This is a genomic window from Amycolatopsis sp. TRM77291, assembly GCF_054166285.1.
The window spans coordinates 3,275,434-3,333,104 of the sequence record NZ_JBSZHF010000001.1; the positions used below are offsets into that span (position 1 = coordinate 3,275,434).

50 protein-coding genes and 1 tRNA gene (2 of these 51 only partly in view) are annotated in these 57,671 nt (G+C 68.5%); 26 read left to right on the plus strand and 25 right to left on the minus strand.

Annotation, left to right across the window (positions count from 1 at the left end; translation table 11 throughout):
* Together ACXIZN_RS15395 and ACXIZN_RS15400 are read left to right on the plus strand one after the other, a co-directional pair.
* Nucleotides 1-137 carry the 3' end of an amidohydrolase gene (locus ACXIZN_RS15395; protein WP_457955182.1) on the plus strand. Its footprint begins 1,525 nt before the window's first position, so only the last 137 of its 1,662 coding nucleotides appear in the window; the start codon falls outside the window, past its left edge; the stop codon is at nt 135-137.
* The gene (locus ACXIZN_RS15400) at nt 134-1,414 is read left to right on the plus strand and encodes an MFS transporter (protein WP_457955183.1); all 1,281 of its coding nucleotides are present in this window, start codon (nt 134-136) and stop codon (nt 1,412-1,414) included. Before ACXIZN_RS15395 ends, ACXIZN_RS15400 begins: the two co-directional genes overlap by 4 nt.
* A gap of 248 nt (nt 1,415-1,662) precedes the next feature.
* Here the strand turns inward: ACXIZN_RS15400 and ACXIZN_RS15405 are convergent, their stop codons facing one another.
* The 5 genes from ACXIZN_RS15405 to ACXIZN_RS15425 form a co-directional block, all read right to left on the minus strand.
* A complete protein-coding gene (locus tag ACXIZN_RS15405; RefSeq protein WP_457955185.1) occupies nt 1,663-3,237 on the minus strand; it encodes a succinic semialdehyde dehydrogenase in 1,575 nt (524 codons plus the stop codon).
* Between the two features lie 13 nt (nt 3,238-3,250).
* A complete protein-coding gene (locus ACXIZN_RS15410; protein WP_457955186.1) occupies nt 3,251-4,879 on the minus strand; it encodes a GMC family oxidoreductase in 1,629 nt (542 codons plus the stop codon).
* A gap of 117 nt (nt 4,880-4,996) precedes the next feature.
* Nucleotides 4,997-5,836: an LLM class F420-dependent oxidoreductase gene (locus ACXIZN_RS15415; protein ID WP_126731263.1), complete on the minus strand. Its 840-nt coding sequence runs from the start codon at nt 5,834-5,836 to the stop codon at nt 4,997-4,999.
* A gap of 44 nt (nt 5,837-5,880) precedes the next feature.
* Nucleotides 5,881-7,047, minus strand: a complete 1,167-nt coding sequence (locus ACXIZN_RS15420) for a CaiB/BaiF CoA transferase family protein (protein WP_457955187.1) — start codon at nt 7,045-7,047, stop codon at nt 5,881-5,883.
* Entirely contained in the window at nt 7,044-8,201 is a 1,158-nt protein-coding gene (locus ACXIZN_RS15425; RefSeq protein ID WP_457955189.1) for an acyl-CoA dehydrogenase family protein, read from the minus strand. Before ACXIZN_RS15425 ends, ACXIZN_RS15420 begins: the two co-directional genes overlap by 4 nt.
* Nucleotides 8,202-8,303: 102 nt before the next feature.
* On the opposite strand from ACXIZN_RS15425, the gene ACXIZN_RS15430 reads away from it, so the two are divergent.
* Nucleotides 8,304-8,648 carry a hypothetical protein gene (locus tag ACXIZN_RS15430; RefSeq protein ID WP_457955190.1) on the plus strand — a complete coding sequence of 115 codons (345 nt, stop codon included), beginning with the start codon at nt 8,304-8,306 and terminating at the stop codon, nt 8,646-8,648.
* A 62-nt stretch (nt 8,649-8,710) separates the two neighbouring features.
* Nucleotides 8,711-10,084 (plus strand): alpha/beta hydrolase family protein, encoded by a 1,374-nt coding sequence (locus tag ACXIZN_RS15435; protein WP_457955192.1) that lies wholly within the window; start codon nt 8,711-8,713, stop codon nt 10,082-10,084.
* On the opposite strand, the gene ACXIZN_RS15440 is transcribed toward ACXIZN_RS15435, so the two are convergent.
* On the minus strand, nt 10,081-10,740 hold the full coding sequence (locus ACXIZN_RS15440; protein WP_457955193.1) for a S1 family peptidase: 660 nt from the start codon (nt 10,738-10,740) through the stop codon (nt 10,081-10,083). The two genes, ACXIZN_RS15435 and ACXIZN_RS15440, sit on opposite strands and share 4 nt — an antisense overlap.
* Before the next feature lie 76 nt (nt 10,741-10,816).
* Entirely contained in the window at nt 10,817-11,839 is a 1,023-nt protein-coding gene (locus ACXIZN_RS15445; protein ID WP_457955194.1) for an LLM class flavin-dependent oxidoreductase, read from the minus strand.
* Between the two features lie 230 nt (nt 11,840-12,069).
* Between ACXIZN_RS15445 and ACXIZN_RS15450 the strand changes: the two genes are divergently transcribed.
* Nucleotides 12,070-12,153 (plus strand) — tRNA-Leu (locus tag ACXIZN_RS15450).
* A gap of 550 nt (nt 12,154-12,703) precedes the next feature.
* Here the strand turns inward: ACXIZN_RS15450 and ACXIZN_RS15455 are convergent.
* The 3 genes from ACXIZN_RS15455 to ACXIZN_RS15465 all read right to left on the minus strand — a co-directional run bounded on the left by ACXIZN_RS15455 (nt 12,704) and on the right by ACXIZN_RS15465 (nt 15,156).
* Complete coding sequence (locus ACXIZN_RS15455) at nt 12,704-13,591, minus strand: proline iminopeptidase-family hydrolase (protein ID WP_457955195.1); 888 nt, start codon at nt 13,589-13,591, stop codon at nt 12,704-12,706.
* A 58-nt stretch (nt 13,592-13,649) separates the two neighbouring features.
* Complete coding sequence (locus ACXIZN_RS15460; protein ID WP_457955196.1) at nt 13,650-14,021, minus strand: nuclear transport factor 2 family protein; 372 nt, start codon at nt 14,019-14,021, stop codon at nt 13,650-13,652.
* A gap of 610 nt (nt 14,022-14,631) precedes the next feature.
* Nucleotides 14,632-15,156 carry a MarR family winged helix-turn-helix transcriptional regulator gene (locus ACXIZN_RS15465; protein WP_457955197.1) on the minus strand — a complete coding sequence of 175 codons (525 nt, stop codon included), beginning with the start codon at nt 15,154-15,156 and terminating at the stop codon, nt 14,632-14,634.
* 127 nt (nt 15,157-15,283) lie between these two features.
* On the opposite strand from ACXIZN_RS15465, the gene ACXIZN_RS15470 reads away from it, so the two are divergent.
* The 17 genes from ACXIZN_RS15470 (at nt 15,284) to nicT (ending at nt 31,107) form a co-directional block, all read left to right on the plus strand.
* Nucleotides 15,284-16,219, plus strand: a complete 936-nt coding sequence (locus ACXIZN_RS15470; RefSeq protein WP_457955199.1) for an NADP-dependent oxidoreductase — start codon at nt 15,284-15,286, stop codon at nt 16,217-16,219.
* Nucleotides 16,220-16,239: 20 nt separating this feature from the next.
* Nucleotides 16,240-17,319, plus strand: coding sequence for an alkene reductase (locus ACXIZN_RS15475; protein ID WP_457955200.1), 1,080 nt, complete (start codon nt 16,240-16,242; stop codon nt 17,317-17,319).
* Between the two features lie 9 nt (nt 17,320-17,328).
* A complete protein-coding gene (locus ACXIZN_RS15480) occupies nt 17,329-18,294 on the plus strand; it encodes an alpha/beta hydrolase (protein ID WP_457955202.1) in 966 nt (321 codons plus the stop codon).
* Nucleotides 18,291-18,710 (plus strand): nitroreductase family deazaflavin-dependent oxidoreductase, encoded by a 420-nt coding sequence (locus ACXIZN_RS15485; protein ID WP_457955204.1) that lies wholly within the window; start codon nt 18,291-18,293, stop codon nt 18,708-18,710. The genes ACXIZN_RS15480 and ACXIZN_RS15485 overlap by 4 nt, the downstream gene beginning before the upstream one ends.
* 112 nt (nt 18,711-18,822) lie before the next feature.
* Complete coding sequence (locus ACXIZN_RS15490; protein WP_457955205.1) at nt 18,823-19,881, plus strand: AraC family transcriptional regulator; 1,059 nt, start codon at nt 18,823-18,825, stop codon at nt 19,879-19,881.
* Nucleotides 19,882-19,997: 116 nt separating this feature from the next.
* On the plus strand, nt 19,998-20,756 hold the full coding sequence (locus ACXIZN_RS15495) for an SDR family NAD(P)-dependent oxidoreductase (protein ID WP_457955207.1): 759 nt from the start codon (nt 19,998-20,000) through the stop codon (nt 20,754-20,756).
* Between the two features lie 70 nt (nt 20,757-20,826).
* Complete coding sequence (locus tag ACXIZN_RS15500) at nt 20,827-21,924, plus strand: LLM class flavin-dependent oxidoreductase (protein ID WP_457955208.1); 1,098 nt, start codon at nt 20,827-20,829, stop codon at nt 21,922-21,924.
* Nucleotides 21,921-23,087, plus strand: coding sequence for an LLM class flavin-dependent oxidoreductase (locus ACXIZN_RS15505; RefSeq protein WP_457955210.1), 1,167 nt, complete (start codon nt 21,921-21,923; stop codon nt 23,085-23,087). The genes ACXIZN_RS15500 and ACXIZN_RS15505 overlap by 4 nt, the downstream gene beginning before the upstream one ends.
* Entirely contained in the window at nt 23,077-23,886 is an 810-nt protein-coding gene (locus ACXIZN_RS15510) for an alpha/beta fold hydrolase (protein ID WP_457955212.1), read from the plus strand. The genes ACXIZN_RS15505 and ACXIZN_RS15510 overlap by 11 nt, the downstream gene beginning before the upstream one ends.
* Nucleotides 23,887-23,915: 29 nt before the next feature.
* On the plus strand, nt 23,916-24,587 hold the full coding sequence (locus tag ACXIZN_RS15515; protein ID WP_457955214.1) for an SDR family oxidoreductase: 672 nt from the start codon (nt 23,916-23,918) through the stop codon (nt 24,585-24,587).
* 12 nt (nt 24,588-24,599) lie between these two features.
* Nucleotides 24,600-25,370: a cupin domain-containing protein gene (locus ACXIZN_RS15520; protein ID WP_457955216.1), complete on the plus strand. Its 771-nt coding sequence runs from the start codon at nt 24,600-24,602 to the stop codon at nt 25,368-25,370.
* 20 nt (nt 25,371-25,390) lie between these two features.
* Nucleotides 25,391-26,200: an alpha/beta fold hydrolase gene (locus ACXIZN_RS15525; RefSeq protein ID WP_457955217.1), complete on the plus strand. Its 810-nt coding sequence runs from the start codon at nt 25,391-25,393 to the stop codon at nt 26,198-26,200.
* Nucleotides 26,197-26,688, plus strand: coding sequence for a flavin reductase family protein (locus tag ACXIZN_RS15530; RefSeq protein ID WP_457955219.1), 492 nt, complete (start codon nt 26,197-26,199; stop codon nt 26,686-26,688). Before ACXIZN_RS15525 ends, ACXIZN_RS15530 begins: the two co-directional genes overlap by 4 nt.
* Nucleotides 26,685-27,920, plus strand: a complete 1,236-nt coding sequence (locus tag ACXIZN_RS15535) for a bifunctional 3,4-dihydroxy-2-butanone-4-phosphate synthase/GTP cyclohydrolase II (RefSeq protein WP_457955220.1) — start codon at nt 26,685-26,687, stop codon at nt 27,918-27,920. Before ACXIZN_RS15530 ends, ACXIZN_RS15535 begins: the two co-directional genes overlap by 4 nt.
* Nucleotides 27,920-29,164 carry a DUF3500 domain-containing protein gene (locus tag ACXIZN_RS15540; RefSeq protein ID WP_457955222.1) on the plus strand — a complete coding sequence of 415 codons (1,245 nt, stop codon included), beginning with the start codon at nt 27,920-27,922 and terminating at the stop codon, nt 29,162-29,164. Before ACXIZN_RS15535 ends, ACXIZN_RS15540 begins: the two co-directional genes overlap by 1 nt.
* Nucleotides 29,165-29,188: 24 nt before the next feature.
* Nucleotides 29,189-30,049, plus strand: coding sequence for a fumarylacetoacetate hydrolase family protein (locus tag ACXIZN_RS15545; protein ID WP_457955224.1), 861 nt, complete (start codon nt 29,189-29,191; stop codon nt 30,047-30,049).
* Nucleotides 30,046-31,107, plus strand: coding sequence for a Nickel transporter NicT (gene nicT / locus ACXIZN_RS15550; RefSeq protein ID WP_457955226.1), 1,062 nt, complete (start codon nt 30,046-30,048; stop codon nt 31,105-31,107). The genes ACXIZN_RS15545 and nicT overlap by 4 nt, the downstream gene beginning before the upstream one ends.
* Nucleotides 31,108-31,655: 548 nt before the next feature.
* Here the strand turns inward: nicT and ACXIZN_RS15555 are convergent.
* From ACXIZN_RS15555 to ACXIZN_RS15570, 4 genes are all read right to left on the minus strand, one after another.
* A complete protein-coding gene (locus ACXIZN_RS15555; protein WP_457955227.1) occupies nt 31,656-33,566 on the minus strand; it encodes a propionyl-CoA synthetase in 1,911 nt (636 codons plus the stop codon).
* On the minus strand, nt 33,563-34,726 hold the full coding sequence (locus ACXIZN_RS15560) for a PrpF domain-containing protein (protein ID WP_457955229.1): 1,164 nt from the start codon (nt 34,724-34,726) through the stop codon (nt 33,563-33,565). The genes ACXIZN_RS15555 and ACXIZN_RS15560 overlap by 4 nt, the downstream gene beginning before the upstream one ends.
* Complete coding sequence (locus ACXIZN_RS15565; protein ID WP_457955231.1) at nt 34,726-35,631, minus strand: isocitrate lyase/PEP mutase family protein; 906 nt, start codon at nt 35,629-35,631, stop codon at nt 34,726-34,728. The genes ACXIZN_RS15560 and ACXIZN_RS15565 overlap by 1 nt, the downstream gene beginning before the upstream one ends.
* A gap of 106 nt (nt 35,632-35,737) precedes the next feature.
* Complete coding sequence (locus tag ACXIZN_RS15570) at nt 35,738-36,631, minus strand: LysR family transcriptional regulator (protein ID WP_457955232.1); 894 nt, start codon at nt 36,629-36,631, stop codon at nt 35,738-35,740.
* On the opposite strand from ACXIZN_RS15570, the gene ACXIZN_RS15575 reads away from it, so the two are divergent.
* Nucleotides 36,581-38,140 (plus strand): MmgE/PrpD family protein, encoded by a 1,560-nt coding sequence (locus tag ACXIZN_RS15575; RefSeq protein ID WP_457955233.1) that lies wholly within the window; start codon nt 36,581-36,583, stop codon nt 38,138-38,140. The two genes, ACXIZN_RS15570 and ACXIZN_RS15575, sit on opposite strands and share 51 nt — an antisense overlap.
* Nucleotides 38,141-38,154: 14 nt before the next feature.
* A complete protein-coding gene (locus tag ACXIZN_RS15580) occupies nt 38,155-39,522 on the plus strand; it encodes an SLC13 family permease (RefSeq protein WP_457955235.1) in 1,368 nt (455 codons plus the stop codon).
* A gap of 215 nt (nt 39,523-39,737) precedes the next feature.
* Here the strand turns inward: ACXIZN_RS15580 and ACXIZN_RS15585 are convergent, their stop codons facing one another.
* From ACXIZN_RS15585 to ACXIZN_RS15630, 10 genes are all read right to left on the minus strand, one after another.
* Nucleotides 39,738-41,321: a PucR family transcriptional regulator gene (locus tag ACXIZN_RS15585; RefSeq protein WP_457955236.1), complete on the minus strand. Its 1,584-nt coding sequence runs from the start codon at nt 41,319-41,321 to the stop codon at nt 39,738-39,740.
* Between the two features lie 115 nt (nt 41,322-41,436).
* Nucleotides 41,437-42,456, minus strand: coding sequence for a glucose-6-phosphate dehydrogenase (coenzyme-F420) (fgd, locus tag ACXIZN_RS15590; protein ID WP_457955238.1), 1,020 nt, complete (start codon nt 42,454-42,456; stop codon nt 41,437-41,439).
* An 80-nt stretch (nt 42,457-42,536) separates the two neighbouring features.
* A complete protein-coding gene (locus ACXIZN_RS15595) occupies nt 42,537-44,141 on the minus strand; it encodes a helix-turn-helix domain-containing protein (protein WP_457955240.1) in 1,605 nt (534 codons plus the stop codon).
* A complete protein-coding gene (locus ACXIZN_RS15600; RefSeq protein ID WP_457955241.1) occupies nt 44,138-45,454 on the minus strand; it encodes a hydantoinase/oxoprolinase N-terminal domain-containing protein in 1,317 nt (438 codons plus the stop codon). Before ACXIZN_RS15600 ends, ACXIZN_RS15595 begins: the two co-directional genes overlap by 4 nt.
* Nucleotides 45,455-45,486: 32 nt before the next feature.
* Nucleotides 45,487-46,569: a DUF917 domain-containing protein gene (locus ACXIZN_RS15605; protein WP_457955243.1), complete on the minus strand. Its 1,083-nt coding sequence runs from the start codon at nt 46,567-46,569 to the stop codon at nt 45,487-45,489.
* Nucleotides 46,570-46,598: 29 nt separating this feature from the next.
* Nucleotides 46,599-47,753 (minus strand): M20 family metallopeptidase, encoded by a 1,155-nt coding sequence (locus ACXIZN_RS15610; RefSeq protein WP_457955245.1) that lies wholly within the window; start codon nt 47,751-47,753, stop codon nt 46,599-46,601.
* Nucleotides 47,750-48,688, minus strand: a complete 939-nt coding sequence (locus ACXIZN_RS15615; protein WP_457955246.1) for a DUF1028 domain-containing protein — start codon at nt 48,686-48,688, stop codon at nt 47,750-47,752. Before ACXIZN_RS15615 ends, ACXIZN_RS15610 begins: the two co-directional genes overlap by 4 nt.
* Nucleotides 48,685-49,500: an alpha/beta fold hydrolase gene (locus ACXIZN_RS15620; protein ID WP_457955248.1), complete on the minus strand. Its 816-nt coding sequence runs from the start codon at nt 49,498-49,500 to the stop codon at nt 48,685-48,687. Before ACXIZN_RS15620 ends, ACXIZN_RS15615 begins: the two co-directional genes overlap by 4 nt.
* A 2-nt stretch (nt 49,501-49,502) precedes the next feature.
* Nucleotides 49,503-49,940, minus strand: coding sequence for a nuclear transport factor 2 family protein (locus tag ACXIZN_RS15625; RefSeq protein WP_457955250.1), 438 nt, complete (start codon nt 49,938-49,940; stop codon nt 49,503-49,505).
* Between the two features lie 11 nt (nt 49,941-49,951).
* Nucleotides 49,952-50,959, minus strand: a complete 1,008-nt coding sequence (locus tag ACXIZN_RS15630) for an LLM class flavin-dependent oxidoreductase (protein ID WP_457955252.1) — start codon at nt 50,957-50,959, stop codon at nt 49,952-49,954.
* A gap of 686 nt (nt 50,960-51,645) precedes the next feature.
* Between ACXIZN_RS15630 and ACXIZN_RS15635 the strand changes: the two genes are divergently transcribed.
* Complete coding sequence (locus ACXIZN_RS15635; protein WP_457955254.1) at nt 51,646-53,781, plus strand: hypothetical protein; 2,136 nt, start codon at nt 51,646-51,648, stop codon at nt 53,779-53,781.
* Nucleotides 53,782-53,990: 209 nt separating this feature from the next.
* A complete protein-coding gene (locus tag ACXIZN_RS15640) occupies nt 53,991-56,036 on the plus strand; it encodes a HelD family protein (RefSeq protein WP_457955256.1) in 2,046 nt (681 codons plus the stop codon).
* Here the strand turns inward: ACXIZN_RS15640 and ACXIZN_RS15645 are convergent.
* Nucleotides 56,033-57,671, minus strand: partial view of a prolyl oligopeptidase family serine peptidase gene (locus ACXIZN_RS15645; RefSeq protein WP_457955258.1) — the 3' portion only. 440 nt of this gene lie beyond the right edge of the window; the window shows 1,639 of its 2,079 coding nt (coding positions 441-2,079); its start codon lies beyond the right edge, outside the window; it ends in the stop codon at nt 56,033-56,035. The two genes, ACXIZN_RS15640 and ACXIZN_RS15645, sit on opposite strands and share 4 nt — an antisense overlap.

The window sequence follows — 57,671 nt, forward strand, 5'->3', positions numbered from 1 at the left end:
GCGACCTCGGCTCGATCACCCCCGGCAAACGCGCCGATTTCGTGCTGCTCGGCGAGAATCCCCTCACCTGCGAGCCGGACCGGATCGCCGGTATCCGCGTGCTCGAAACCTGGATCGACGGCGAGGTGGCCCGATGAGCGTCCAGACCGACACCCACTCGCTCCGCCGAGCCCGCCGGGCCGGGCTCGCGGCCTTCGTCGGCACCACGATCGAGTGGTACGACTTCTACATCTACGCCACGGCGGCGAGCCTGGTCTTCGGCACCGTGTTCTTCCCCGAAACCGGTGACCGGCTGACCGGCGTCGCGGCGGCCTTCGCGACGTACGCCGTCGGCTTCTTCGCCAGGCCGCTCGGCGGCATCGTGTTCGGGCACGTCGGCGACCGGGTCGGCCGCAAGACCGCGCTCGTGGTGACCCTGACCATGATGGGCGCGGCGACCTTCCTCGTCGGCTGCCTGCCCGGCTACGCGCAGATCGGCACGTGGGCGCCCATCCTGCTGGTGGTGCTCAGGTTCGTCCAAGGGCTCGCCGTCGGCGGCGAATGGGGCGGCGCCGTGCTCATGGCCGTCGAACACGCGCCACCGGACAGGAAGACCTTCTACGGCGCCTTCGCGCAGGCGGGGAACCCGGCGGGCGCGCTGCTGGCCACCGGTCTGTTCAGTCTCCTGAGCACCGGCGGCACCGAATGGCTCACCACGTGGGGCTGGCGGATCCCGTTCTTCGCGTCGGTGCTGCTCATCGGCGTCGGCCTCATCGTGCGGCTGAAGGTCGAAGAGTCACCGGTCTTCGAGGAGACCGTCGAAGAAACCGGCGTGCCGATCCTGTACGCCATCCGGACGAACTGGAAGCCGATCCTGCTGGGCATCTGCGTGCTGCCCGTCGCGGTCGGCGGCTATTACCTGGTCACCACCTTCGCGACGGCGTACGCGACCGATCCGGCCGTCGGCGTCTCCGAATCGCTCGTGCTCAACGCGCTCACCATCGCCGCGTTCGTCGAACTGGTCGTCAGCTTCGGCGCGGCCTGGCTCGGCGATCGCTTCGGCCGCGTGCGGGTGGTCGTGATCGGCCTGGCCGGGGTCGCCGTGCTCGCGGCTCCGCAGTTCCTGGTGCTCTCGACCAAGAACGCGGCGCTGATCATCGCGGCGTTCGTGGCGATGCGCCTGGCGATGACGGCGACCTACAGCCCGATCGCCGCCGTCCTGTCGCAGATGTTCCGGCCGCGGGCGCGCTACACCAGCATCTCGCTGTCGTACCAGCTGGCGGGCGCGCTCTTCGGCGGGCTCTCGCCGCTGGTGTCGACGCTGCTGTACCAGGCGACCGGCAGTATCTGGCCGGCGATCGGGCTGCTGATCGGCATGTGCGTGCTGAGCATCGTCTGCGTGCTGGCCGCGCCTCAGCACACCGACGAGGTCTAGCCGGTCGCACCGATACGGCCCGATGTCCCCAATGTCGCATCAGGGACACTGAGCGTCTCCAATGCGACATTGGGAACTGACCGGCTCCCGATCCGCCGCTCACGCCTCGCAGGGCGGGCCCCGGACCTCCAACGGCCGTGTCGCGAAAGCCACTTTGGGGACATCTGATGTCGCGAAAGTGGCTTTCGCGACACGGCCGGCTCCCGCGTGCTGGCCGCGCCTCAGCACACCGACTCCGTGGACACGGCCTAGCGGATGCGCAACCGCCGCATGAGTTTCAGCCCCGTCAACATCCCCTCGACGTACTTCTCGTAGGTCTGGCCGCCGCGGGGACCCATGACCTGCTTCTTGAGCACCGCCACGTTCTTCACGTCGGTGTACTTGAGCAGGCCCTGGTCCCCGTGGCGGGCACCGACCCCCGAATTCTTGACCCCGCCGGACGGCGTCCCCTTCGAGGCGTACGCGGTGGCCAGGATGTCGTTGATGTTGACGTTGCCGGACTCGATCCGCGCGGCCACGGCGCGCGCGGCGCCGGCGTCGGTGCCCCAGACGGAGGCGTTGAGGCCGTACTCGGTGTCGTTCGCGAGCGCGACAGCCTCGTCGACCGTGCGGTACTTGTGCAGCGCGACAACGGGCCCGAAGGTTTCGGTGACGCCGCAGAGCATGTCCTTCGTGACGCCTTCGAGGATCGTCGGTTCGAAGAACGCCGGGCCGAGATCGGGCCGCGGCTTTCCTCCACAAAGGACGGTCGCGCCCTTGGCCACGGCGTCGTCCACATGGGACTTGACCCGGCTCATGTGGTCGACGGAGACGAGCGAGCCCATGTCCGGGCCGAAGTCATAGGCGGCGCGGACGTCGAGTGCCTTGGTCTTGGCCACGTACGCGTTCTTGAACTCGTCGTAACGGGACTCCGGCAGGTAGATCCGTTCGATGTGCATGCAGATCTGCCCGGTGTTGCCGAAAGCGCCGAAGATCGCGCCCTGCACGGTCTCGGCGAGGTCGGCGTCTTCGAGCACGATCATCGGGTTCTTGCCGCCGAGTTCGAGACAGCAGCCGATGAGGTTGCGGCCCGCCCGTTCGCCGATCACCCGGCCGGTGGCGGTGGAACCGGTGAACATCACGTAGTTCGCCTCGTCGATGAGCGTCGGGCCGACGTCCGGGCCCTCACCGCACACGACCTGGAACAACCCCTTCGGCAGTCCCGCCTTCTCCAGCAGCTCGACGCCGTAGAGCGGGGAGAGCGCGGTCTTGTTGTCGGGTTTCAGCACCACCGCGTTGCCGGCCATCAGCGCCGGAATGGCGTCGGAAATGCCGGTGGCGAACGGGAAGTTCCACGGCGCGATGATCCCGACGACGCCCTTGGGCTGCCTGACCTCGGTCGACGTCGTCAGGAACGGGACCGGCCCGCCCCGTTTGGTCGGCGCCAGCAGCCTGGCGGCCCGCGTGAGGTAATGGCTCATCACCATCGCCGGATCGCAGGTCTCCTCGATCGCCATCCGCCGGTTCTTGCCGCTCTCGACCTGGATGAGGTCGGTGACGGCCGGCGCGTTGTCGACGAAGAGCGTGTGCGCCCGTTTGAACACCTCCAGCCGCTGCTTGAGCGGTGTTGCGGCCCATTTCTCCTGCGCGGCGCGCGCGGTGGTGAACGCCTGCTCGATGTCGGCGGGGGTCGACTGGGGCAGCTCGACGAGCACGTCACCGGTGTAGACCTCGGTGAGTTCCCAGGTCGCGCCGGAGGAGCCCGGCACGCGAGCGACGAGCCTTTGGAGGAACGCGTCGGTCACCGACGCCGGTCGGGTGAGCGCGAGCGGTGTGACGGTCATGGCCCTCTTTCCGTCAGTTGTCCGAGAGGACGAGCTGCGCGCCCATCTCGCCGATCATGATGGCGGGCGCGTTGGTGTTGCCGCCGGTGATCGACGGCATGATCGACGCGTCGCAGACCCGCAGGCCGTCGACCCCGCGAACCTTGAGGTCCGGCGTGACGACCGCGAGCTCGTCGACGCCCATCCGGCAGGTGCCGACGCCGTGGTAGACCGACGTCGCGCGGTTCAGGATCGCGTCGCGCAGCTCCTGGCCCCGCAGCGACGCGCCCGGATGGAGCTCTTCCTTGATCGAGCCGTTGAAGGCCCTCGACGCGAAGATCTCGCGCACCATCTCCGAGCCTTCGCCGAGCAGTTCGAGATCGGCCGGGTCGGACAGGTACTGCGGGTCGATGAGCGGCGCCGCCGTGGGATCGGCCGAAGCGAGGCGCAGCGTGCCGCGGCTCTTCGGGTAGATCAGCGTGGTCAGCACGGTGAGCGCGGGCCGTTTGTCGACGTCGTGGCGGATCGGCGCGTCCTGGTTGGGCGTCACGTACGCCCACGGCAGGAGGTGCAGCTGGAGGTCGGGCACCTCGGTGGCCTGTGAGGTCTTGAGGAAGGCGACCGCCTCGAAGACCGAGTTCGCCAGGAACGTCGTCCCGGGCCGCAGCAGTTCGCTGACGAGGCCGCGTGCGAAGTACGGCGGCGTTCCCCGGTTCTTGCTCGACGACGCGCGGAAGGTCAGCGCGTGGAACATGTGGTCGTGCAGGTTGTCGCCGACCGGCAGGTCCGCGACGACGTCGATGCCGTGTTCCTTGAGGTGCTCGGCGTGGCCGATCCCGGACAGCATCAGCAGATGCGCGGACCCGACGAAGCCCGCCGAGAGGATGACCTCCTTGCCCGCGCGGAGGATTCGCTGTCCCCCGTTCGCGTCGACGACCTCGACGCCGACCGCGCGGCCGTTCTCGATGACCACCTTCTTCGCCAGCATCCCGGACTGGACCTCCAGCGTGGCCGGCGCGAGGTGGTGGATGTAGCCGCGCGAGGCGCTGTAGCGCAGGCCGTCGGCGGCGTTCTGCTGCATCCGGCTGACGCCCTCTTGCGACCCGGCGTTGTAGTCGTCGAGGATCTCGCAGCCGATCGCGTCGGCGGTCGCCTGGAGGAACTGGAGCGTGCCCTCCTGCGGGGTCTTGTTGCGGGTGACCCGGATCGGCCCGCCCGCGCCGCGGAACTCGGTCTCGCCGTCCTCGAAGTCCTCCATCCGCTTGTACGCGGCGTTGACGCTGTCGGCGTCCCAGCCCTTGTTGCCCTCGGCGGCCCAGGAGTCGAAGTTGGCGCGGTTGCCGCGGACGTAGACCATGCCGTTGATGGAGCTGGAACCGCCGACCACCTTGCCGCGCGGCACCGGCATCCGGCGATCGAGAACGTGTTTCTGCGGCACCGAGTAGTAGCCCCAGTCGAACGGTTTCTTGAGCTGGGGCACCGCGTGCATCGGGCCGACCAGCCCCGGCTTCCTGACGAGCAGCTTGTCGTCGCTCTTGCCCGCCTCCAGCACGATCACGCTGGCCCCGGACTCCGCCAGCCTGCCCGCGATCGCGGCTCCCGAGCTGCCCGATCCGACGACCACGTAGTCGGCCTCGTCGCCGCGCGCAGCCCTGTTCGCCATGTCCGCTCCTCGGTCCGCCCACCGTGCAGAACTGTAACCTGTTCTAGTTCTGTCACCGTATAGCGAGACCGGCCGGTTCCGCAACGGGCGGTCGCTCCCCGGCCGGTCTTCGAGACCTCAGCGCAGCGGTTCGAGCACCTTCGCCAGCGGCTCCAGCACGGCGGGGGTGTGCGGCGGCGGCAGGTAGATGATCGCCAGGTCGAGGCCCGCTTCACCGAGGGCTTCGGCGTCCGCGGCGACCTTGGCGTAGTCCCCGTCCGTGCCGAGGCGGACGTGCGAGGACAAGGTGATCTCCTTCGGATCACGCCCGATGTCCGCGCAGTGCCGGTGCAGCACCTCGCGCTTGTGCGCGAACTCCTCCGGCGTGCCGCCGACGAAGTTCCAGTGCTGGGCGTACTTCGCGGCCGTGCGCAGGGTCCGCTTCTCACCGCTGCCCCCGATGCAGATCGGCGGATGCGGCTTCTGCACGCCCTTCGGTTCACAGCGGGCGTCGGTCAGCTGATAGTGCTCGCCTTGGAACGTGGTGGTCTCCTGGGTCAGCAGGCCGACGAGCACCTCGCATGCCTCCTCGAACCGGTCACTGCGTTCCTTGATGGTGCCCAGTTCCATGCCGTACGCGCCGGATTCCTCTTCGTTCCAGCCCGCGCCGACGCCGATCTCCAGCCGTCCGCCGGAAACGATGTCCAGTGTCGCGGCCATGTTCGCGAGAAGCGCGGGGTGACGGTAGTGGATCCCGCTGACCAGCGTGCCCAGCCGGAGCCGTTTCGTGGCCTGCGCGAGCGCGGTGAGGGTCACCCACCCTTCCAGGCACGGACCGGTCGAATCCGAGAAAATGGGATAGAAGTGATCGAAGGTCCAGCCGGATTCGAAGAGTTCGATCTCGTCGGCGGCCTGCCAGACGGCGAGCATGTCGGACCAGACGGTGTCCTGTGGCGAAGTCTTGATGGCGAATCGCATGATCTCGAGCGTAAACCTGGAGTTCCTCCAGTCGCTCCCGGAATTCAGCGGGCGATGCCACGGCGAAGGTAATCGTCGGCGTCCACTCCGGACTCGACGAGCAACGCTCGCGTGTGTTCACCCAGCGCCGGGACGTCGCCCATGCACGCCTCGAAATCGTCGAAGGTCACCGGCGGCAGCAAGGCGTCGATCCGGGCGGATTCGGTGCCGACCTTGCGCCAGCGATCGCGGGCCCGCAACTGGGGATGATCGGCGACCTGGCCGACGTCCTTGAGCTGGGCGGCGGGAACCCCGGCCGCGGCGAGCCGTTCGTCGAGTTCGCCGTTGGACCACAGGGAGGTCCGGGCCGCGACGGCCTCGTCGCATTCCGCGCGGTGGGCCACGCGACGCACGTTCGTGGTGAAGCGCGGATCGTCGGCGAGTTCGGGCGCGTCGAGGACGTCGGTGACGAGGGTGCGCCAGCCGGTGTCGTTCTGGACGCCGATCAGCATCTGGCCGTCGCGCGTGGGAAAGGCGTCGTACGGCGCGATCGAACTGTGGCTCAGCCCCATCCGCTCCGGCTCGGTCCCGGCGTACATCCGGGTGTTGAGGGCGTAGCCCATCCATTCGACGGTGGCCTCCAGCATGGAGACCTCGATCGTCGCGCCCTCGCCGGTGCGCCAGCGGCGCAGCAACGCCGCCAGCACCGCCTGCGCGCAGTACATGCCCGAGGCGATGTCGGCGGTCGGAATCCCGGTCTTCGCCGGAGCTTCCGGCGTGCCGGTGATCGCGATGAGCCCGGCTTCGGCCTGGATCAGCATGTCGTAGGCCTTGCGCTGCTCCATCGGCCCGCCCGAGCCGAAACCGGACAGGTTCACCACGACCAGCTCCGGGTGAGCCGCGCGCAGGTCACCGAAACCGAGCCGCTCCGCCGCGCCCGGGGCGAGGTTCTGCACGAACACGTCGGCCTTCGCGACCAGCCGCCAGACGACGTCACGGCCTTCGGCGGTCTTGAGGTCGACGGCGAGCGACTCCTTGCCCCGGTTGAGCCACACGAAATGCGCGCCGCTTCCGTGCACGGCGTGGTCGTAGGCGCGCGCGAAATCCCCGCCGTCGACGCGTTCGACCTTGATCACGCGCGCGCCGAGGTCGGCGAGGTTGCGGGTGGCCAGCGGAGCGGCGACGGCCTGCTCGATGGCGACGACCGTGACCCCTTCGAGTGGCCGGGTCATGCTTTCTTCTTCTCGGCCCGCACCAGGCCACCGCCGATGATCAGCCGCTGGATCTCACTGGTGCCCTCGTACAGCCGCATCAACCGGACGTCGCGGTAGATGCGTTCGACCGCGACCTCGCGCATGTAGCCACTGCCGCCGTGCACCTGTACCGCGAGGTCGGCGGCCTTGCCCGCCATTTCGGTGCAGAACAGCTTCGCCGCCGACGGCGCGATCCGCCGGTCCTCCCCCGTCACGTAAGCCCGAGCGGCCTCACGGGCGAGCGCCCGGCCGGCGAGCACACCGGTCTGCTGATCCGCGAGCATCGCCTGCACCAGCTGGAAATCCCCGATCGGCGTGCCGCCCTGGGTCGCGGTGGCGGCGTAGGCGACCGACTCGTCGAGCGCGCGTTGCGCCGTCCCGACCGCGAGACCCGCCATGTGGATCCGGCCGCGCGCCAGCGACGTCATCGCCGCCTTGTACCCGACCTCCCCGTCTCCGCCGACCAGCGCCTCCGGCCCGACGCGGACCTGCGAGAACGTCACGTCCGCGGTACGCGAACCCTCCTGCCCCATCTTGGCGTCCTTCGCCCCGACCGTGATGCCAGGCGCGTCCGCGGGCACCAGGAACACCGCGATGCCGGTGTCGATGCGCGCGAAAACCACGAACAGCCCGGCCTCGGTGGCGTTGGTGATGAACTGCTTGCCGCCGTCGATCACCCAGCCGTCGCCGTCCGGCTTCGCGCTGGTCCGCAGACCGGCCGGGTTGGATCCGGCACCCGGCTCGGTGAGCGCGAACGACGCGACGATCTCACCCGACGCGATACCCGGCAGCCACCGCGCCCGCTGTTCGTCCGTGCCGAACCCGACCAGTACCTGCCCGGCGATCCCGTTGTTCGTCCCGAACATCGACCGCAACGCCAACGACGTGTAACCCAGCGTCATCGCCACCTCGACGTCCTGCACCAGATCGAGGCCGAGCCCGCCCCACTCCTGGGGGATCGCGTACCCGAACAACCCCATCTCCGCGGCCTGCGCCCGCAGATCGGCCGGGATGGCGTCCGTGCTCATGATCTCCAGCTCGCGAGGCATCACGCGGGTGCGGACGAAGTCGTCGATCTGGGCGAGGACGTCCGCGAAAACGTCGTCGGGGACGTCGGGGTTGCCGGTGTACATGCCGCTCACTATCGATCACCGACCAGACTTCGGTCCACCTCCAAGAGTGGATCCGGCCGTGAGACCTACCGGAGATGTTGATCACCGTCCTAACGTCGAACCATGCGTACACGTACCGCTTTCCTCGCCGTCGCCAGTGCCGTCGCCCTGTGCTTCACGATCCCCGCGGTGGCTTCCGCGGCCGAGGGCGAATTCACCTACCGCTACTACGACGAAGACGAAGAGCTCCAGATCGGCGTCCTGGTGGACCCGCCAAGCGGCGAATGCATCGAGATCCCCGAAATAGCCGACTGGGACGTCGACGCGTTCCGTCCGCGCAACGACACCGACTCGACCGCGGTGGTGTTCCTGGACGACGATTGCGCGAGCGATTCCTACTTCTCGCTCCGCCCCAACGGCGGCCGCGGTTCGGACAGACTTCTCCTCCGCTCGGTCATCTTCAGTTAGGCCGAGCGGACCTCGACACCGCACCCCCGGGCGGCGAATGATGAGGCCCGGGGGTGGTCGTCATGGTCCGACGTGGTCTCGTTTTCCTGGCCCTGTTCACGATCTTTCTGGGGCTGCTGGTTCCCCGCGCCGCGGCCGCAGAGCCGGTCACCAGGTACGAGGGCGAGCTCGAAGGCGCACGCTATCTGGTGCTGGTCCCGGAAAACTGGAACGGCACGCTCATGCTGTGGAGTCACGGGATGTACTCCCTGGCGTATCCGGAGCCGGAGCGGATCGCGCTGACCTCACAGCCCACCACGGAGTCGTATCTGCTGGAGCAGGGCTACGCGCTGGCCGCGTCCCAGTACCGGACCGTGCGCGGCTGGTCGATCGAGGAGGCGCTGACCGACCAGATCCGGTTGCACGACTGGTTTTCCCGCACGGTCGGCAAGCCGCGGCGGACCATCGCGACGGGCGAATCGATCGGAGCGATCACCGCGACCCTGCTCGCCGAACGGAACCCGCGGCGGTTCGCCGGTTTGATGACCTTCTGCGGCAACCTCGCCGGCGGGGCCGCGCACTGGAACTCCGGTCTCGATCTCGGGTACGCGCTGAACACGCTGCTCGACGCGCGGCTGGACCTGGTGCGGATCGCCGATCCCGCGGCGAACGCGGGCCGGTTCACCGACGTGGTGCGGGCCGCGACCGCGAACCCGCAAGGCCAGGCCCGGCTCGCGCTGGCGAACGCGCTGGCCGAAATCCCGGGTTGGTTCGACGCCACCCGGCCCCGGCCGCGGGCGGTCGCCGATCAGGTTTTCTGGCAGGGCGTATGGGATCGCTTCTACCGCGTCAGCGCTTTCGGCGTGGACAGGGTCGCGCTGGAACAGCGCGCGGGCGGAAACCCGAGCTGGAACGTGGGCGTCGACTACCGGCGGATCCTCGCGAAGGCCGGCGAGCGGCCGCTCGTGGAACGGGCTTACGCGGAGGCTGGCCTCGACCTCGACGCCGACCTCGACAGGTTGGCCAAGGCGCCGCGAGTCGCGCCCGATCCGGCCGCGGTCGGCTACCTTGCGCGGTTCGGGCTGCCGCTGGGACGCACGCCGGTCCCGGTGCTGACCATGCACACCGTCGCGGACGGCACCGCGCCGGCAGCGCACGAACGCGCCTACGCCGAACGAGTCGGGCCGGGAGGCGATCTCCGTCAGCTGTTCGTGAACCGCGCCGGACACTGTGTGTTCACCGCGTCCGAGGAGATCACCGCCCTGCGCACGCTGGAGCGGCGGCTGGACGCCGGGCACTGGCAGTCGGACGCGCCCGCCGCGCTGAACTCCGAGGCCGGCAAGCTCGCGCCGGAACACCAGACGATCTTCGACGCCGTCGGGGAAGCCAGGGTAACGACCACCCCGGCGTTCGCCCGGCACTCCCCTCCCCCGTATCCGAGGGTCCTGCCGTTCTAGGTGCCGGTGAGGATCGTCAGCCCGTAAGCCGACAGGACGCGGTTGACCGGGTAGAAGTAGGTCGTGCCGCCGCTGGAGCAGTTCCCGCTGCCGCCGACCAGCACTCCCTGCGCCTGCGTCCCGCTGACGAACGGCCCGCCGTGGTCACCCGGCTCGGCGCAGACGGAGGTGCGGGTCAAGCCGGTCAGCGTTCCTTCGGGGAAGGTGATCGACACGTTCTTCGCCTGGATGATCCCGCAGTGCCAGCCGGTGGTCGCGCCGTACCGGCACACCGACGAGCCGACCGGAGCCTCGACCGACCCGGTGATCGTCACCCGGCTGTCGACGGGAGGGATCGAGCCCACCAGCCGCCAGTCGGTCGTATTGGTCACGCGGATGACGATCACGCCGGTCGGCGGGGTTTGAGTGCCGACGACCACCCCGACCACCCGGCCCGCGCTGCGGATGGTGTCACCGGGTCTGCCGCAGGCGGAACTCGCGATCAGGTAGCCGGTCTTGCCCGAGACTGCGGCGAACCCGGCCGTGCACCGCGTCGCGGCACTGCTCTGCAGCACACTCCCGCCGCCGAGCGGGGCTTGAGCGCTCGCGTGCGCGGTCGCCGGGAGCGCCAGGCCGAACGCCAGGACCAGGCAGGACAGGGATCGGGGCAGTCTCACGGGACCCTCCGATGGCCGGGGATGCCCCGATCCTAACGAGCGGGACCGCCCCTACCCACCGCCGAACCGCGCATTCTCAGCGCCAGCCGAGCTCCGGGGCCACGTGCGTGAGGATGCTCTCCAGCACGTGCGCGTTGTAGTCGACGCCGAGCTGGTTCGGGATGGTCAGCAACAGGGTGTCCGCGGCCTCGATCGCCTCGTCCTCCTTGAGCGCCCGCACCAGCTCGTCCGGCTCGGCGGCGTACGACCGCCCGAAGATCGCCCTGGTCGTCTCGTCGATCATGCCGACCTGGTCCCGAGAGTTCCGGTCACGACCGAAATAGGCGCGGTCCAGGTCGTTGGTCAACGCGAAGATGCTGCGGCTGACCGACACCCGCGGCTCGCGCTGGTGGCCGGCCTCCTTCCAGGCTTCGCGGTAGGCCTCGATCTGCTTGCGCTGCTGAACGTGCAGCGGCTCGCCCGTCTCGTCGTCCTTGAGCGTGGAACTCTGCAGGTTCATGCCCTGCTCCGCCGCCCACACCGCGGTCGCGTTCGAGCTGGACCCCCACCAGATCCGCTCGCGCAGCCCCTCGGAGTACGGCTCCAGCCGCAACAGCCCCGGCGGGTTGGCGAACATCGGCCGCGGATTCGGCTGCGCGAACCCCTCGCCCTCGAGCAGCTTGAGGAAAACCTCGGTGCGCTGCCGGGCCATGTCCGCGACGGTCTGCCCCTCCTCCGGCCCGTAACCGAAGTACCGCCAGCCGTCGATCACCTGCTCCGGGGATCCCCGGCTGACCCCGAGCTGAAGCCTGCCCCTCGAGATGAGGTCGGCGGCGCCCGCCTCCTCGGCCATGTACATCGGGTTCTCGTAGCGCATGTCGATCACGCCGGTGCCGATCTCGATCTTCGACGTCCGGGCCCCGATCGCCGAAAGCAACGGGAACGGGCTGCCCGCCTGCCGCGCGAAGTGATGCACCCGGAAGTACGCGCCGTCCACGCCGAGCTCCTCGGCCGCGACGGCCAGGTCGATCGACTGGTGCAGGAAGTCGGCGGCGGACCGCGCCTCGGAGTGCGCGCTCGGCGACCAGTGGCCGAAGGACAGGAAACCAATCTTCTTCACGCCGTTGTAAGCGTCCGGTACATGGGTTTGATTCCCTATCGCCCGCTACTTTCTGCAACCTGCCGTCACGCTTCGCACTTTGCGCTTTTGACCTGGGGATATGTGGCCTCCAGGGGGCGCGGAGGTTGTCAGAGGGTAACCGATCATCGTCTCAATGTAGGTCTGCGTGACGATACGGACCCCCCTGATTGAGGCCTCCAAGGCGACGTATACTCTTCTCACATCAGCAAGTCCGAGTGGCGGAATGGCAGACGCGCTAGCTTGAGGTGCTAGTGTCCTTAACGGACGTGGGGGTTCAAGTCCCCCCTCGGACACCGCTTTAGGTGAGATCTCACCAGTTGCGAGAACCTTCACTCAACTCTACCGAGTGAAGGTTTCTTCTATTTCAGGACCTGGGGACGGCATCGCAGGTGCACACGGCTGCGAACAACCGGATCAAGCACGCGATGGCGCCGTGTGAGTTCGAATCCCTGGCATCGAACGTCCGCGTGACGCTGACAGGGAGGTCGCCCCCGCGCGAGCGGGGTTGGTCCCGGTTGGGACCCGCGCGGCTTGCAGCGCACCGAGTCGTCCCCGCGCAGGCGGGTTGGTCCTGACCAGTCATGACCAAACAGGAAGGCTGCCCCCACATGACCGACAATCCTGGCCAGCCAGCCCCTGCTGGCTGTCGCGGTGGTCTGGAGGAGCGCGGGCCCGCCACCACGGACTCCGGACTCGACAAGATCGTCTCCCAGCTACTAGCCGGCCTCACCGAGTTGCGAGGCACGCTGCCCGACAGGCCGCTCACCAGTAACAGGTGACTGCGGTTCGGTCGCGCAGTCACGACCAGGCCGTTGGAGCCACCCAGGCTGACGACAGTGAGGATTACGAACGCGCTTCGATTCGCGTCATGTAGTCGCGAATGATCGAGACGTATTCGTGACGGAGTGGCTCCTCCTCGAGATAGCCTATGTGGGCGGCGCCGGATTGCGTGATGTGTTCGGAGTCCGGGATTCGACTGGCGATATCCGCGAGATGCGAGGGAACGCACTCGTCGAATTCTCCGCCGAGGACCAGCGTGGGAACTCGGATCCGGTCGAGGTCACCGAAGATGTCCCAGTCGTTGAGTGTTCCCGTAACGTGATAATCGGCGTGGCCGATCATCGTCCTGAACGTCAGCATACTCATGCGCCCCGGGTCGAGGCTTACCGACGAGGTGCGCACGACCATCGCGCGCATGTATTCGCCTAGGGCGACCTGGTAATCGGGGTCATCCGTCTCCCCCCTGAGTTCACGACCATACGTGCGGTCCAAGACCTCGCCCGGCAGTCGTGCGAGCAACTCGCGCACCTCTTGCACGAACCTGGGAACGCTGGCCAACCCATTGGCGCAGACCAAACTCGTCCACTCGGGCGCCCGTTCCGCGGCATACTGCAGGCCGAGCATGGCACCCCAGGAGTGACCATAGACGTGAGGTCGCTGGAGACCGAGACCCTCGATGACCGCGCCGAGTTCGTCGAGAAAGCGATCCACTGTGAGCAACGACGTATCGTCGATCGGATCAGAACGCCCGACACCGAGTTGGTCGTACCAAACGACTTCACGTTCCCGGGCAAGTGGCTCGAAAGCCTCGAACAGTAGATCGCTCGGATAGCCAGGGCCCCCGTGAACAAGGAGCAGCGGCACACCACCGCTCCCCGACCTGCGATACCAGATCTTGCCACCCGGCACGGAAACCTCACCCTCGACCGGGCCGGTCCGAGAGCCGGTCATCCTTCAGCCTCCTGCCCCACTGCCTTGCCGAGGCCATTCACCGAGAACAAACGCGAAATCATGGTACCTCGCTCGCCGGCATCGGGTAGACGTACTCCTCGATCCGGTCGATAAGACCATCCTCGAACCGGAAGTACATCGCCGCGTTGATCTCACTGCGGGACCCGTCGGACATGGCCAAGTGGAGTACCTGCTGATGGAGCACCTCGTCGGAATTCCGAAACCGGCGAATGACACTATACCGCAATGAATCGACGTCGGCGACAAGTGGGGCGAGTTGATTTAGTTTCGCGTCGATAGTCAGCTGTCCGGCACCGTCGTTATGCCACACGGTAGCCCTGTCCGTACACATCGCTCGCACGCGGGCGAAGTCGCAGGCCTCCAGATACCGCAGGAACTGAAGCGCACATTCATCAATGTTCCGCACCATGGATCGTTCTCGTTTCGTCATTCCATCGAATGCACGACCGGAGCGAATACGTGTCTCGGTCGGCGATCTCCACCATACCGGCAAAACCGCCGAACATAAGTCTTGACTTACCTTTCCACATCAGGCAGTGGGATCATCCCCAAAAGTGCCAACTGTATTTATGTTTGCAAAGCACATTCGCCGAGGGCCGCGTCATCGTTAGAACCCACAGAAGGCGCCACTGCTGCCGACGTCGTGAAGTTCGCCCACAGCCCGGCAGGCACTACCCGGGAAAACCCAAAGGGCGAGGACAGAACGCGCGGTGCTGGGCCCCCGAACCCTAGGACCCGAGAGTTCCACGCACCGCCATCACCGAACCAAGCGTGGAATCCGGCGCTGGAGAACGCAGCAACAATGACGCGCTTGACCAAGGCCGGTCCGACAGTGGGGCGGATTCCAGAGCGAGAAGGTCTGCACACCTTCCAGGACGTGACGGCAACGATGGCAGGCGGCTAATGCTCCGCGAAGCCCTGATCGGCGGCATAGTTGTGCGTCCCACCGAGCTGACGGTCATACAGCCGGCCCCATCGGCACCTTGTCCACCGGCGCAGCCACAGCGGCCAGCGGACACTCACCGGGACCCGTCCCGTTGTTCACCTCTCGCCGACGTCTGCTCGGGACGTCTACGGGTAGTGACCGACCGGGGCGGTTCGGCGCGCATGTGGTCGCGGACGCGGGTCATGATGTCGCCCAGCGCGTCCAGATCCCGAGCGGACAGCGGGTCGAACAGCAGCCGGCGCGCGACCTCGACGTGCCCGGGCAGCACCTTCGCAACCAGGGCCCGGCCTTTTTCGGTAATGGTGACGACGGTGGCGCGCTGGTCTTCCGCACTCGGGCCACGGGTGACGAGGCCTGCCTTCTCGAGCAGGCCCGCCTGATGGGTCAGACCGCTGCGGCTGTAGACGACGCCGTCGGCCAGCTCCGTCATCGTCGCCTGACCCGCGGAGTCGGCGAGCCGGGCCAGAAGCTCGAACTGGACGTAGCTGATGCCACCATCAGCCTGCAGCTGCTGCGTGACGGCGTGCTGCAGCAAGCTGACGGCCTCCATGAGCGCGAAGTAAGTGTTGAGCTGCTCAGGTTCCAGCGCGTCCGACATGCCTCCAGTCTAGTTGCTTCGATGTCGAAGCATTGTGGCGACCCTCACACCTTCGATCACTTGCTTCGAAATCGAAGCACAGTACTCTCGAACTTGCTTCGACATTGAAGCAGCTAGGGAGGATGTCATGAAAGCAGTGCGCTATCACCGCTACGGCGGCAGCGAAGTACTGATCCACGAAGAGGCCGAGAGGCCGACGCCCGCCGAGGGGCAGGTGCTGGTGAAGGTGGCCGCCACCTCGTTCAACCCGGTCGACATCGGGATCCGCGCCGGTGGCCTGCGGGAGGTGTTCCCGCTGACCTTCCCGCACGTGCCGGGTATCGAGGTCGCCGGAACTGTCGCCGAGCTGGGTCCCGGGGTCGACAGTCATCAGGTCGGTGACGCGGTCGTGGCCTTCCTGCCGATGAACGCCGACGGTGCGGCCGCCGAGTACGCGATCGCCCCGGCCGACGCCTTGGCCGCCGCGCCGCGGACGGCCGAGCTGACCGACGCCGCCGCGCTCCCGGTCGGTGGGCTGACCGCCTTGCAGGCACTGTTCGACGACGCGCGCTTGAAGGCGGGCCAGTCGATCTTGGTCAACGGTGCCGGCGGGTCAGTCGGTGGCTACGTCGTTCAGCTCGCCCACGAAGCAGGCGCGACCGTCACCGCGACCTCGAGTCCTCGCCACGAAGAACGCCTCCGTGGCTACGGAGCCGACCGGATCATCGGTCATCTCGACTTCACCGCCAACCCGTTCACCGCGGACGGCGGACCGTTCGACGTCGTGGTCAACCTCGTGCCCACCACGCCGGAGGAGACCGCGGCGCTGGTCGATCTGGTCGCCGACGGCGGCGCGCTGGTCAGCACCACCACTCCGCCGCCGGAGAACCCCGCGCGCGGCGTCCGCACGGCTCGCGTGTTCGTCGTCAGCAACGCCGACCGGCTGGCCGAGCTCGTGTCCCGCGTCGACGCGGGAACGCTGCGGATCCATGTCGCCGATCGACGGCCGCTGACGGACCTCCCCGCCGTCCACGACGAAGCGGCTTCGGGGCGCCTCGTCGGCAAGACCGTCCTGATCCCCTGAAAGCACGAGAGGAACCTGAAATGACCACCGCTTTCGACCCCGTCGACCTGGCGGGCAAGCGCCTGCCCAACCGCATCGCGATGTCGCCGATGACGCGCAGCCGCGCCTACGGGCCCGGCGCCACGGTGACCGACCTGACCGCGACCTACTACGCCCAGCGGGCGTCCGCCGGCCTGATCATCACCGAAGGGACCCAACCCTCGGCGATCGGGCAGGGCTACCCCGACACCCCCGGTCTGCACTCCGCCGAACAGGTCGACGCCTGGCGACACGTGACCGACGCCGTCCACGCCGAGGGCGGCACGATCTTCGCCCAGCTCATGCACACCGGCCGGATCGGCCATCCGAGCCTGCTGCCCGACGGTCTCGTCCCGGTCGGCCCGTCCCCGGTCCGGCCCCAGGGCCAGGTCTTCACCCATCAGGGCATGCAGGACTACGTCACCCCGAAGGAACTGACCGAGGACGAAATCGAGGAGACGATCGCCGACTTCGCCCAGGCCGCCCGCAACGCGATCGCCGCCGGGTTCGACGGCGTGGAGATCCACGGCGCGAACGGCTACCTGATCCACCAGTTCCTCGCCCCGAACGCCAACGTGCGGAGCGACGGCTGGGGCGGCTCGGTGGCCGGCCGGATCCGTCTCGGCGCCAAGGTCGCCAAGGCGGTCGCAGAGGCCATCGGCGGTAACCGGACCGGTTTCCGCATTTCCCCGGGCAATCCGCTGAACGACATCGCCGAGACCGACTCCGCCGACGTCGAACGCACCTACACGTCTCTGGTCGCTGAGCTCGCCCCGCTCGAGCTGGCCTACCTGCACCTCTTGGAAGGTCCCGACAGGGAGCTGACCCGGCGGCTGCGCAAGGACTGGCCCGGTGTGTTCGTACTCAACCCGTTCACCTATCCGGAGCCGACCGGGCCGGAATCCCTCGATCTGGTCCAGGACGGCACCGCGGACCTGATCTCCTTCGGCGCGCTGTTCCTGGCCAACCCCGACCTGCCCCGCCGCCTCGCCGACGGCGGCCCGTTCAACGATCCCGACAAGGCCACGTTCTACGGCGGCGACCACCGCGGCTACACCGACTATCCGGCACTGCCGGCTTAGGAGCCCGAAATGCCGTTCAAGGAACCAACTGTCGCCTGGCGGCCCGCGTTGCTGGCCCGCACGTTCCAGGCGGTCTACCCGGTCGTCACCCGGCTCGCGCTCAAATCGCCGAAACTGCAGTTCGCGACGAAACCCGTCGCCGGACCGGAGCGGATCACGATCCCGACCCGGCACGGCGACATCCCCGCCCTGCTCTACTCGCCCCTGCCCGCGGACATCGAAGCGCAGCTCGCGGCGGGGCGCCGTCCGCCCGTCCACCTGCTAGTGCACGGCGGAGCGTTCGTGGTGCGCTATCCGGAGCAAGAGGACAACGTCGCCAGGTACCTTGCCAGCGAGGTGGGCTGCTACGTGCTTCTTCCCGACTACGACGTGGGCCCGCAGATCCGGTTTCCCGTCGCCGAACAGGAGTGCTACGACGCCTACTTGTGGATCATCGACCAGGCGGGCAGGCGAGGCTGGGACGGGAGCAGGGTGTCGGTCGGCGGGGCCAGCGCGGGCGCCAAACTCTCGCTCAGCGTTCTCGTCCAGGCCTTGCAGGACGAGCGGCCCGCGCCGGTGGCGGCCAGCCTGGAATACGGGGTCTCCGACATTTCTCTTCCCGACGAAAGCCGCACCTCGCCGCGGAGAATGCCGATCATCGGTCCGTGGATGATGCGGATGATCCGCGAGACCTACTTTCTCGGCGCCGATCTGACCGATCCGGTCGTCTCCCCCGCCAAGTACCCGAAGCTGGGTGACTTCCCGCCGCTGCTGATCCTCACCGGTGGTCTCGACACCCTTCGCCACGACATGCGGGCCCTCGCCGACGAGGCCGCCGCGAACGGGGTCGACGTCACCTACCACGAATTCGCCGACTCCGACCACGGCTTCACCCATGTCAAACCCGTGGAGACCGCCCGCACCGCCATCACGATGATCGGCGACCACCTCCGTGCCGCCTACGACACCCTTGAGAATCGAGGTACGACACCATGACCGACGTCGCGGCGTTCAACGAGCGCACCATCGCCGAATTCCGCCGGAACAAAGGAAAAGTGGGCGGGCCGTTCGCCGGTGCACCACTGTTGTTGCTGCACACCACCGGTGCCCGTAGCGGCAAGCCCCGGGTGAACCCGATGATGTACATGGCCGACGGTGACCGCTACCTCGTCTTCGCCTCCAAAGCGGGCTCCGACCGCAATCCCGACTGGTACTGGAACCTGCGGGCCGAACCACGGGCACGCATCGAGGTCGGCGACCGGGAACTGGACGTGAGCGCCGTCGAATTGGCGGGCGCCGAACGCGACGAGAAGTACCGCGTCCAAGCGGAGCGTTACCCCGGCTTCGCCGAGTACCAGCGGATGACCGACCGGGTCATCCCGGTGGTCGCGCTCGTCCCGATCGGCGGCTGACCAGCCGCCACGGCGGGTTCCGGCTGTCCGACGGCGAAAGGCGGCTGTACACGACCGCCGTCGCGACCTACCTTGGCGTCAGCCGGACTGAGTACCACATCGCGGTGCTGCGATGCACAGGAAGACCGCCGAGGTGAAGGCCATGTCGATGATGACGCCGCCGAATCCCGCCGAACCGGGTCCATGGGATGTGCCGGACACGATCGGCGAACCGGCCGGCCGGGTGCTGCGCACCACCGATGTGGACCGAGCGGTGGAGGCGATCACGGAGAACTACCAGCCGGGGCGGTTGGAGATCGCCGACACCAGACGGCCGCTGGACATGGTCATGTGGACCAACGCCCTGCCCAATCTCCGGCTGAACTACCTCTCCTACGGCACGGACGTCATCGTGACGGCACCACCGATGGAGCGGTACGTCCTGTGCCTCCCGGTGACCGGCCGTCTGCGGATCGGTTCCGCGCGGACACAGGTCGAGGCTTCGGCGAACCGGATCGGCGCCGCGATCAGCGCCGGCGTCCCGGTGTTCTTCGAGAACTGGAGCGACGACTGCCGGGTACTCACCGTCCGGTTCGCGCCCACCCAGCTGGAGGAACTGCTGACGACCATGCTGGACCGTCCGCTGGCCGGACCCATCCGGTTCGATCTCGGGATGGACCTCACCGCCCCCTCCGTCCGGCCGCTGTTGCGCACCTTGACCTTGGTGCGCGGCGAACTGGGCCGGCCCGACGGCATCACCTCGGACCCCACGATGGGCGCTGGGCTGGCACGGCTGGTGATGACCGGTCTCCTGCTGGCCCAGCCCCACAACTACAGCGAACTGTTGAGACGCCCGGCGAAACCCGTCGCACCGAGTCAAATCCGCGACGCCATCGAGTTCATGGAGTCTAATCCCACCGAGATCACCGGCGTCGCGGATCTGGCCCGGGCGGCGAGGCTGAGCGTGCGCGCGCTGGAAGCGGGATTCCGCAAACACGTCGGAATGCCTCCGATGACCTACCTCCGCAAGATCAGGATGGCCGGGGCGCGGTCCGAACTCGAGCGCGCCGACGCCGACGCGGCCACGGCGGCGTCGATCGCGCGGCGATGGGGATTCCACCACTATGGACGGTTCGCGAGCGCCTACCGTGAGAGGTACAACGAGGCACCCTCCGTCACCTTGCGTAAATAGCAGCCCGGCGATCCGGCGCATTCCGGCTCATCCCGGTCGCGAAACGGATCCAGGAAAAGCGTCACCGTTCCTACGCTGTCCGACGACCCAGTCGGTGAACGCGAAGGAGTGTCGCCATGTACCCGGATCTCGAAGGCAAGGTCGTCATCGTCACGGGGGCGGGCGGAGGAATCGGCCGGGAAACCGTGAAACGGTTCGCCGTCGGTGGCGCACTGGTGATCGCCGCTGATCTCGACGAAGCGGCGGGCCGGGAAACCGTCGCTTACGCGGGCGAGAAAAACCGAGTCACCTATGTACGCGCCGATGTGAGCGACCCCGATTCAATGGACCGGCTCGTGGACCGGACGATGGAACTCCACGGTCGCGTCGACGTCGCGCACAACAACGCCGGAATCGAACTGAACGGCCCCTATCTGGCCGATGTCACACCCGAACAGTTCAACCGGGTCGTCGCCGTCAACCTCTCCGGCGTCTTCCTGGCGATGCGAGCGCAGATCCCCGCCATGCTCCAAGGAGCCGGTGGCTCCATCATCAACACCTCGTCCGGGCTCGGGGTCGTCGCGTTCGAGGGCCAGTCCGCTTACGTCGCCTCGAAACACGGGGTCATCGGCCTGACAAAGACCGCGGCACTCGAGTACTCGTCCCGGGGAATCCGAGTCAACGCCCTCCTGCCCGGCGTGGTCCGCACGCCGATGGTAGAGGCCATCGAACAGGAGGTACCCGGCTTTCTGGAGATGGCGACCGCGAAACACCCCATCGGACGGCTCGCGGCACCCGCCGACATCGCGAACGCCGTACTGTGGCTCGCTTCCGAGGCCTCGTCGTTCGTGACCGGCGCCTCGATCGCCGTCGATGGCGGCTTCCTCGCCCAATGACCACGAAAACCGGCACCTCACCGGCGAATACCGGACACCACGCGGACGGAAGCCTTCCTACTCTTTGCCCATGGTCAAATCCTGGTTGTTCGACATCTTCAATTATCCCTATGATTCGCGACCGGAGGGTCTCGACCCGGAATTGGTGCAGGAAGAATACGACTGGCACCTCGAAACCTGGGCAGGCGCGGAAGAACTCGGCTATGACGGCGTCTTCTTCTCGGAACACCATTTCACCGCGTACAACATGAGCCCTTCGCCGAATCTTCTCGTCTCGGCGGTCGCGCAGCGCACGAACACTATGCACCTCGGCGTGATGTGCAACGTGACCGCCTTTCACAACCCCCGGCGGCTCGCCGAGGAGACCGCCATGCTGGACTACCTGACCAAGGGCAGGCTCGAAGTAGGCCTCGGCCGGGGTTCGGACGACTTCGAGTTCCGGAAAGAAGGCTTCCCCCTCGAGGACACCCGGGCCTGGTTCGAGGAATCCCTCGAACTGATGCACAAGGCGTGGGACCAGCCTCGCTTCACCCACCACGGCCGGTTCTTCGACTACGACGACGCGTCGCTCTATCCGCGGCCGAAGAACCCGCCGAGGATCTGGGTCACCGCACTGAGCCCCGCCACGATCACCTGGGCGGCCTCCAAGGGATACCGGATGGCGATGTCGTTCCTGCCCAGCTCGGGCCTCGCCGACATGCGCAAAGCCTACAACGAGGCGGCCGCCGCAGCGGGTCACTCCACCTCACCGGAGCAGGTGGCCGTGCTCCGCAACGTCTTCGTCGCCGACACCGACGAGCAGGCACGCGAACTCGCGGAACCTGCACTGGATCACGTCTTCCGCCTGTTCAAGGACGCGGCCGTCCCCGAGGACATCGACCACATGGCCAAGGGCTACGAGGGCTACTCGTCGTTCTTCCGGCCTTTCGTGTCCGAGGGCGGTGTGACGTTCGAGGGACTGCAAAGTGCCGGAATCGTCATCGTCGGCTCGCCGCAGACCGTGCGCGACCAGCTCGTCGCGCAGGTCGAGGAGATCGGCTGCGGGCACCTGCTCAACTGGTTCTCCTTCGGGCAGCTGACCAAGGAGCAGACCCAGCGGTCGGTGGAGCTGTATGCGAAGGAAGTCATGCCCGCCCTGCGCTCGATCACAAAGGCAGACGAGCGATGAAGTTCTCCTTTCTGTGCTCGCAGATCTACGGCGACACCGCCCACTACCGAACCCAGACCGGCTGGCCGGTGCCCCCGGCGGGGTACCGGGCCGAGATCGGTGAACGTTCCACCGACTTCGCTCTCGATCAGGCCGCGCTGGCCGAGGAACTCGGTTTCGACATGGTCAGCGTGTCGGAGCACCACTACTGGCCCTCGCTGCCGACCCCCAATCCGGCCGTGCTCGCAGCCGCGTTGACGCAACGCACCAACCGCGTCCGGATCGGCTGGATGGGCCCGTTGGTATCGATCGGCAACCCCCTGCGGACCGCCGAAGAGGCGGCGATGCTCGACCAGCTCAGTCACGGCAGGCTCGATCTGCTGTTACTGCGCGGGACCCCCAACGAGTTCGTCTCCTACAACATCAATCCCGCCGAGTCCCGTGGCCGGACGCAGGAGGCGGTCGCGCTGATCACCAAAGCGCTGACCGAACCACAGCCGTTCGGCTGGCAGGGCCGCTACTACCGCTATCCCACGATCTCGGTGTGGCCGGGGGTTTCCCAACGTCCGCATCCGCCGATCTACGGTTCGGGCAACAGTCCCGAGTCCGTCCGCTACGCCGTCGCGCATGGGCACAAGATCGGGATCTCCTTCTACCCCGCGGGATTGACCGCGAAGCTGGTCCGGTCCTATCAGGACGCTTGTGCCGAAGCCGGCCGCAAGACCCGGCCCTCGGACATTCTGTACCGCGCGCACGTCGCCGTCGCCGAGACCGAACGCGAAGCCAAGGCGTTGGCCGACAGGTACTACGGCGAGGGCGGGCTCGGGCAGGCTGCGGCGTTCATGGGCCGTGGCGCGACCGTCGCGTCCGAGCTGAGGCCACCGCCCCCGACCGAGCTGGGGACCGACGCCGACGGAAAGAACCGGGACGCCGACGCCAAGGGAGCGGCCGCGGGGTTCGCCCTCGGCAAGCTCGACTTCTTCGGCACCCCCGACACCGTGGTGCGGCAGCTGACCGAGTTCTCCGAAGAGAGCGGGGTCGGACTCTTCGACCTCGGTTTCTCCGGCGGCGGTCTGACCGAAGACGAACGCGCCCGCAGCCTGACGCTGTTCGGCCGCGAGGTCATGCCGAAACTCCGGCACCTCGGTGCCGACCAGGACGAGGAGTACGCCGATGCCCATTGAGACCAGCACTCCCGTGACGTTCACCGAATCCCACGTCCGCGCCGACGGCTTCGACATCCGCTACCTGGAAGCGGGGACCGGGACGACACTGGTGTTCTTGCACGGCGCGGGCGGGCCCGCCGTCGCACCGGCACACGAACTCCTCGCGCGGGACTTCCGCGTGATCCTGTTCGAGATACCCGGCTTCGGCGGCTCCCCGGCCAACACCCGCCACGAAACAGCTCCCCAACTCGCCGACACGATGCACGAGGCCGCCCGGCAGGTCGCCGGCAAAAGCTACACGCTGGCCGGTACTTCGTTCGGCAGCCGTATCGCCTCCTGGCAAGCGGTACGGTACCCCGGCGAAGTCGACGCACTCGTGCTCCTGGCACCGACCTGCATCCTGCCCGACGGTTTCGTCCCTCCGACGGTGGACGCGATGCTCGGCAGCCGCGCCGGCCTCTACGCCCATCCCGATCAGGTGCGCACCTCGTCCCCACTCGACCGTGAAACGGCGACGAAGCAAGCGGACATCGTCGGAAGGCTGCTGACGCCACGTGACGAAAAGCTCGAGGACGCCTACCGGACCCTGGCCGTACCGACGCTGTTGCTGTTCGGCACCGAAGACCGACGTATCCCCACGTCACTGGCACGCCGTTACCTGGAGCTGAACCAGGAATTCGCCGCGCTCTTCGTTTACGACGCCGCCCACGTGCTCGAGGAAGAACGCCCCGAAGCCACCGCCGACGCGATCGCGAACTTCGCCCGGCATCGGCTCGGGTTCGTCGTCAACCGCACCGACAACCGGGTCTTCCCATGACGGGGCGGCTCTCGGGCAAGGTGGCCCTGGTGACCGGAGCCGCGAGCGGAATCGGCGCCGCGGTCGCCGAACTGTTCACCGCCGAAGGCGCGATCGTCGTCGCTACGGATATCCGTGCCGGCCAGGGGCTGGTCAAGCTCGACGTATCGTCCGAGACGAACTGGCGTGACGTCGTCTCCCGAGCCGAGCGGGAACACGGCCGGCTCGACGTGCTCGTCAACAACGCGGGAATCGGCACGCCGGACGGCATCGTGGACACCGCGCTGGCCACGTACAACCACGTCATCGGAGTCACGCAGACCGGTGTATTCCTCGGCATGCGTGAGGTCATCCCGCCCCTGCGGCGCGCTGGTGGCGGTGCGATCGTCAACGTCTGCTCGATCTGGGGCGTGGCCGCCGTACCTGGGCTCGCCGCCTACCACGCCGCCAAGGGCGCGGTGCGGATGCTCAGCAAGAACGCCGCGATCACGCACGCGCAGGACGGCATCCGGGTCAACGCGGTGTACCCGGGTTTCGTCGACACCCCGCTGACACAGGCGAACGACCCGGCGGCCAGCGCGGCCGTCATCGGCGTCACCCCGCTCGCTCGCGCGGCCCAGCCTAGCGAAATCGCGTACGGCTGCCTGTTTCTCGCCTCCGACGAAGCGAGCTTCGTGACGGGCGCCGACCTCGCGATCGACGGCGGATATCTCGCCCGCTGAAAGGAATCCACCATGGACTTCGTCCGCAGGTTCGATCCCGGCGCGCTGGCTCGGGACACGTTCGACCACCAGCCGCTCGCCGACTTCGAGAGCTGCCTCATCGAGGGCGTCCGGGCACCTCACGGAGCGGTGGGCTTCGAGCGCCACAAACACGACGACGCCGACCAGCTCTACTACATTCTGGACGGCCGGATGTCGTTGGAGCTCAACGGTGTCCCCCACGACGTCGACGCAGGGTCGGTCGTGTTCATCCCCGCCGGGACCCCGCACCGCAACCACTATCCCCATGGCGGCACCGAACTCCACCTCGACGTCATGCTGCCGCCCCCACCACGCGGTAGGCCACTGGCCACCCCGGTCGAACCTGGCGAACGAGGTGGACCCGGTACCGGCTACGTCCGTGCCGCCGAAGACATTCCGGCCAAGGAAGTCCTGCCGGGCTTCCACATGCGTGTCCTCGCCGACCGGGAAACCGGCAGCGGCCGGGTGTCCTTCCGGCTCGCGACGGTCGAACCGGACTCGCCCGGCACTCCCTGGCACATCCACGACTTCGACCAGTTCTACTTCATCCTCGACGGCGTTCTCGACATCGATATCGCCGACCGCCACTACCAGGCGGTCAAGCACGACCTCGTGGTCCTGCCCGCCGGTGTGCCGCATCGCAACCGCAACGCCGGGCCGGGCCCGGAAAGCCATCTCGTCCTGTTGGTGCCCGAACCCCTCCCCGGGACGCCGCCCGATCGCGAGGTCGATTTCGCCGCCACCACCCGCAGCTTCGGCTGAGGCAGAAAGGAACCCTGACCATGGCAACGATGACCGTGGACGGCGACGTCCGCCTCCACTACCGGGTGGCGGGCACCGGCCCCGCGCTGGTGTTCCACCCCGGTTTCGCCAACACTCTCGACGTCTGGAACTGGGTGGTGCGCGAACTCGCTCCCCATCGCACGTGCGTGACCTTCGATCCGCGTGGCCACGGTGCGTCGGACAAACCCGATTCGACTTACACTCTCGACGAACTCGCCGCGGACACGAGCGCGTTGCTCGCTCACCTCGACCTCACCGACGTCACGCTCGTCGGGCATTCGCTCGGTGGCGCCGTCGTGTTCCAGACCGCGCTGAAGCACGACAACGACGGCCGGATCGCGCGACTCGCCCTGCTCGCACCCGCGATCCCGTCGTTCGTCGCCGACGACGATCTCGGTATCGGTGTCACCCGCGAGGAGTTCTCCGCCATGCGGCAAGGACTCGGCGCCGGGATGGTGCCCATGGTGCTCGGCATGGCCGAGGCCTTCTTCCACCGAACCGACGACGCCACCGCGCGCTGGCTACTGGAGAAATCCCTGGGCATGCCGATCCATCTCGCTGAACGGTATTTAGCGCAGCTCGGCACCATCGATTTCCGGCCCGTGCTGGCCGACGTCGGGATCCCAGTGCTGACTGCCTGGGGCGAACACGACCGGATGGCCGACCTGCGGTGGGCCGACTGGTTGCGGGCCGCTGACCTGCCCGGCTGGTCGGTGGAAATCCTGCCGGACAGTGGACACGGGATGATGGTCGACGAGCCGGAACGCCTCGCCGCTCTGCTGCGGGCCTTCAGCGGGAGCCGATCATGACCAGTGACCTGCGCGCACTCTTCACCGACGTCATGGCCGCGGTTCCGACGCCCGTCTCAGTGGTGACCGCGATGGACGGGAGCCGTCCACACGGGACGACGATCAGCGCGTTCGCCTCGCTGTCCTTGGCACCGCCCATGGTCCTCGTCGCTCTCGACCGGCGTTCGGATCTGTTGAACATCGTGCGGGAAACGAGACGGTTCGGGTTGAACGTTCTCGCCGGCACACAGTCCGCGCTAGCGGTGACCTTCGCACGCAAGGGCGAGTCGAAGTTCGACGGCGTCGCCTGGCACCATGCGGACGACCTGCCGCGGCTCGACGGCGTGTCGGGCTGGCTCGCCTGCGACGTGGACGACCTGGTCGACGGTGGCGACCACGTCGTCGCACTGGGCACTGTCGTGTCGGCGCAACTCGGCGACGCCGTCCCGCTGACGTACCACGGCCGCGCCTTCGGCACCCCCGTCGCCTTGGACGGAGCGCAGCGATGACTGGCCGATCGTCCGCCGAAGCCGTCGAGCGTGCCGTTTCCACGCTCGCGGGCGGCGGCCTGGTCGTCGTGATCGACGACGCCGATCGGGAGAACGAAGGCGACCTCGTCGCGGTCGCCGAGTTCGTCACCGACGAGCAAATGGCGTTCCTCGTCCGGCACACCACCGGGATCGTGTGCGTACCAATGCCCGGTGAACGGTGCGACGAACTCGGCCTGCCCCAGATGGTCGCGGACAACACCGACACGCACGGCACCGCGTTCACCGTCAGCGTGGACCACATCGCTACTGGTACCGGCGTATCCGCGGCCGACCGCGCCTCGAGCGTCCGCGCACTGGCCGACCTACGGACCACACCGGAGCAACTGCGGCGGCCGGGTCATGTGTTCCCCCTCCGTGCCCGGCCCGGCGGCGTGCTGACCAGAGCGGGACACACCGAGGCCGCGGTCGACCTCTCGAAGCTGGCCGGTGGCCGTGGGATCGCGGTGATCGGTGAACTCGTCGCTCCCGACGGGTCGATGCTGCGAGCGGACTCGCTGTCGGCATTCGCCGCAGAACACGGTTTGCCGATGATGACGGTCGCGGACCTCATCCGCTATCGCCGGACCACCGAACGCCTCGTCGAGCACGTCGCCACAGCCACCCTGCCGACGAGGTTCGGCGAGTTCCGCGTACACGGATATCGGTCCTCTTTGGATGGTTCGGAGCATCTCGCGATCGCGCTCGGCGACGTTGCCGCAGCCGGGAACACACCCGCCGGTGTGCTCACGCGCGTGCACAGCGAATGCCTCACCGGCGACGTCCTCGGCTCACTCCGGTGTGACTGCGGAACCCAGCTTGATCAGGCCCTCCAGGCGATCCAAGCCGAAGGCAGTGGGGTACTCGTGTACCTACGCGGCCACGAAGGTCGCGGAATCGGCCTGGCACACAAGATCCGGGCATACTCCCTCCAGGAACAAGGGCTGGACACAGTGGACGCGAACGTCGCACAAGGACTGCCCGTCGATTCGCGCACTTACGACATCGGCGCGCAGATCCTCATTCAGCTGGGTGTGCGACGGCTGCGGCTGATCACCAACAACCCGGCCAAGTACGAAGGGCTGGACTCCTACGGCCTGGAGATCGTCGGCCGGGTCGCCTTGCCCACCGTCCCCACGGCGGAGAACGTGAGCTACCTCCACACCAAGAAGGAGCGTCTGGGGCACCTGCTGGACATCCGAAGGAGCAGCTGATGAGCAACCTCGACGACCGCCGTTTCCACGGATTCGGCCCCCGGCCCGACGGCCTCTACGCCTTGAACGGGGTTCGGATGAACGCCACCGACCTGCCCGGCGAGATCGTCGCGCTCATTCCCGACGTCGTCGCGGCCGCCGAGGAACCCTTCGTCGGGATCACCACCGACGGTGTCGCCCGTCCCGATCTGTTCGCGTTGCAGGACGAAGGCTTCGACCCACGTCCCGCCGCGCACGCGGCCGACCGGTTCCTGGCGGACCTCACTCCCGAGCAGAGGTCTGCGGCATGGTTCGACATCGGTGCGAAGCACTGGCGCTTGTGGACCAACGCCTTCCCGACCTGGGAACCACACGGCGTGCTGCTCGACGACCTCGAACACGGTCAGCGTGAAACTGCCCTCGCGGTCATGGAAGCGAGCCTGTCCGCCAAAGGATTCGCGGACGCGCGGGCCGCCATGGCTCTCAACGCCGCACTCGGCGAGCTGATCCAGCAGTATCCGGACACGCTGAAGGAGTACAGCTACTTCTTCGCCGTCTACGGCACACCTTCGGCCACCGCCCCGTGGGGGTGGCAGCTGTGGGGCCACCACCTCGTCCTGCACTGCTTCGTCCTTGGCGGCCAAATCGTCCTCACCCCCGCCTTCATCGGCGCCGAACCGACCATCGCGGACCGCGGAACCCATCGAGGGACCCGATTGTTCGACGCCGAGCGGGAAGCAGGCCTGGCCCTGCGGAACAGCCTCGACCGGCGACAGGCCGGGCGCGCCGTACTCCACCGGTCCCTGCTGTCCGCCGAACTGCCTGCCGACCTGGTCAACTTCGTCGACGGGCGGCACAAGGGCGGTGCAGCAAGGGACAACCGCGTCATCCCCTACGAAGGATTGCGCGCCGACTCCCTCTCCCCGGGACAGCGGGATCTGCTCCTCTCGCTGATCGGCACCTACGTCGGCCGCGCGCCGGAGGGGCCCGCGGCCGCGATGATGGCCCGCGTTCGCGCACACCTCGACGAGACCTACCTGACGTGGATCGGCGGAGACACCGGCGCGGACGCCTTCTACTACAAGGTGCACAGCCCGGTGCTCCTCGTCGAGTACGACTGCCATCAGGGCGTGTTCCTCGACAACGAGGAGCCCGAGCCGTTCCACGTACACACGATCGTGCGCACACCCAACGGCGGCGACTACGGCCAGGACCTCCTGCGCCGCCACTACGCACTGCACCACCACGGGACGCACAAGCCGTAAACGCCCTAGGAGGCAACGAAACCCATGCGCATCGCCAATCTCGACGGACGGCTTGTCCTCGTCGAAACCGTCGACGGCGCCGAACTGGCCTTCGACGTGGAGAAGCTCAGCGACGGCCGATTCAGCGCCGACCCTCAGCAGGTCTATCAACGGTGGGACGAATTCCGGCGGTGGGCAGCCGGAGCGGCCCGACACGGCGGGGCACCGATCGACCGGGCGCGACTCGGCGCGCCGTCACCGACTCCGCGCCAGGTGTTCGCGATCGGACTCAATTACGCGGAACACGTCCAGGAATCGGGAAGCACGATGCCGGTCGACGACCCGGCCGTGTTCACCAAGTTTCCCTCGTGCATCACCGGACCATACGGCGAGATCGCGTTGCCGCCGCACGGACATACCGACTGGGAGGTCGAACTCGTCGCGATCGTCGGACGGCGCGCACACAACGTGTCGATCGAAGACGCGCTGGATCACGTCGCCGGCTATGCGATCGGACAGGACATCTCGGAACGGATCCTCCAGATGGCCACACGGCCTCCCCAGTTCAGTCTCGGCAAGTCACTGCCCGGCTTCGGACCGATCGGTCCCTGGCTCGTCACCCTCGACGAGTTCGCCGATCCGAACGACCTCGAGCTGGGCTGCTCGATCAACGGCGAACCCGTCCAGCTGGCCCGGACGAGCGAGTTGATCTTCTCGGTGCCCGCCCTGATCGCGAAACTGTCCGAATCCGTGATCCTCTTGCCCGGCGACGTGATCTTCACCGGCACTCCGTCGGGTGTCGGGCTCGGGAGGACACCACAGCAGTGGCTCCAGGACGGTGACGTGCTCACCAGCCATGTCGAGGGCATCGGCGAACTCCGGCACCGGTTCGCCGTCCGCCGATGACGGAACAGAACCGGGCGCGGGTCGCGGGAATGTCCGGCTTCATCCTGGCGCTGCACCTGCTGGGATGGGGTCTGCTGCTACTCGCGGTCGTCCCCGGCGGGTACCACATCGGACAGGCGGACGTCTTCGGCGTGGGTCTCGGCGTCACCGCGTACGTCCTCGGCGCGAGGCACGCTTTCGACACCGACCACATCGCCGCGATCGACAACACCACGCGCAAGCTGATGTCCGAAGGCCGCAAGCCGCTGTCCGTCGGGTTCTGGTTCGCCCTCGGTCACTCCACAGTCGTCGTCGGCTTGTGTGTGCTGCTCGCTTTCGGCGTGCAGGCGCTCGCCGGTCCGGTGGCCGACAACGAGTCCGTGTTGCACACCACCACAGGAGTCATCGGCAGCCTGGTGTCCGGCGTGTTCCTGCTGCTCATCGGGCTGCTCAACCTGGTCGCGCTACGGCACATCCTTCGCATGGTGCGACGGATGCGGCGGGGCGAGTACGACGACGCGGAGCTGGATCGGCGGCTGGACGAACGCGGTTTCCTGGCCAGGCTGCTGCGCGGTGTCATCGGCAGGGTCCGCAAACCGACGCATATGTACCCACTGGGATTCCTTTTCGGGCTCGGATTCGACACCGCGACCGAGGTTTCGCTCCTGATCCTGGCCGGCGGCGCCGCGGCGGGCCAGCTGCCGTGGTTCGCCATCCTGACGCTCCCGGTCCTGTTCACCGCAGGTATGACCCTGTTCGACGGCATCAACGGCTTCGTCATGACCTACGCCTACGGCTGGTCCTACGCCTCGCCCGCGCGGAAGGTGTACTACAACCTGATGATCACCGGGCTATCCGTGGCCATCGCACTTCTGATCGGCGGATACCAGCTCGTCGGGCTGCTGGCCGAGCGGCTGCACCTCACCGACGGCCCGCTGGCCTGGATCGCCGGGCTGGACCTCGGCACACTGGGCTTCGCCATCGTCGGGATGTTCCTGCTCACCTGGCTCGCCGCAGTAGCCGTGTGGCGAGTCGGCAAGGTCGAGCAGCGCTGGGCGCCCCAGCCCTCCGCGGAATGACCGGCACCGTGGCTGCTTCACTCCGTCCCGGTGCGACGAGCGGCGCGCAGAATCGCGCGCCCGCTCGTAAGCATCTCGCTGTCAGTCGGTGGCGCGAAGCGCATGGCGTGTCGCTGTCGCCCTTGTCCGCGCCGAGCAGAGTAAGAAGCTGGCCATCGAACTGGCCGGGGAGCTCGGCCGCGGCGACCGGACCGCGAAGGTGGGTCGCAGCCGGGCACTCACCGCACTCGGAGACTTGATCGAGCCTGACCTGTGGAGGGGTCCGGCCCAGTGACGGCCCCTCCGTCCGTGCGCATGCCCGCGCGACGGAGCGGCTCTTGCACGTCCCCGACCGCTTTCGATCCAGCCCTCGACGAGGCGAAACGGATCACCGCGCTGGGCCCTGAACGGATCGGAGGGAACAGCATGATCGGCGAGATGGCGCGCCGAGGACATCCGCTTTCCGCGGCGCAGCCCATAAGCGATCCACCCACGAATGTCGGCCTGACCTACCCTGCTGATGGCGTGACGCCGGTCCTGAGGACACACCGGCGTCACGCACTGCCACCTCAGCTCCGCCGGCCGATGAGGATGTCCCTGATCCGATCGAGTGCCGTGGCGTCCTCGATCGTCGAAGGGACCGGTTCGTCCCGGCCTTCCGCGATACCCCGCATGGTCTTCCGGAGGATCTTGCCCGACCGGGTCTTCGGCAGCGCGGTCGTGATGGACACCTGACGAAACGCAGCCACCGGACCGATCTCCCGGCGCACGGCCGCGATCAGCTCGGCCTTCAGGGTCTCCTCGTCGACGTCCACACCGGACTTGAGCACGACCAGCCCGTGCGGCAGCTGCCCCTTGAGCCGGTCTTGCACCCCGATCACCGCGCATTCGGCCACGGCGGGGTGAGCGGCCAGCACGGCCTCCATCGATCCGGTGGAAAGGCGGTGCCCGGCGACGTTGATGACGTCGTCGGTGCGCCCCATGACGAACAGGTAGCCGTCTTCGTCGAAATAGCCCGAATCACCGGTGAGGTAGTGGCCTTCGTACCGCGACAGGTACGCCTGGACGTAGCGCTCGTCGTCGCCCCACAAGGTCGAGAGCGTGCCCGGCGGCATCGGCAGCCTGATGCAGATCGCCCCCTCTTTCCCGACAGGCAGTGGATTTCCGGCCTGATCCAGGATCCGCACGTCGTAACCGGGCATCGGCTTGGTCGCCGAACCCGGCTTGACCGGCATCGGCTCGAGACCTCGCGGATTCGCGGCGATCGGCCAGCCGCTCTCGGTCTGCCACCAATGGTCGATCACCGGAACGCCGAGCTTGTCCGCCGCCCAGTTCAGGGTGTCCGGGTCGAGCCGCTCACCGGCCAGGAACAGAGTCCGGAACGCGGACAGGTCGTACTTCGCCGACTCGGCGCCATCCGGGTCGACTCGCCTGATCGCCCTCAACGCGGTCGGTGCCGTGAACAACGCCTTCACCCTGTGCTCGGCGATCACCCGCCAGAACGCTCCAGCGTCCGGAGTGCCGACCGGCTTGCCCTCGTACATCACCGTCGTGGCGCCGACCAGCAACGGCGCGTACACGATGTAGGAGTGCCCGACCACCCAGCCGACGTCGGAGGCGGTCCACCAGATGTCTCCCGGACCGACGTCGTAGATCGCGCCCATGGACCAGGCCAGCGCGACCGCGTGCCCGCCTGTGTCGCGCACGACGCCCTTGGGTTTCCCTGTCGTGCCGGAGGTGTAGAGGATGTACAACGGGTCGGTGGCGGCGACCGGCACCGGGTCTGCCATCGGAGCGGACGCGACCAGCTCCTGCCAGTCCACGTCCCGGTCGCCCAATGTCGCGCGTGCCGCGTCTCGTTGCAGCATCACGACTTTATCCGGCTGGTGATCCGTCGCCGCGAGCGCCTCGTCGAGGATCGGCTTGTACTCGACGACCCGGTTCGGCTCGATGCCGCAGGACGCGGCGACGATCACCTTCGGCTTCGCGTCCTCGATCCGGGCCGCCAGTTCCTTTGGCGCGAACCCGCCGAACACCACCGAATGCACCGCTCCCAGCCGCGCGCAGCCCAGCATCGCCACGACCGCCTCGGGCACCATCGGCAGGTACACGATCACCCGGTCGCCCTTGTCGACGCCGAGCGAGCGCAACGCCCCCGCGAACCGCGCGACCTCGTCCAGCAATCGCGCGTAGGTGAAGGTACGTTTGGCACCGGTCATCGGTGAGTCCCAGATTAGGGCGGGCTGGTCGCCGCGACCGCGCTCCACGTGCCGGTCGAGCGCGTTGTAGGTGGTATTGAGCTCACCGTCGGTGAACCAGCGGTACAGCGGGGGCTCGGCCGGGTCCAAGGCGACGGACGGTTCGCGCGTCCAGTCGATCGCCTTGGCCGCGGCGAGCCAGAACTCGTCCGGATCGGCGAGACTACGCTGGTGTTCCTCCGCGTGCCGGCCATGGTGGCGGGCTCCCCCACCGCCCCTCATCGCCCATCCACGGTGAGTTCGGCGGGATAGTAGGCGTGCCCGGCCATCAACCGCCGCGCCGTGCGACTGATGCCGAGCAGGCGGAACCCATCATCCGCACCATTCGCGACGTCGCGGACCACCACCGACACCGTGGTGACGCCCGACGGATGACCGATCAGCAGCTCATGCGAACCACGGTCGCGCGTCACCTCGGACACCGTCGTCCCGGGAATCCGGGTCGCGGCGGCCAGGCTGATCGAGGCCGTGCCCGCCACGCTTTCGTGCAAGCGGTTCATGAACATGAGGTGGAGGCGCAAGTCCATGTCCGCCGCTTCGATGTGCCTGCCGTTCAAAGTCCGGTACTCGACCGGAGGCGCGACGAAACCGATGATCGGAACCGCGGGAACGGTCGTGTCGCTATGCCGCCAGTCGTCACACAGACCCAGCATGACGCAGGCCTTCCCGCGCATTTCCCGTACGAGGTCGAGGAAGCGATGATCCTCGTTGATCTCGCTCCGTGCGTCGCCCTCCAAGCCGAAATCACTGGAGTGAAGCCAGATCACCGGATTACCGGCGTCGACGATCGAAGCCGGGACGGTGCGGCCGTCCTCCAGCGTGATCTTGTCGACGGCGGAGCCCGTCGGCAAGAGTCGTCCGGTCATCGCGCCGACGGTGGCCGACCAGTCCATGACTATTTCCGCCCCGGTTCCCGGAACCCCGGGAATGGCCATGTCACCCTCCACTTCGGCCACCCCACCCGAGACCGGTACCTCCGCCGTGAGGATCTTGCCGGTGTTCGTGTTGTGGATGCGTACGGTGGTGACACCGTCGTGCGCAGGCACGAGTCCTTCGTCGATCGCGAAAGGACCCACGCCGGACGAGATGTTCCCGCAGTTGCCGTTGTAGCTGACTTGGCTGCTTTCGATGTCGACCTGCGCGAAGGTGTAGTCGACGTCCGCGTCGTCGCGCGCCGAAGGCCCGACGATGGCGACCTTGGACGTGACCGGACGGGAACCGCCGAGCCCGTCGATCTGCAGGATGTCCGGAGATCCCATGAGCCGGCTCAGGAGCGCGTCCCGGACCGGTCCCACCGGTGGCAGGTCACGCTCGTGGAAGTAGAGCCCTTTGCTCGTGCCACCCCGCATGAGAACAAGCGGAATCGACGCCTGGCCCCCCATCAGACCGCACTCCCTTTCGTAGCGTGCGCCGGGCTCGACGGCGGCACGGGGTCGAGGCGATCGGGCCAGCGAAGCCAGTCGTCGAGCCCGACGACGCCGAAAAGCTCAGCCGGGCCCGCGGCGTCCTGCGGTGGCAGCCCGGTTTCCCGCAACCCGGCCAGCGCCGAACCGACGACCGCGGTCGCCGCGGCGATGTTCATGATCGGGTAGATCGCCAGGCGATATCCGAGATCGGAATAGTCCGAAGCCTTCAGCACCGGGGTCCGGGAATTCGCCAGCACGTTCACGACGAGCGGTACGTCGATGCTCCGCGCGATCCGCTCGAGCTGATGGACGTCTTCCGGCGCCTCGACGAAGACCATGTCGGCGCCCGCGTCGGCGAACTGGCGACCACGGTCGATCGCCTCGTCGAGGCCGAGCGGGGTCAAGGCGTCGGTGCGGGCGATGATCACGAGTTCGTCGGACCCGCGGGCGGCGACGGCGGCTCGGACCTTCGCGACCGCCTGATCGACGTCGACCACCGTCTTGCCGGTGAGGTGTCCGCACCGTTTCGGGAAGACCTGGTCTTCGATGTGGACCGCGGCTGCACCCAGCCGGATGCACGTCTCGATCGTGTGGCGGACGTTGAGCTCGTTGCCGTAGCCGGTGTCGATGTCCACGATCAGCGGCAACGAGGTGGCCCCTCGCAATCGGAAGACATGTCCGGCGACCTCACTCGCGGTCATCAGGCCGATGTCGGGCCTGCCGAGGAGGCTGATCGACGCCGACGCGCCGCTGACGTACGCCGCGGGGAACCCGGCGCGCTCGACCAGCGTGGCGGTCAGGCCGTCGTAGACCCCTGGAGCGATCACCAATTCGTCGCCGTCGATGAGATCACGCAACACGCGCGCGCGGTCAATGGTCACTGGTCACTCCTTCGTGCCGCTTGTCCCGCGATCCGCACTCGGGGACTCGTCCCGTCAGTCTGTGTACGGGGCGGCGGATAAGGGAAATGACCGTCCTTCAGGCACCTTATGCATCACGCGTATGAAACGTGTCCGTCACGAACGTGAGGAATCGGCGGGCCGCGGGCGCGGCAGGCCCGCCCGCGGCGGTCAGCATCCCGATCTCCCGCCTCGCCTTGGCGTCGCTCAACGCGAGTTCCACCGTGCCCGGATGATGGGCGGCCCCGGGTCGCGACTCCGGCACGATCGCGATACCTGCCTCCGCCGCGACCAGGGCACGCACCGTGCCGATCTCGGTACCCTCGATGACGGTATCGGGGGTGAATCCTGCTTCGCCGCACACGCGGTCGAAGATCTGCCGCACACCGAACACGCGCGGGAAAGCGACGAAGGACTCGGCCGCAAGTTCGGCGGCCGCGACCGAATCCCGCCGAGCCAGCGGGTGGTTCGCCGGGACGAGGACGTTGAGCCGTTCCTCCAGCAAGGGGTACCAGCGAACGTCTTCCCCGGCGGGCCGGGGGCTGGTTACCCCGATGTCCAGGCGCCGGTGGCGAACCTCGTCCACCACGACGTCGGCCGCGTTGCCCCGCAACTGGAACGTGGTGGACGGCGCGGCTTCCCGGTACTTCCGGATCAGGTCCGGGATGAGCCAGCCGCCGAGGGAATGGAGGAATCCCAAGGCGACGGTGCCCGCGGCCGGGTCGAGGAGTGCGGTGATCCGCTGTTCCGCCGAGGCGACCTCGCCGATCGCTCGCAGCGCATGCGCCCGCAGCACCTCACCGTAGCGATTGAGGTGCAGCCGGTTCTGCCGCCGGTCGAACAGCCGCACACCCAGTTGCCGTTCGAGCCGTGCGACCGCACGGGAGAGAGTCGGCTGGGAGATGTTCAGCTGCTGCGAGGCCGCGGTGACATGCTCGCACTCGGCGAGCGTGATGAACCATTGCAGCTCACGAAGCTCCATCCAGCGACTATACGTCTCACGCATGGTTCGGTCGATATATGTTCATTTCACAAGCACCTCCCGGCCGCCGATTCTTGTGCGAACACCAGCCGATCGAGCAAAGGAGCAGTCGGGATGACCATCGAAAGCCAGGTTGGCAAATCATTGGCTGGACAGGTAGGTGAGTTCGTCGCTCGAACAGGCTTCGGCGACATCCCCGAAGAGGTACTCGGCCGGGCACGCCACCTCATCCTCGACGCCGTCGGCATCGCCTTCGCATCCACGACGTTCCCCTTCGCCGACGTCGCACGTGACGCGCTGACTTCCTTCGAATCCGGGGATCACGTGGTGCTCGGTATGAAGGACCGGCTCGGCGCACGGGACGCCGCCCTGCTGAACGGAATCCTGATTCACGGTCTCGACTTCGACGACACCCACCTGCCCGCGGTCGCTCACGTCACCGCGGCGGTCCTGCCCGCCGCGCTCTCCGCGGCGGTCGCTTCGAACGCCACGACGCGTGACCTCCTCCTCGCCTATGTCCTCGGTGTCGAGGTCATGGCGCGTGTCGGCATGGGCGGCGCCGGTGGACTCCACGATGTCGGTTTCCATCCGACCGCTGTCGCCGGGGCGTTCGGTGCCGCCGTCGCCGCCGGCAAGATCATGGACCTCGACGCCACCGGATTGACCGCCGCGCAGGGCATCGCCGGGTCGCAGGCCGCGGGCCTGATGGAGTTCCTGGAGGACGGCGCCTGGACGAAGCGCTTCCATCCTGGCTGGGCGGCCGCGAGCGGACTGACCGCCGCGAGTTTCGCCAGGGCAGGCTGGACCGGGCCGCCCGCCGTTTACGAGGGCCGCTTCGGCCTGTACAACACCCACCTGGCCACCAGGGTCACCCACCCGGAGGCCGTCGTCGAGGACCTCGGGTCGAGCTGGGAACTGCTTCGCACCGCGGTGAAACCGTTCCCTGTATGCCACTTCAACCACGCCTTCGCCGATGCCGCACTGATTCTTCGTGAACGGCACGCCGTGCAGGCCGAAGACATCGCCGAGATCCGCTGTGCCATCCATCCTGTCCCGCGCAAGGTGGTGTGCGAGCCCGTCGAAGCGAAATGGGCTCCTCGAGATGAGTACGACGCCAAGTTCAGCCTGCCGTTCGCCGTCGCCGCGTCCCTGGTGCGTGGCAAGTTCACCCTGGACGAGCTCGAAGAGGACGCCCGCGCCGACTCCCGGATCCGGGAGCTGTCCCGCAAGGTCGTCGTGCACGACGATCCCGAGAGCGCGTTCCCGGCCGCCTATTCCGGCTTCGTGGAGATCGAGCTTCTCGACGGACAGGTCTTCAGCCATCGGGAGCAGTACAACCGCGGCCACGAGGAGCGGCCGCTCTCCGATGACGAAATCGTCCGGAAGTTCCGTGGCACGATCGGACGGGTCGCCGACAGCGAAGAAGCGGACCGCGTGCGGCGCGCCGTGCTCGAACTCCCCGAAGACCGCCCTGCCGCCGACTTCGCCGAGGCCTGCAGCGCCCGATAGAGAGGTGAGGAGCAATGTCGCTCGAACTCATCGGTGTACTGATCCTGGTCGTCCTGTTCGCGCTGTCCGGCCTGCGCGGTCTCAATCTCGGAATACTGGCCTTCGTCGCGACGTTTCTTTTCGGAACTGTCGCATTGGGACGAAGCACAAAGGACATCCTGGCCGGCTTCCCTGGAGAACTCTTCATCGTCCTGCTCGCCGTGACGTTCCTGTTCGGCATCGCACGGGTCAACGGGACGGTCGACATCCTCGTCCACTACGTCATGCGGCTGGCGGGCAAGCGAGTCGCCGTCATCCCGTGGGCGCTGTTCCTGCTCACGGCCGGGCTGTGCGCCGCGGGAGCGGCGTCGCCCGCGGCGATCGCGATCGTCGCGCCGATCGGCATCACCTTCGCCATCCGCAACGGCATCAAGCCCCTGTATGCCGGCTTGATGGCGGCCAACGGCGCCGCCGCCGGCGCTTTCGCGCCGAGCGGGATCCTCGGCGGAATCGTGCTCGCCTCCGTCGAGTCACAAGGCCTGCCCGTGGACCGTGCCTTGCTGTTCGGTGGGACATTCGCCTTCAACGTGGCCGTGGCGTTGTGCAGCTGGGCACTGTTCGGCCGCAAACGTGACGTGATTCCACCACGGCCGGCGGAATCGGCCGACGAGCAAGCAGTCGGTGGTCCAACGGGGGGTCGACCGGCGGGCGATGTGCCTGCCGGGTCACCGCGGTCGGGCACCGCGGTCGTCGCGGCGCCGACGGCGGCCAGGGCGGGTGTGCGCCCTGATCCCGGCGAGCCGGAGGACACGCGGATGACCCCCGAGCGCATCGCCACGATGCTCGGGGTCGTCATGCTCGTCGCCGGCGCGGCGCTGGCGGGCCTCGACACGGGTTTCACGGCGCTGACGATCGCGACCGTGCTCGCCCTGGTCTTCCCGAAAACCGCCGCGCGTGCCGTCTCCGAGATCGCCTGGCCGGTGATCCTGCTGGTGTGCGGGATCGTCACGTATGTCTCGCTGCTCACCGCGCTGGGTGTGATCGACTCGCTCGGCGCCGGGATCGCCACGATCGGCGCACCACTGCTCGCGGCGCTGGTCATCTGCTACGCCGGTGGAGTGGTGTCGGCCTTCGCCTCGACGACAGCCATCCTCGGAGCGCTCATCCCGCTGTCGATGCCGTTCCTCACGACAGGCGCGCTTCCGGTCACCGCGGTGCTGATCGCCGTGTGCACCGCGTCCACCATCGTCGACGCGAGCCCGTTCTCCACCGGTGGGGCGCTCATCGTCGCGAGCGCGCCGCACGAACAACGGGCCCGTACCTATCGCGGGCTCCTGCTGTGGGGCGCGGGCGTCTGCGCCTTCGGACCGGCGGCGGGCTGGCTCCTCTTCGTCGCCTTGTGAGGCGCCGGTGCCCGTCCCGATGATCGCCGCGGGGCGGGCACCGGCTGACTTCACTCCGACAAGCGACCGCGTCACCAACAGCCGGAGGGACGGGATCGAGCTCCGGCTGCGAGTCGAGATCGCCACCTTCACCGGACGCAACCTCGTCGACGAAAGCGTGATCCACCGTGCGCCGAGTACTCGTCCATTCCCGGTGTGGACGATCCCGGCCGACCTCACGGCTGCCCGCTGGGGGACCTGAGAAGGCGGGTCTGCAGCTCGATCGTGAATCGCTGGACGGGGTCGTCGAGGTCGACGGCACAGAGCGCTTCGATGCGCTGCAACCGGTAGCGGAGGGTGTTGCGGTGTATCCGGAGTACGGCCGCGGCCCGGGTGACGTCCCCGCCGGCGTCGAACCAGCATCGAAGCGTGTTCAGGTATTCGGCGCCCCGCGCGGACTCGTCGCGGCGTAGCACGTCGAGCGCGCCGTCGAGCAGGCCAGGATGGTCGGTGGCGAGGCCCGCCAGTTCGGCGATCAGGACCTGGGGGCGCAGGTCCGCCAGCTGGGCGGTGCCCGGCGTCGTCCGCGCTGCCAGCACATGAGCCGCGTGCCTGAGCGGGCCGAGTTCGGCGCGGACCTCGGTGTCGGTGCCGCAAGGTTGGCCAACGCAGGCCACCAGCGGCGCTCCCGCGACCGCCGAGGCACGCCGTCGCAGGCGTTCGGCGAAGTCGGCAGGCCCGGTGCCGGGGGTGGAAGGGAGTAACACGAATACGAAGGCTCCCAGGATCGCCGTGGCCGCTCCCGGATCGAGCATGCGCGCACAGCGCGCCAGTGCGCCCTCGTGGTCGACGGTGATCGCGGAAGCGTCGGTGTGCGCGCCAAGGACGGCGAGACGCCATTGCCGGGTAGCGCCGAGCCGCGCGGTCAGCGCCTCCAACGATCCCGAGCCGGTCAGCATCCCCCGCAGCAGCTCGGCGCGGATCACGTCTTCGTCGTCGCGGCCGGTGGGTTCGTCGATGAACCAGGCAGCAGCGGCCTCCGACACCTCACTCAGCACCCTCGGCACGGCCCCAGGCGTGTCGGGGCCGGGCGCACAAAGCACATAGCCGCCGATCGCCTCGCCCGCGAGGATCGGAGCAGCCCACCGCGGCCCCGCACCAGCGACGTCGAAGCGGGCGACGCTCCGCACCCGGATGAGTCGCTCCCGCACCGCCTCCGGAACGCGACGGGCAAGGATCGTTTCACTGGTGAGTGCGTCCACCGGTCCCCCGTGACCGAAGGCGAGCACCCGGAGGGAGGCGTCCGTGATCACCACAGCGCCATCGAGTGCCAAGGCCGCGCTTTCGGCGAGGTCGTAGAGACCTCCCGCGGTCGGCGTGGCGCCGCGCGCGCCGAACCGGGTACCGGACAGCAGGGCCCGCACCAGCGTGCCGATCTCCGCCCAGCCGGCGTGCTCCTCCACCACGAGCACCGGCACCCCTGACCTCTCGGCGGCCGCCGAGAGGTCGAGCCCCGAAGGCAGACACCCCGGGCGCACCGCGAGGGCCGCGGCCCCGGCGCGCCCCGCTGCCGTCAGCATTCGAGCGAGTTCGTCGCCGGTCGGCCGGGGTGCCGTCACGAACACCAGCTGGTCGCGGCCCGGTGACCGAGTCGGTTCCCAGAGCGTCACCCCGGCCAACGGCCTGTCGAGCCCTGGCCCCGGAGCCACCACGCTGAACCAGCCGCGTCGTGCGCCGACGAGGTGCGCCAGCCGGACCGGCGCCGACAGCGGGACGTCGGCGGTGGCCGGTTCTTCCGGCCGGTCGTCGACCACCGTCATCGGACCGCTCCTTCCGTCACGCCACGTCGCGTAGAGGAAGGCTAAGCAGCGTCCAGATCGCCGTCAGTGTGCTCACAGCCCTGAGAAGATCGCTCCACAGGGCTGTGAGCACTCCCTAGCGCAGGGCTCTCAACCGAGGCAGGAGGTCCTCCCTGGCCAGCTCGAGGAAGCGAGCCTGATCGCTACCGGGTGCGTGCAGCACCAGGTCCGTGAAGCCGGCTTCGACATACGGGCGGATCCTCTCCACTACCTCGTCTGGATGGGCCGAGACGATCCACCGGGAGGCGACCTGGGTCATCGGGAGGTCGTCGGCGACGCGCTCCATGTCGACGGGGTCGGAGATGCCGTGCTTCTGCTCCGGCGTCAGGGACAGCGGAGCCCAGAACCTGGTGTTCGCGACCGCGGCCCGGGCATCGGTGTCGTAGGAGAGCTTGATCTCGATCGAGCGCAGGACGTCCGTGGGTTCGCGGCCGGCCTGTTCGGCACCGGCGTCGACGGCGGGCTGCAACTTCTCCGTGTAGAGGTCCATCCCCTTACCGCTGGTGCAGATGAACCCGTCCGCCACCCGGCCGGCGTACTTCGCCACCACCGGACCGCCCGCCGCGACGTAGATGGGCACCGGCAGCGGTGGGCGGTCGTACACGGTCGCGTTCTCCGTCCGGTAGAACTCTCCTTCGAAACTCACTCGCTCCTCCGTCCACAAGCGACGGATGAGATCGACGGCCTCGCGCAGGCGGGCGAACCTTTCCTTGAAGCCCGGCCATTCGAGACGGGCGACCGAGACCTCGTTGAGCGCTTCGCCGGTACCGAGACCGAGCACGATCCTTCCGGGATAGAGCGCGCCGAGTGTGCCGAAGGCCTGGGCGACCACCGCGGGGTTATAGCGAAAAGTCGCGGTCAGCACGCTGGTCCCGAGCCGGACCCGCTCGGTCCGCTCGCCCACCGCGGCGAGCCAGGCCAGGGAGAACGGTGCGTGCCCGCCGCGGTGCCGCCAAGGCTGGTAATGGTCGCTGACCATCACCGAGTCGAATCCCTGCCGTTCGGCGAGCACGGCCAGTTCGACCAGGTGACGCGGCCCGAACTGCTCGGCCGATGCCTTGTAGCCGACGGTGATCTCCGCGGAGTTCGTGTCCATTCCGGAAAGTCAACCGGCGGAACGGGCCAGGGTCATCGTGCGCGATGGCCGAAGACCGGTCCGCCGTCCTGTGCGAACTGTCAGGCGGAGTCGTCCCAATCGATGTCGACGGCACGCGTCGCCAGGTGCACGGCCAGCCGGTCGTCCGGATCGCCGAGGTCGGCGGACAGCAACTCGGCGATCCGTTCCATCCGCTGCATCACGGTGTTGCGGTGGACACCGAGGACTTCTCCGGCCGCCTTCGCCGAGGACTGGGAATCCAGGTAGCACCGCAGAGTGCGCACCAGTCCCCCGGACGGATCGGCCTCGTTCAGTGGGGCGAGCAAGTCGGCTGCGGCACCACGTAACGGAGAAGATCCATACCAGCCCGCGATCAGCCTTCGACTGCTCCCGGCGTCGATATGCTCGACGACCGCCCCGCGGTGCGCCGTGTGAGCGAGCAGGGTCGCACGGCGGGCCTGCTCGGCGGAGCGGCCGATGCCCGCCGCGCCCGCGTAGGCGCGCCCCACTCCCGCGCACAACCGGAGCCCGGGGTGGTCCGCTTCGACGGCGGTGAGTGTCCTGGTGAGCCGCTCGATCATCGGACCGGGGTCGGCCGCCTCGGCTCGCGCGTCGGTGGTCGTCCAGAAGAGCCATCCTTCGGCGCGTTCGACGAGGTTCGCGGTGATGCCGTATTCGGCCAGCTGCGCCTCCAATTCCGTGCCCAGAGCGGACATCCGGAGCGACGTGGGGGCGGCCGACACCTGTATCTGCACCGCGGTGTGCCTGCCCGCGAGCCGCCAGCCGAGTGCGGTGGCCCGCTCGACCGTACGACGTCCCGGTTCTTCCGGCTGTTCGAGGATTTCGTTGAGCAGCAGCGATCTGCGCCGGTGTTCCCGTTCGGCGCGGACCGCTTCGCCCGCCACGTGTACCGCGAAGGACAGCGACGCGATCGCGATCGCGCGCCGGACCGGTTCGAGCAGCACCCCGGCCGCGAAACGGGGCCGCCGCACGGCGATCCAGTAGACCGCGGGCCCGGTCGCGTCGACCTGGACCGGCTGCAGCATCAGGTCACCGCCGTCGGTCTCGAGGGTCAGGGCGACGGGTCGCGGATCCGCCGCCCACGCCGGTTCGGCACTGCTGCTCAGCAAAGCGTGCACCGCCGGATCACCGGCCACGAAACGGGATTCCGTGTCGACGAGCGCGACCGGCTCACCGAGCGTCGCCGTGAGCTGTGCGGTGAACGCGTTCGCGTCCGCGGGCGGACGCTGGAAGTGGCGGGAAGCATCACCCAGTACCCGCAAGCCCGCGATCTCGGGGGCGCGGACATAAGGATCGAACGCGGTGACCACCCCGGCGGGGGTGATGTCCTCGACACCGACGATCGGCAACGCCAGCCGGTCGGCGAGCCTGCGAGTGGCGAAGGGCACTTGCCGGGGCGTGCGGGCCGCGATGATCCCGGACAGGCCCGCACTGCCTGCCAACCGGATCGCGAGATCCGCCGCGAGATCGTCGAGGGTGAGCTGCTCACGCCCGAACACCACGACGCTGCGCGGTGCCAGCTCGGAGATCTCGTGCACGGTGGAACCCGCGACGACCATCCGGACGGGCCGCCTCAGGCCGGCCTCGCCCGCGAGCACCTCGTAGTGCTCGATCAGGCCCAGGCCCAACAGCTGGGCCATGGTGACCGTCGCGGGGATCGTCACGGCGCCACCGGCTCCAGGAGAGGTCCCACGGCGGTCACCTGCAAGCGGGCGGCCGGAACCGGGACGTAGGTCATCAGCGCCTCCTTCACCGGGGTTTCCCGCAGCGTGCGAGGGTCGGCGCCGGCCCGGATCGCGGCGTCGCGGGCGAGCCGCCGGGCACGGGCCACCGAATCCTCCCGCCCGCCCGCGCCCTGCCAGAAGATCCGGTCGACCGAACCCGCCGCTTCCGCGGTCGCGGCCCCCACCGCGGCCGCGAGATCGCCGTCAGGCGGCCGGAGCACGGGTATGCCTGCCGGATCGGCGAGGGCGCCTACCCCCTCACCGACGATCACGATCGGAATCTCGTCGAACCCGTATCGCGCGCGGGCGATCGCCGCCAGCAAGCGCGCCATGAAAGGCCCGCCACGGTCCACAATGGTCAGCCGTGGGACGCGCGAGCCGATCCGGACGCCGGCGATTTCGCGGTGCAGTCCCGATTCGGGGAGGAGCCCGGCGACCGTCGTCCCGACGACGACGTGGTCGGCGGTCGCCTCGACCACCACGGCGGAAGGCACGCCGGCAAGGCGGGCTGCGCCTTGGGTCACCGCGGCCCGGGTCGCCCCGGCGAAAGCCGTGGCGTGGCGCTGCGCGTCGAGCGCGGGCAGCGCCGTCCCGTCGCCGCGCACGACGTACAGATCCGTGTCCGGATTGTGCACCCGCACCACGTCACCCAGCTCGTCGATACGCGCGCGGGCGATCCGGGCCAGAGCCGCGTCGAGGACGGCGGTGTTCTCGCGCTCCAGGAGTCCGAGCGCTTCTGTCTCGCCACCCCTGATCACCGGCACGTCCGGTCCGAGCACGTCGGCGAGCACGGCCGCGGCCCGCAGTTCGTGGTCCGGGCTCTCCAGCCCGTGGACCGCCGCCACCGCGACCGCGTGGACGTTCCCGGCGCAGCCGCGCGCGAATTCGGCCACCGAGTCCAGGTCGAGGGGCGCGGAGGCCCGGCCGTCGTATTCGTGCCCGCCCCGCACCATCGTCACCGGTCCCGCGATCGCACGGGACACCGTGACCGGCCAGCCCGCGAGTGGCGGGAGAGCGGTCGCGGCCGGCGCGCCGATGCGCAGGACCCCGACGCGGGAGCCCGTGGTCACCTCGGTGGGAGTGTGCTCCGGCAGGATCGCCACGACCCGGTCGATCGCCTCGGTGCCGATCCCTTCGGAGATCAGTGAACCGAGCAACCGCGACGGCGAGTCGAGCCCGGCGCGTCCCCGGTGGGATGCCACGATCCGGTTCCGCTCGTCCAAGGCCACGGCGCGGGCGGTGACGGCGTCCACTCCCACTCGCAACCGGTTTCGGGACGGCCTCGTCATCGAGTGCCCGCCAGGGTCGCCGCCCCGTCGAACCGGACCGCGTCGACGTCGTAGCCGAACGCACGCGGCCCGGCCGCCGCATACCCTTCCGGTGTGTGCCATCGATGGTCGACAGGACTGGTGATCACGTGCACTTCCTGTCCGACGGCGAGGTCGATGGTCTGCGTCAGCGCCCCCGTGGCCGCGTCCGCCACACCGATCAGGTCCGGCACCGTGGTCAGCACCGTGCCTTCCCGGCTGAAGACCAGGTTCTCGTTCTGGAAGTCGATCCGCGCGAACCCACCGGCCGTCTGCAGCGAAACGACGCCACGCGGCCAGCCATCGGACGAATACTGCACGACTTCGGCGACTGTTCCGGTGCACACCAGGCGTCCACCGCACGCTCGCAAGTACGGCTCGTACCCGTCCGGCGACGCCGGGGAGACGTCCGTGAGCGCGGCTCCGATCCTGGCACACTCACTGATCGACCCGATGGCACCGAGCCGGGCACAATCCCCGGCGGTCACCCGGTACGCACTGATCAGAGCCACGAGGCCCAGCCCCGGCATGACGGCCCGCACCAGCTCGCCGAGCACACTGTCGGCGCCTTGACTGAACTCGGCGACGACTCCGGCACCCCCGACGACCGTTATGGGCGGGACGGGGTGTCCGGCCAGCCGCAGCAGCGTCAGGTCGATCGAGGGAAGCGTGCGCCGCATCAGGTCGAGGTCCAGGCACGGCACTCCGAGTTCGGCCGCGACGACCAAGGGCACCGCCACATTGACGCTGCCCAGCTGGATCGGCAGGACCGCGGCGCACTCCCGTCCGGCGCGTGCTTCCACTGCCGCCCGGAGCGTCTCCGCCTCGGCGGTGCTGTGTGTTTTCTCGATGAGGGCGTGCGGCGTTCCGCCGGACACCACCGGGAGCACGAGAGCGTCCGGGGCCAGCTCCTCCGCCGCCACGAGCGGGATCGGACCGTGCCGCCGGACGGCCGCGGTGAGGAGTTGCCGTCCCAGGTACGGGTCTCCGCCACCGCCGCTCCCGAAGTGCACGGCGCCACGCATCACGTCGTCGATCGCGGCTTCGGCAACGTGCTCCATGCGGGCACCTTAACCGGCGTCGTCGCTGCTCACGCGGTTGTGACACCCCGAAAGGTCGCGTACAGCCTGGCGAACGTGCGGGCGGCCGTGACCAGTTCGCGGACCGGGACGTACTCGTCGGCGGTGTGGGCGACGGTCATCGACCCGGGTCCGTACACCACGGTGGGGATCCCGAGCCGGTTGCGCAGGAAACGCGCGTCCGTGCCGAGTTTCAGTCCCCGGACCGGCACGTCGCCCGCCGCCCGCCGGACCTCGGCGACGAACGGGTGCCCGAGGTCGAGCTCGGATCCCTCGGCGAACGCGACGACATCGGCGTCGTAGTCGAACTCGCCCGCGGCGTCGATCAGCCCGGTCACGGTAGCCAGCGCCTCGTCCCGGGTCCGGCCCGGCAGCACCCGCCGATCGACCCGCAGCCGGCATTCGGCCGCGACGATGTTGGCCGCGGTGCCCCCCGAGATGGTTCCGACGTTGCCGGTGGGCGAGCCCAGGAGCGGATGCTCGCCATCACCGAAATCGGCGAGGTGGAGCGCGGAGACGATCCGCGCCGCGTCGGCGACCGCCGAGTGTCCGGCCGCCGGATCGCTGCCGTGGGCCGCCCTGCCCCGCACCACGATCTCCACCATCAGCGAGCCCCGCTCGGCCACACCGACTCGCAACTCACTGGGTTCGGGGACGACGGCGGCGTCGGCGTGCACGAGTCCGGCGGCGACCAGGGCCGCGGTCCCGGTGCGACCACCGGTCTCCTCGTCGGCCACGAGGTGGAAGGCGATGTTCGCGGGCGGCACGATGCCTGCGTCACGACAGGCCCGCAGCCCTTCGAGGGCGGCGGCGATCCCGCCCTTCATGTCGCAGGCGCCGCGGCCGTAGAGCAGGCCGTCCCGCACCAGCCCACCGAACGGCGGCACCGACCAGTCCGCCTCCGACACCGGAACCACGTCCACGTGCCCGTTGACCAGCAGCGTAGGGCCGTTGCCGGAACCGGCCACGGCCAGCACGGACGGACGGCCCGGCTCGGGCTCGAAGATCTCGACGTCGGCGCCCAGCTCACGCAAAGCCACGGACAGCGGTTCGACCACCGGTCGCTCGCCACCGGGTGGATTGCGGGTGTCGCACCGGATCAGCTCCGCGGCCAGTTCGGTCACCCGATCGGCGCGGACCGCGGCAGCGGCGGCCTCACTGCTCATGCCGGCTCCTCGACGTGTGCGGTGATCGCGGCGAGCGCTTCGCTGTCGAGGAAGCCGAGTGGGGCGAGCCCCCGGGCGAACCGCAGCAACGCCGGCCGGAACGCCACGACCTCCGCGAAGAGTTCGGCGGCCTCCCGGTGCCGTCCGGCGCGAGCGAGCAGCACGGCCCGCCAGAAGTCCGCCTCGCGGTTGTCCGATCCGATGACCTCCGCCGCCGACGCGAGGGCGGACAGCCGTTCGTCCAGCTCGTCCGGGGTGACCCCTTCGAACGGTCCGAGTGTCAGCCCGCGCGCGAACATCACCCCACCGACCGCTCCGAACGCACGCGAACGAGGCAAGAGCCGCGACAGCTCGGCCAGTGGATCCGGGTGGTCGTCGACACGGAGATCGACGACCACCTCGTTCCACGGTGCCGGACCACGACGGCCCGACACCACCATCAACGCGGCCGACTGCGAACCGCGCACGTCTCCCCCGGCGCCTTCCGCCGCCCGGAGTCCGGCGAGGATGCGGTCGGCGAGATCACCGTGTGCGTCCTCGAAGGCGGCGAGCGCGACCTGGCAGACGCCGGGGGCGGACAGCATGTTCCCTTGCACCGTCACCTGATGCCCTCGGGCGGAACCCGCGTGTGGTGCGCACGATCCGCCGGTGTGCGTACCCACCGAGCCCCGCGCGTCGACCACTCCCATTTGGCGGTAACCGGACTCCGGGTCCTCGGCCACCAGAAGGTCTACAGTGGACGGTGCGGGTACACCCGCCCGCAACAACTCCAGGCCGCGCGGCCCATAGCCGACGTTGACGAACGCCTGCGTCGCCACCGCGCCGACGCCCGCTTCCGCCCAGGGCAGCAACGTGCCGACGCCGAAGAAATGGGTCTGGGCGCCGACGCCGAGCTGACCGGTGGCGGGATCGCGCGCGACGATCGAGTACGTCACGGCTTTCCTTCCTCGGCCCTCGCGATGTGCTTCCGCAGGAGATCCACCACCTGGTCGGTCTCCTCGAGCATCGGCAGATGGCCCGTCCCCTCCAGCATCTTCGCGGTACCACCGGTGCTCTCGGCCAGTTCTCGCGACATCGCGGGCGGACAGGTCGGATCCTCGTCACCCGCCACCGCCAGCACGGGGATCCCGGCGGCGGCGACCTTGCCTGCCAGGTGCCGGATGTCGGCGCCGAAGGCCCCGTACAGGATCTCGGCGACCACCGCCTCCGGCCGGGTGCCGACCGCTTCCGCCATGATCTCCTTGATGTGCACCGAATCCCGGTGTTCGCGGCCCACGATGTCGGGCACCAGCCCGGCGAAGTACCCGGCGGTGCCGTTGGCTTCGAGTTCGCTCACCATCACGCCGATCGACTCGGCCGGAACACCGGTGCGCAGTGTCGAACCGAACGTGGTGACGCTGAGAACCCGTCGGGGGTGCAGCGCGGCCAGCGCGACGCAGATCGTGCCACCGAGCGAACCGCCGCCGAGGTGCACCTCGTCCAGCCCGAGGCTGTCCAGGACCGCGAGCACATCCGACACGTAACCTTCCTCGACGGTGAACGGGCCGGTCTGTCCGGATTCGCCGTGGCCGCGCAGATCCAGCGCCACGACCGGCCGGTCGAGCCGCGCGGCGGCCTCGGCCCAGACCATGGCGGCCGAGTTGATGGGATGGAGCAGCACGAGCGGGATCCCGGCCCGGTCACCGGTGGTGCGCAGTACTGAAAGCCGTCCCGTCGGTCCCTCGACGATCAGTCGGTCCAGGCCCATCCTCACTCCGTCCCGTGTTTGGGCATCTGCGGGTCCTGGACGCTGACGTGCATATGCCAGATCCGCCAGTCCGGGGCGCCCTTGCCGTCGTCGCGACGGAAGAACTCCGTGGTCCGGAACGGGGTGGGCACGGCGTCCTGCTGTCCCGGCGCCAGGACGTCCGCGACTCCTTCGGCGGTGAGCAGCGCGACGTCACCGAAGATCTGGACATCCGGGCCGGTGACGTCCTTGATCGCGGTGATGCTCAACCCGATCTTCGCGGCGTTGACCCACAGCCGGTGTTTGTCGAGAACGCCGTGGTAGGTGTGGCCGTTGAGATTGAACTGGTGGTATCCGTCGCCCTCCGGGAAATACCGCAGCATCCGGTCGGCGACGAGGCCGACGTTCGCCTCGTACCAGCCTTGGTGCACTTCGAGGATCCGCTCGAGATCGGTGCTCATGTCGTGCCCTTTCAGTGGGTGAATTCGCCGGTCAGTTCACCGACGGCGGTGAGGGTCTCTTCCGCTCCGTCCGCGACGACGGTCGCGATGGCGACGTTGTCCGCCCCCGCGTCGAGGTATTCCTTGATGCGTGCCCGTGCGGTGTCCTGGCCTCCCACGACGCCGAAGGCATCGATCCAGGCGTCCGGCATCTCCGCGGCGACCACCTCGGGACCACCACGGGAGAGCATGTCCGCGAGCTGTTCGTTGGCACCGACCGCACCGAACAGCGGGCCGGGACCACTTGCGGCGAGGTAAAAAGCGAGGACCGCCTTCAGTGCCTCACGCGTAGCGGCCACCTGCCCGGGGTCCCGTGTGACGTTGGTGGCGGCGAGGACGGTGATCGTGACGGGCTCGTCGCGTCCAGCGGACCTGGCGGCCTCGTCCAGTTTCCGCCGCGCGCTCCGCACGTATTCGACCGGCGCGAGAGCGCTGACGAGCAGACCATCGGCAAGGCGTCCCGTCAGATCGAGTCCCTTGTCGCCGAGTACGCCGGTGAACAGCGGCACACGCTCGGGGACCGGATGGGTCAGCGCGACCTCCCGGAAGGTGGCGAACCGCCCCTCGCTGTCGATCGTCCCTCCGCTCAGCAGCCCTCGGACGCTGGTTAGGGTTTCGCGCAGGGCGCTCATCGGCGACCGTTGGGTCAGGCCCATCTGCGAGGTCCAGGCGGGGACACCGTGCCCGATCCCGGGAATCAGCCTGCCGGGGTAGGCGCGGGCCAAGGTGCCGATTTCCATGGCCAGCAGCGCCGGATGGCGGACGACCGAGGACACGACGCCGATGCCGATCGGGATACGCGACGTGGCACCCAGCGCGAGTGCGGCACCCGCAACGCCTCCGAGGAAGAAATAGTCCTCCGGCAGCCACAGTTCCCCGAAGCCCGCGGATTCCGCGGACGCGGCCTGCTTGCCGATCTGTTCGGGTGGGGTGGTGCTGCCGAGCAGCACTCCCAGCCGGCTGCGAGCGGGGTGGGTCATCGGCGGGCTCCTGTCGTGCGGACGTCGATCACAACGTTGCGATCGACGTTAGGAGCCAGACGGGTGCCCGCACTTCGGGCGCGGTGACGAACCCGGGAACACGCGACTGTGCACGGTGCACGAAATGCGGCGTCCGGTGGCGAGTCTGGAGGGTTCGGGACGGCTGAACGACTCAGCGCGGGGCAGGGGACCGCGTTCGTCGCCCCGCGCCGGCGCGGGCCATCATCACGTCGAACGCGTCATAGGTCTCCATGAGAGCTGTTGTGGCGCCGATACTTCACCATCTTCCTCGACGGCTTGCGCGCGGGCGAACCCCCAAGCCCTTGCTGTAACGGCGCCGGACGAGGAAACCGTCGAAGCGACAGCCCGGCAGTGGCGCCCTCGGCAAGCCGGCCCAGGCTCCCTCCTCGCGCCGTCCACTCTGCTCGGCAGCGGATCCGGCGTTCCCCCAATCATGCCGAAGTGCCGGCGGCAGGGTGCCATACAGGAACTGTCGTATATTTTCTGCTTGACATCAAGTTCTTGCAAACATCCTCTCACTTGTTGCATGCTCTTCTCGACAGGCTGTGTTCCGCCGCGGTTGCTCCCTCCCCACGCCCAGTGGCCCGTCCGCCGGCTGTCGCTGCCATCCAAGCCAGACCGAATCCACGCTGATCTGCCACGTTCGACGACGAGGAGGTCGTTGTATGCGTTCAGTTCAAGGCAAGGTCCCTCGGCTCCTGAGCATCGGGATATCGGCCGCACTGGGTCTGTCGCTGGTCGCGGCGGCCGAAGCGGCAGGCTCCCCCACTGGCACCGTGGCGGCCGGCGCCGCCGACGTCGGTCGCACCGTGCTCTTGGTGACCGGTGACCGGGTCGAAGTCCGCGGGACCGCCGGGCGACAGACCGCCGTCGTCCGGCCTCGCGAGGGCTCGACCGAAGCGTTCGTCACCCAGCAAGAGAAAGACGGCTCGCTGTATGTGATCCCGTCCAGTGCCTTACCGTATCTCGGTACCGCGCTGGACCGTTCACTGTTCGACGTCTCGGCGCTCGCCCGCGACGGTCTCACCGAAAGCGTGCCGGTCGACATCACGGGAACCGCCCCCGGAGTCGTCGACGGCAAGATCACCGCCGCCACCGCGCCGGCCTTCGGGGCCGCGCTCGCCGCACAGGCCCTTGCGGACGGAGGCCGTCCCGGCCACGGAAAGCTCTTCGGCACGGCCGATTTTCTCCGTCGAACGGGCGCGAATACGTCGGCCATCACACCACGGACCGAAACGCAAACGGTCGGGCTGTTCAGTTACGACGAAACCGGTGCCCCGAACAACTTCACGATCGGGCTCACCAACCTCGACGACGCGAGTCTGTACCGGCAGTTCGTGCAGACGGTCGACGGCAAGGTGGGTCTCAACCTCCCCGCGGGACGATACGAAGCCGCCGCGATCATGCCCCGCTTCGTCGACGGCAGGTTCAGGGTCCGCATCGTGATCGAGAACTTCACCGTCACCGGGAACCGGTCCGTTGTCGTCGACGGGCGCACCGCCACGGCGCGGGCGAGCAGCAACACCCCCGAACCGGCGACCCTCGTCGGCAACTCCGCCCACTACTCCTCCGAGGATGCCGGCGGGCTGCCAGGCCTCCACATCGGCTTCAACGCGAAAGACTGGGCCGAGTACTACTTCTCACCGGCACCCGCGGCCGAGGTCGGCACCCGCCATGTCGCCATCGGCGAGCACAAGGTGTCTCCGGCGGACGCCGAGGAGCCCTACACCTACGACCTGAAGTTCAAGGTCAAGGGCGCACTCGGTGACAACCTGCGGCACACCTACCGGCAGCGCGACCTGGCCTCCTTACGTGTCGGCTACTACGGAGACGTGCCGCGCGAAGCCGGTCAGGCCAGGGTTTCACTCTTCGATTTCGAATCCGGGGGTGTCGGCTTCTACCGCTACTTCCCGGCGCCGGTGCGCCGCACCGAATACGTCGTGGGCTCCCCCGATCTGTCCTATCAGGACACCGTCATCGCCACCAGACAGGGCGGCGGAATGACCCGCGGACACTTCCAGACCTACCGGCCGGGCAGCACCGAGACGAAGGACTACCACCGCGGCCCGCTCGCGCCGGGGATCGCCACGCCGCCGCCGGGCGACACGCCCTGGGTCTGCGCGGGCTGCCGTCAAGGCGACTCGATGCTGTTCTACCTGGCCCCGCTCCTGGCCGCGGACGGGCGCGTGTACCTGTGGGACCGGCCCGGAACCTCCGCCCGCCTGCAACTACTGAAAGAGGACGGAACCAGCCTCATGGACATCGCGGACACCTACGCCGGAGAAGCCACCGTCCCCGCAGAAAACGGGCGCTACCGGGCAGTCATCGACGTCACCCGGGATGGCCCGTGGTTCCGGCATTCCACCGCCAGCCACACCGAATGGACCTTCACCTCCGGCCACTCCGACACCCAGACGGTGCCGGACAACTGGATCTGCTCCGACAACACACCGACGAACTGCACCGCGCTACCGCTGATCACCGCGGCGGCCAAGCTGGACACCGGACTCGACGGGACGCTTCCGGTCGGTCTGGCGCAAGCGGGCGTCACGTTCGGCCACGCGCCCAACTCACCGAAGTCGCCCATCACCAAAGCCGCGGCCGAGGTCTCCTTCGACGGCGGAAAGTCCTGGCGCAAAACGGTCATGATCCCGATCGGCCAGGACAGGTACACCGCCTACTGGATCAATCCGTGGTCCGCACAAGGGCAAGACGTCTCGCTGCGGTTGAGCGCGACCGACGCCGCGGGCAACTCGATCACGCAGTCCATCACCTCCGCCTACAGCGTCGCCAAGCGCTGAGTCGACACGGACTGAGCCCGCGCCCCAGGGGCCGGGCTCAGTCATCGGCGCCGCCGGAATCGGGTCTGGCCGAACACGCCTACGCACCATCCGGCGACCCCGTGTTCGCCGGGCGGCTGAGACCGCCCGAAAGAACAAGACTGCAGTTTCCGGAAATCTCCAGGCACTCTCGGAGGCATCGGACACCGAGTGGCGGGGAGACGAGCGGCTTGACCGGCAGTGAGATCGACCTCGAACAACAGCATCTGGAGACGTGCTACGCCTGGCTGGACACGCTGCGCGAAGAGGCGGCGGCCCGCTTGGCCGCGGCACCGGATACAGACCACGACACGGTGAAGTTCTGGCGGATGGAACTGTCCCGGTTGGACTCCGCCGAGGAGGGGCTGTACTTCGGCAGGCTGGACCCGCAGGACGGCCCTCGCGTCCATATCGGCAGGATCGGTTTGTTCCAGGACGGACAGGACGAACCGTTCCTGGTCGATTGGCGCGCACCGGCGGCCCGGCCGTTCTACACCGCGACCACCACGGCCCCGCACGGCGTCCGCAGGCGACGCCACGTCACCACCCGGGGCCGGACCGTCGTCTCGCTCGACGACGAATTGTTCGATCTGGACAGCGCGGGCGACGACACCCTCATCGGAGAAGCCGCGCTCCTGGCCTCGCTGGTCGCCGGCCGGACCGGCCGGATGCGGGACATCGTCACGACCCTGCAGACCGAGCAGGACCGGATCATCCGCGACGACCATCCCGGCGTGCTCGTGGTGCAGGGCGGCCCGGGCACCGGCAAGACCGCGATCGCCCTGCACCGGCTAGCCTACCTGCTCTACGCCCGGCCACACCTGCGCTCGCGCGGCGTCCTGGTCGTCGGCCCCAGCCGGATCTTCCTGGACTACATCGGGCAGGTCCTTCCCGGTCTCGGCGAGCACACCGTCGTGACCACGACGATCGCCGACCTGGTGCCGGACGTCCTGGTCAGCCGCGAAGACGCGCCTGAGGTGGCCGCGGCGAAAGGACGCGAAGAGATGGCCGCGCGGATAGCCGCCGCGGCACGCTCGCGGGTACGGACGCCCGAAACGCCGGTCGAGATCGAATTCGAAGACCAGGTTCTCCGGCTCGACCCGGACATCTGCCGCCGCGCTGTCGCCGCCGCCAGGGAGACCGGGCTTCCGCACAACCAGGCCAGGTTGGTCTTCCACCGGCGGATCGTGGACGAACTCGCGCAGCTCATGATCGATCTGATGGAGCGGCTGCTGCTCACCGAGTCCGGTGAAGCCCTCGACGGCGGCAGCCTCGACGGAAGCCTGAGTGAAGCCGACCTTCGAGCACTGGCGGCCGCGGGCGTCGTGATCGGAAACGACGAGCTCGATGGCCCCAGAAGCCTGCTCGACCAGACCGACGCCGCCCGCCTGCGCGACGCGCTGCAGGCCGACGCCTCCGTGCAAGACGCGCTCGAACGACTGTGGCCTCGGCTCACCCCGGAAGACTTGGTCGCCGAATTGGCCGACACGTCGTCCGAAGGATGGAGCACCGCGGACGTCCCCCTGCTGGACGAGGCCGCCGCCGTCATCGGTGAGCACAGCGGGGAAACCTTCGGGCACGTGGTCGTCGACGAGGCACAGGAACTGTCCGCGATGGCCTGGCGGATGCTGATGCGCCGGTGTCCGTCCAAGTCGATGACCGTCGTCGGCGACCTCGCCCAGACCGGGAGCCCGGCGGGCGCGATGTCCTGGGACGACGTGCTCCAGCCGCACACCGGCGATCGCTGGCGCCTGACCCCCCTCACCGTCAACTACCGGACGCCGGCCGAGATCATGGCCGCCACCACCGACCTCCTCGCAGCCCACCACCCCGGGCTGCGGCCACCCCGATCCATCCGCTCCAGCGACCAGCCGCCATGGCGAATCCGGACCACGCCCACCGATCTCCCCGACGTGACCTCCGCACTCGCCGAAGCACACGACGACGGACAACTCGCGATCATCAGCCCGCCGGCCCAGCTGGAACGGCTGGCGAAAGCCCTGTCCGTCGCAACGCCGCCCGACCTCACCGAGAAAATCGTCGTCCTCACACCCGCCCAGGCCAAAGGACTCGAATTCGACTCCGTGATCGTCGCCGACCCCGCCAAGATCCTCGCCGAACCCTTGGGACACAACGACCTCTACGTCGCCATGACCCGAGCCACCCAACGGCTCGGCATCGTGCACCCGGGCGCGATACCCGCCGAACTCGCGGGCCTGCCGGAACGCACACCCTAAGCTCTGCCTTCTCCGCGTGGCGTCATGTTCAGGCGCTGCATCAGGAAGGCGAGCCAGTGGGTCGCGTGGGTGACAGCTTCGGACCTGCTGGTGGCCGTTCCGTGTCCGACGCCGTCCCAGACGCGCAGTAACGCCGGGGCCGGGCCCGCTGTGGCTTGCACGCGAGCGATGAACTTGCGGGTCGGCCCCGGCGGGCACGCGACGTCCGCACCGCCCGCGTGCACGTAGAGTGCCGGGTAGGCCGTGTCTTCCTCGACGAGCTGATAGGGCGACATCCCGGCGAGGCGGGCGATGTCGTCCGGGTCGCCGAGGTCGCCGTATTCCGCGGTGATGGCGAACCGGCCGTAGGGATGCCGGTGGCATCCGATGATGTCGAGGACCGGGCACTGGGCCACCACCGCCGTCCACAGGTCAGGGCGCTGGGCGAACGCGACGCCGGCCATGATCCCGCCATTGCTCCACCCGGTCACCGCGAGCCGTTCGGGGGTCGTCACCCCGGTGAGAGCGACGTGTTCGGCGATCGCGTAGAGGTCGTCGAAGCTGTTCTGTTTGTTCCGGAGGCGCCCGGCGTCGGCCCAGCCGGAACCGAGATCGGCGCCGCCGCGCTGGTGGGAGATGACCAGAGCTCCGCCTGCCGCGACGAAAGCCGCGATGGGACCTGGGAACTGAGCCGGCCAGGCGACCCGGCCGCCACCGTAGGCGGTGATGAGCGTCGGGAGGGGGCGGGTTACATCCGCGCCGTCCGGCAGGACGAGGTGGTAGGGCACTCTGGTGCCGTCCGCGGACCGCGCCCAGCGAAGGGAAGAAGTCGCTCCTGGGAGATGAACGCGTGGCGCGCGCAGCGTGTCGACCCGCCCGGAGCCCGGGCGGTAGCGGTACAAGCCCGGTGAGGAGGTCGGGGTGGAGAACAGGAAGACGAACTGGTCCGGGTGGCCGGTGGGAGTCAGAGCGGCGTTGGGGAGCACGTCGAGCGGCAAGGCGCCCCGCCCGGGCAGCGGTACCTCCTCCAGTTCCCGTCCATCACGGTCGAAGACCCAGGCGCGTGCCTCGGTGTCGACCGATCCGGTCACCACCAGACTGTCGCCGACCAACCTGACGTGGCTGAGCACCCGCCCGGACTCCGGAACAAGCTCCCGCCAGGTGGCCGGGTCCGAGGGAGCCGGCCCGTCGAACGGGATCGCGATCATCCGCCCTCGAGGGGCTCCGTGGTCGGTGACCGCGACATACCGGTCCCCGTCGATGACACCCGCGACGGACGAGCCGAGCCCCTGGACGAACGGCCGCCACGCTCGCTCCGGGAGATCGCATACGTACTGCGGGAGCGGCCAGACACCGGAGACCACGGCGCGTTTGCCGTCCGCGGACACCTGGACAGTCGCCCCATGGGCGACGTCGACCGGTTCGGGCTCGGTGGCAGGCGCGCCGCCGACGGTGTGGAAGTACACCCGGAAGGCGAACGACTCCGACGACAGGTCACCGGCCGTGTAGAAGAACCCGGAACTGTCCGGCAGCCAATGCGGCGTGACCAACGGCCCCATCGTCCGCTGCGGGATCCGGTCCGCCAGGCGATCGCCGGTTTCCGCGTCCAGCAGCCAGATCTCGCCGAGTTCGGAGCCGTCTTCGCAGACACCGAAC

Coding starts and splice junctions, on each gene's coding strand:
- ACXIZN_RS15400 (WP_457955183.1), top strand. CDS start 134: ATGAGCGTCCAGACCGACACCCACTCGCTCCGCCGAGCCCGCCGGGCC.
- ACXIZN_RS15405 (WP_457955185.1), bottom strand. CDS start 3,237: ATGACCGTCACACCGCTCGCGCTCACCCGACCGGCGTCGGTGACCGAC.
- ACXIZN_RS15410 (WP_457955186.1), bottom strand. CDS start 4,879: ATGGCGAACAGGGCTGCGCGCGGCGACGAGGCCGACTACGTGGTCGTC.
- ACXIZN_RS15415 (WP_126731263.1), bottom strand. CDS start 5,836: ATGCGATTCGCCATCAAGACTTCGCCACAGGACACCGTCTGGTCCGAC.
- ACXIZN_RS15420 (WP_457955187.1), bottom strand. CDS start 7,047: ATGACCCGGCCACTCGAAGGGGTCACGGTCGTCGCCATCGAGCAGGCC.
- ACXIZN_RS15425 (WP_457955189.1), bottom strand. CDS start 8,201: ATGTACACCGGCAACCCCGACGTCCCCGACGACGTTTTCGCGGACGTC.
- ACXIZN_RS15430 (WP_457955190.1), top strand. CDS start 8,304: ATGCGTACACGTACCGCTTTCCTCGCCGTCGCCAGTGCCGTCGCCCTG.
- ACXIZN_RS15435 (WP_457955192.1), top strand. CDS start 8,711: ATGGTCCGACGTGGTCTCGTTTTCCTGGCCCTGTTCACGATCTTTCTG.
- ACXIZN_RS15455 (WP_457955195.1), bottom strand. CDS start 13,591: ATGACCGGCTCTCGGACCGGCCCGGTCGAGGGTGAGGTTTCCGTGCCG.
- ACXIZN_RS15460 (WP_457955196.1), bottom strand. CDS start 14,021: ATGGTGCGGAACATTGATGAATGTGCGCTTCAGTTCCTGCGGTATCTG.
- ACXIZN_RS15465 (WP_457955197.1), bottom strand. CDS start 15,156: ATGTCGGACGCGCTGGAACCTGAGCAGCTCAACACTTACTTCGCGCTC.
- ACXIZN_RS15470 (WP_457955199.1), top strand. CDS start 15,284: ATGAAAGCAGTGCGCTATCACCGCTACGGCGGCAGCGAAGTACTGATC.
- ACXIZN_RS15475 (WP_457955200.1), top strand. CDS start 16,240: ATGACCACCGCTTTCGACCCCGTCGACCTGGCGGGCAAGCGCCTGCCC.
- ACXIZN_RS15480 (WP_457955202.1), top strand. CDS start 17,329: ATGCCGTTCAAGGAACCAACTGTCGCCTGGCGGCCCGCGTTGCTGGCC.
- ACXIZN_RS15485 (WP_457955204.1), top strand. CDS start 18,291: ATGACCGACGTCGCGGCGTTCAACGAGCGCACCATCGCCGAATTCCGC.
- ACXIZN_RS15490 (WP_457955205.1), top strand. CDS start 18,823: ATGCACAGGAAGACCGCCGAGGTGAAGGCCATGTCGATGATGACGCCG.
- ACXIZN_RS15495 (WP_457955207.1), top strand. CDS start 19,998: ATGTACCCGGATCTCGAAGGCAAGGTCGTCATCGTCACGGGGGCGGGC.
- ACXIZN_RS15500 (WP_457955208.1), top strand. CDS start 20,827: ATGGTCAAATCCTGGTTGTTCGACATCTTCAATTATCCCTATGATTCG.
- ACXIZN_RS15505 (WP_457955210.1), top strand. CDS start 21,921: ATGAAGTTCTCCTTTCTGTGCTCGCAGATCTACGGCGACACCGCCCAC.
- ACXIZN_RS15510 (WP_457955212.1), top strand. CDS start 23,077: ATGCCCATTGAGACCAGCACTCCCGTGACGTTCACCGAATCCCACGTC.
- ACXIZN_RS15520 (WP_457955216.1), top strand. CDS start 24,600: ATGGACTTCGTCCGCAGGTTCGATCCCGGCGCGCTGGCTCGGGACACG.
- ACXIZN_RS15525 (WP_457955217.1), top strand. CDS start 25,391: ATGGCAACGATGACCGTGGACGGCGACGTCCGCCTCCACTACCGGGTG.
- ACXIZN_RS15530 (WP_457955219.1), top strand. CDS start 26,197: ATGACCAGTGACCTGCGCGCACTCTTCACCGACGTCATGGCCGCGGTT.
- ACXIZN_RS15535 (WP_457955220.1), top strand. CDS start 26,685: ATGACTGGCCGATCGTCCGCCGAAGCCGTCGAGCGTGCCGTTTCCACG.
- ACXIZN_RS15540 (WP_457955222.1), top strand. CDS start 27,920: ATGAGCAACCTCGACGACCGCCGTTTCCACGGATTCGGCCCCCGGCCC.
- ACXIZN_RS15545 (WP_457955224.1), top strand. CDS start 29,189: ATGCGCATCGCCAATCTCGACGGACGGCTTGTCCTCGTCGAAACCGTC.
- nicT (WP_457955226.1), top strand. CDS start 30,046: ATGACGGAACAGAACCGGGCGCGGGTCGCGGGAATGTCCGGCTTCATC.
- ACXIZN_RS15555 (WP_457955227.1), bottom strand. CDS start 33,566: ATGAGGGGCGGTGGGGGAGCCCGCCACCATGGCCGGCACGCGGAGGAA.
- ACXIZN_RS15560 (WP_457955229.1), bottom strand. CDS start 34,726: ATGGGGGGCCAGGCGTCGATTCCGCTTGTTCTCATGCGGGGTGGCACG.
- ACXIZN_RS15575 (WP_457955233.1), top strand. CDS start 36,581: ATGCTCGCACTCGGCGAGCGTGATGAACCATTGCAGCTCACGAAGCTC.
- ACXIZN_RS15570 (WP_457955232.1), bottom strand. CDS start 36,631: ATGGAGCTTCGTGAGCTGCAATGGTTCATCACGCTCGCCGAGTGCGAG.
- ACXIZN_RS15580 (WP_457955235.1), top strand. CDS start 38,155: ATGTCGCTCGAACTCATCGGTGTACTGATCCTGGTCGTCCTGTTCGCG.
- ACXIZN_RS15585 (WP_457955236.1), bottom strand. CDS start 41,321: ATGACGGTGGTCGACGACCGGCCGGAAGAACCGGCCACCGCCGACGTC.
- fgd (WP_457955238.1), bottom strand. CDS start 42,456: ATGGACACGAACTCCGCGGAGATCACCGTCGGCTACAAGGCATCGGCC.
- ACXIZN_RS15605 (WP_457955243.1), bottom strand. CDS start 46,569: ATGGAGCACGTTGCCGAAGCCGCGATCGACGACGTGATGCGTGGCGCC.
- ACXIZN_RS15610 (WP_457955245.1), bottom strand. CDS start 47,753: ATGAGCAGTGAGGCCGCCGCTGCCGCGGTCCGCGCCGATCGGGTGACC.
- ACXIZN_RS15620 (WP_457955248.1), bottom strand. CDS start 49,500: ATGGGCCTGGACCGACTGATCGTCGAGGGACCGACGGGACGGCTTTCA.
- ACXIZN_RS15625 (WP_457955250.1), bottom strand. CDS start 49,940: ATGAGCACCGATCTCGAGCGGATCCTCGAAGTGCACCAAGGCTGGTAC.
- ACXIZN_RS15630 (WP_457955252.1), bottom strand. CDS start 50,959: ATGACCCACCCCGCTCGCAGCCGGCTGGGAGTGCTGCTCGGCAGCACC.
- ACXIZN_RS15635 (WP_457955254.1), top strand. CDS start 51,646: ATGCGTTCAGTTCAAGGCAAGGTCCCTCGGCTCCTGAGCATCGGGATA.